The sequence below is a fragment of the Rhizobium bangladeshense genome (genome assembly GCF_001662075.1).
Lineage (GTDB): Bacteria > Pseudomonadota > Alphaproteobacteria > Rhizobiales > Rhizobiaceae > Rhizobium > Rhizobium bangladeshense_B.
The window spans coordinates 111718-168859 of sequence record NZ_LYPL01000010.1 but is presented as its reverse complement, the minus strand read 5'-3'; the positions used below and the strand labels follow the sequence as shown (position 1 = coordinate 168859).

The 57142-nt window shown below is 62.5% G+C and carries 52 protein-coding genes and 1 pseudogene (2 of these 53 running past the window's edge); 33 read left to right on the top strand and 20 right to left on the bottom strand.

What is annotated here, in order from left to right:
- A protein-coding gene (locus A7X77_RS20275; protein ID WP_064684634.1) for an amidohydrolase family protein crosses the window boundary here: on the bottom strand, positions 1–213 show its 5' end (the start). Its footprint begins 624 nt before the window's first position; the window shows 213 of its 837 coding nt (coding positions 1–213); the start codon lies at positions 211–213; its stop codon lies off the left edge, out of view.
- Positions 214–284: 71 nt separating this feature from the next.
- Positions 285–1070 carry an IclR family transcriptional regulator gene (locus A7X77_RS20270; RefSeq protein WP_064684633.1) on the bottom strand — a complete coding sequence of 262 codons (786 nt, stop codon included), beginning with the start codon at positions 1068–1070 and terminating at the stop codon, positions 285–287.
- Between the two features lie 302 nt (positions 1071–1372).
- Between A7X77_RS20270 and A7X77_RS20265 the strand changes: the two genes are divergently transcribed.
- Together A7X77_RS20265 and A7X77_RS20260 are read left to right on the top strand one after the other, a co-directional pair.
- Positions 1373–2107, top strand: coding sequence for an SDR family oxidoreductase (locus A7X77_RS20265; protein ID WP_064684632.1), 735 nt, complete (start codon positions 1373–1375; stop codon positions 2105–2107).
- A 165-nt stretch (positions 2108–2272) separates the two neighbouring features.
- Complete coding sequence (locus A7X77_RS20260; protein ID WP_064684631.1) at positions 2273–3550, top strand: L-fuconate dehydratase; 1278 nt, start codon at positions 2273–2275, stop codon at positions 3548–3550.
- 119 nt (positions 3551–3669) lie between these two features.
- On the opposite strand, the gene A7X77_RS20255 is transcribed toward A7X77_RS20260, so the two are convergent.
- Genes A7X77_RS20255 through A7X77_RS20240 form a run of 4 tightly spaced genes read right to left on the bottom strand, consistent with a single transcriptional unit; the run spans position 3670 to position 8703 of the window.
- A complete protein-coding gene (locus A7X77_RS20255; RefSeq protein WP_064684630.1) occupies positions 3670–4215 on the bottom strand; it encodes a sarcosine oxidase subunit gamma in 546 nt (181 codons plus the stop codon).
- Positions 4208–7162 carry a sarcosine oxidase subunit alpha family protein gene (locus A7X77_RS20250; RefSeq protein WP_064684629.1) on the bottom strand — a complete coding sequence of 985 codons (2955 nt, stop codon included), beginning with the start codon at positions 7160–7162 and terminating at the stop codon, positions 4208–4210. The genes A7X77_RS20255 and A7X77_RS20250 overlap by 8 nt, the downstream gene beginning before the upstream one ends.
- Positions 7159–7440: a sarcosine oxidase subunit delta gene (locus A7X77_RS20245; protein ID WP_064684628.1), complete on the bottom strand. Its 282-nt coding sequence runs from the start codon at positions 7438–7440 to the stop codon at positions 7159–7161. Before A7X77_RS20245 ends, A7X77_RS20250 begins: the two co-directional genes overlap by 4 nt.
- Before the next feature lie 12 nt (positions 7441–7452).
- Positions 7453–8703 (bottom strand): sarcosine oxidase subunit beta family protein, encoded by a 1251-nt coding sequence (locus A7X77_RS20240; protein ID WP_064684627.1) that lies wholly within the window; start codon positions 8701–8703, stop codon positions 7453–7455.
- Between the two features lie 88 nt (positions 8704–8791).
- On the opposite strand from A7X77_RS20240, the gene A7X77_RS20235 reads away from it, so the two are divergent.
- The 17 genes from A7X77_RS20235 to minE all read left to right on the top strand — a co-directional run bounded on the left by A7X77_RS20235 (position 8792) and on the right by minE (position 24947).
- On the top strand, positions 8792–9763 hold the full coding sequence (locus A7X77_RS20235; protein ID WP_064684626.1) for a GlxA family transcriptional regulator: 972 nt from the start codon (positions 8792–8794) through the stop codon (positions 9761–9763).
- Positions 9764–9842: 79 nt separating this feature from the next.
- Positions 9843–10526 carry a helix-turn-helix domain-containing protein gene (locus A7X77_RS20230; protein WP_064684625.1) on the top strand — a complete coding sequence of 228 codons (684 nt, stop codon included), beginning with the start codon at positions 9843–9845 and terminating at the stop codon, positions 10524–10526.
- Between the two features lie 89 nt (positions 10527–10615).
- A complete protein-coding gene (locus A7X77_RS20225) occupies positions 10616–11521 on the top strand; it encodes a class II glutamine amidotransferase (protein WP_064684624.1) in 906 nt (301 codons plus the stop codon).
- Positions 11522–11577: 56 nt separating this feature from the next.
- Entirely contained in the window at positions 11578–12264 is a 687-nt protein-coding gene (locus A7X77_RS20220) for a GXGXG domain-containing protein (protein WP_064684623.1), read from the top strand.
- A 14-nt stretch (positions 12265–12278) separates the two neighbouring features.
- A complete protein-coding gene (locus A7X77_RS20215; protein ID WP_064684622.1) occupies positions 12279–13607 on the top strand; it encodes an FMN-binding glutamate synthase family protein in 1329 nt (442 codons plus the stop codon).
- A gap of 78 nt (positions 13608–13685) precedes the next feature.
- Positions 13686–14993, top strand: coding sequence for a type III glutamate--ammonia ligase (gene glnT / locus A7X77_RS20210; RefSeq protein WP_064684621.1), 1308 nt, complete (start codon positions 13686–13688; stop codon positions 14991–14993).
- A gap of 89 nt (positions 14994–15082) precedes the next feature.
- Positions 15083–15967 carry a formyltetrahydrofolate deformylase gene (gene purU, locus A7X77_RS20205; protein WP_064684620.1) on the top strand — a complete coding sequence of 295 codons (885 nt, stop codon included), beginning with the start codon at positions 15083–15085 and terminating at the stop codon, positions 15965–15967.
- Positions 15968–15970: 3 nt separating this feature from the next.
- Positions 15971–16870, top strand: coding sequence for a bifunctional methylenetetrahydrofolate dehydrogenase/methenyltetrahydrofolate cyclohydrolase FolD (gene folD, locus A7X77_RS20200; RefSeq protein ID WP_064684619.1), 900 nt, complete (start codon positions 15971–15973; stop codon positions 16868–16870).
- A gap of 91 nt (positions 16871–16961) precedes the next feature.
- A complete protein-coding gene (locus A7X77_RS20195; protein WP_064684618.1) occupies positions 16962–18095 on the top strand; it encodes an aminomethyltransferase family protein in 1134 nt (377 codons plus the stop codon).
- Between the two features lie 11 nt (positions 18096–18106).
- Positions 18107–18712, top strand: a complete 606-nt coding sequence (locus tag A7X77_RS20190; protein ID WP_064684617.1) for a dimethylamine monooxygenase subunit DmmA family protein — start codon at positions 18107–18109, stop codon at positions 18710–18712.
- Positions 18709–19674, top strand: coding sequence for a PDR/VanB family oxidoreductase (locus tag A7X77_RS20185; RefSeq protein WP_064684616.1), 966 nt, complete (start codon positions 18709–18711; stop codon positions 19672–19674). Before A7X77_RS20190 ends, A7X77_RS20185 begins: the two co-directional genes overlap by 4 nt.
- 24 nt (positions 19675–19698) lie before the next feature.
- Positions 19699–20739, top strand: a complete 1041-nt coding sequence (locus A7X77_RS20180; protein WP_064684615.1) for a heme-dependent oxidative N-demethylase family protein — start codon at positions 19699–19701, stop codon at positions 20737–20739.
- A 100-nt stretch (positions 20740–20839) separates the two neighbouring features.
- A complete protein-coding gene (locus A7X77_RS20175) occupies positions 20840–22177 on the top strand; it encodes an NAD(P)-binding domain-containing protein (protein ID WP_064684614.1) in 1338 nt (445 codons plus the stop codon).
- Positions 22178–22305: 128 nt separating this feature from the next.
- The gene (locus A7X77_RS34225; RefSeq protein ID WP_064684613.1) at positions 22306–22908 is read left to right on the top strand and encodes a methyl-accepting chemotaxis protein; all 603 of its coding nucleotides are present in this window, start codon (positions 22306–22308) and stop codon (positions 22906–22908) included.
- A gap of 212 nt (positions 22909–23120) precedes the next feature.
- On the top strand, positions 23121–23843 hold the full coding sequence (minC, locus tag A7X77_RS20165) for a septum site-determining protein MinC (RefSeq protein ID WP_064684612.1): 723 nt from the start codon (positions 23121–23123) through the stop codon (positions 23841–23843).
- A 31-nt stretch (positions 23844–23874) separates the two neighbouring features.
- Positions 23875–24690 carry a septum site-determining protein MinD gene (minD, locus tag A7X77_RS20160; protein ID WP_064684611.1) on the top strand — a complete coding sequence of 272 codons (816 nt, stop codon included), beginning with the start codon at positions 23875–23877 and terminating at the stop codon, positions 24688–24690.
- On the top strand, positions 24687–24947 hold the full coding sequence (gene minE / locus A7X77_RS20155; protein WP_011428260.1) for a cell division topological specificity factor MinE: 261 nt from the start codon (positions 24687–24689) through the stop codon (positions 24945–24947). The genes minD and minE overlap by 4 nt, the downstream gene beginning before the upstream one ends.
- A 65-nt stretch (positions 24948–25012) precedes the next feature.
- Here the strand turns inward: minE and A7X77_RS20150 are convergent, their stop codons facing one another.
- Positions 25013–27382, bottom strand: a complete 2370-nt coding sequence (locus A7X77_RS20150) for a DUF1989 domain-containing protein (RefSeq protein WP_064684610.1) — start codon at positions 27380–27382, stop codon at positions 25013–25015.
- Positions 27383–27630: 248 nt separating this feature from the next.
- Between A7X77_RS20150 and A7X77_RS20145 the strand changes: the two genes are divergently transcribed.
- Entirely contained in the window at positions 27631–29415 is a 1785-nt protein-coding gene (locus A7X77_RS20145; RefSeq protein ID WP_064684609.1) for an amino acid permease, read from the top strand.
- 135 nt (positions 29416–29550) lie between these two features.
- Here A7X77_RS20145 and A7X77_RS20140 read toward each other — a convergent pair whose 3' ends face one another.
- Both A7X77_RS20140 and A7X77_RS20135 read right to left on the bottom strand, forming a co-directional pair.
- Positions 29551–30582, bottom strand: a complete 1032-nt coding sequence (locus A7X77_RS20140) for an aldo/keto reductase (RefSeq protein ID WP_064684608.1) — start codon at positions 30580–30582, stop codon at positions 29551–29553.
- A 217-nt stretch (positions 30583–30799) separates the two neighbouring features.
- The gene (locus tag A7X77_RS20135; RefSeq protein ID WP_064684607.1) at positions 30800–32068 is read right to left on the bottom strand and encodes a flavin monoamine oxidase family protein; all 1269 of its coding nucleotides are present in this window, start codon (positions 32066–32068) and stop codon (positions 30800–30802) included.
- A 115-nt stretch (positions 32069–32183) separates the two neighbouring features.
- Between A7X77_RS20135 and A7X77_RS20130 the strand changes: the two genes are divergently transcribed.
- Positions 32184–33164: a 3'-5' exonuclease gene (locus tag A7X77_RS20130; RefSeq protein ID WP_064684606.1), complete on the top strand. Its 981-nt coding sequence runs from the start codon at positions 32184–32186 to the stop codon at positions 33162–33164.
- Between the two features lie 185 nt (positions 33165–33349).
- Positions 33350–33496: a DUF1127 domain-containing protein gene (locus A7X77_RS20125; RefSeq protein ID WP_010026285.1), complete on the top strand. Its 147-nt coding sequence runs from the start codon at positions 33350–33352 to the stop codon at positions 33494–33496.
- Between the two features lie 131 nt (positions 33497–33627).
- Here A7X77_RS20125 and A7X77_RS33140 read toward each other — a convergent pair whose 3' ends face one another.
- Positions 33628–33981 carry a hypothetical protein gene (locus A7X77_RS33140; RefSeq protein WP_156668135.1) on the bottom strand — a complete coding sequence of 118 codons (354 nt, stop codon included), beginning with the start codon at positions 33979–33981 and terminating at the stop codon, positions 33628–33630.
- A 104-nt stretch (positions 33982–34085) separates the two neighbouring features.
- Between A7X77_RS33140 and kduI the strand changes: the two genes are divergently transcribed.
- The 3 genes from kduI to A7X77_RS20105 all read left to right on the top strand — a co-directional run bounded on the left by kduI (position 34086) and on the right by A7X77_RS20105 (position 36550).
- Entirely contained in the window at positions 34086–34922 is an 837-nt protein-coding gene (kduI, locus tag A7X77_RS20115) for a 5-dehydro-4-deoxy-D-glucuronate isomerase (RefSeq protein ID WP_064684604.1), read from the top strand.
- Positions 34919–35683: a 2-dehydro-3-deoxy-D-gluconate 5-dehydrogenase KduD gene (gene kduD, locus A7X77_RS20110; RefSeq protein ID WP_280950345.1), complete on the top strand. Its 765-nt coding sequence runs from the start codon at positions 34919–34921 to the stop codon at positions 35681–35683. The genes kduI and kduD overlap by 4 nt, the downstream gene beginning before the upstream one ends.
- Before the next feature lie 120 nt (positions 35684–35803).
- Entirely contained in the window at positions 35804–36550 is a 747-nt protein-coding gene (locus tag A7X77_RS20105; protein ID WP_064684603.1) for a FadR/GntR family transcriptional regulator, read from the top strand.
- A 3-nt stretch (positions 36551–36553) separates the two neighbouring features.
- Here A7X77_RS20105 and A7X77_RS20100 read toward each other — a convergent pair whose 3' ends face one another.
- Entirely contained in the window at positions 36554–39841 is a 3288-nt protein-coding gene (locus A7X77_RS20100) for a GH36-type glycosyl hydrolase domain-containing protein (protein WP_064684602.1), read from the bottom strand.
- A 504-nt stretch (positions 39842–40345) separates the two neighbouring features.
- On the opposite strand from A7X77_RS20100, the gene A7X77_RS20095 reads away from it, so the two are divergent.
- Complete coding sequence (locus A7X77_RS20095) at positions 40346–42367, top strand: beta-N-acetylhexosaminidase (RefSeq protein ID WP_064684601.1); 2022 nt, start codon at positions 40346–40348, stop codon at positions 42365–42367.
- A gap of 9 nt (positions 42368–42376) precedes the next feature.
- Here A7X77_RS20095 and A7X77_RS20090 read toward each other — a convergent pair whose 3' ends face one another.
- A complete protein-coding gene (locus A7X77_RS20090) occupies positions 42377–43117 on the bottom strand; it encodes a helix-turn-helix domain-containing protein (RefSeq protein ID WP_064684600.1) in 741 nt (246 codons plus the stop codon).
- Positions 43118–43393: 276 nt separating this feature from the next.
- Between A7X77_RS20090 and A7X77_RS20085 the strand changes: the two genes are divergently transcribed.
- Positions 43394–44308, top strand: coding sequence for a DMT family transporter (locus A7X77_RS20085; protein ID WP_064684599.1), 915 nt, complete (start codon positions 43394–43396; stop codon positions 44306–44308).
- Between the two features lie 14 nt (positions 44309–44322).
- Here the strand turns inward: A7X77_RS20085 and A7X77_RS20080 are convergent, their stop codons facing one another.
- The 5 genes from A7X77_RS20080 to A7X77_RS20060 all read right to left on the bottom strand — a co-directional run bounded on the left by A7X77_RS20080 (position 44323) and on the right by A7X77_RS20060 (position 49081).
- On the bottom strand, positions 44323–45525 hold the full coding sequence (locus A7X77_RS20080; RefSeq protein WP_064684598.1) for an ROK family transcriptional regulator: 1203 nt from the start codon (positions 45523–45525) through the stop codon (positions 44323–44325).
- 78 nt (positions 45526–45603) lie between these two features.
- Positions 45604–46824, bottom strand: a complete 1221-nt coding sequence (locus tag A7X77_RS20075) for an MFS transporter (protein ID WP_064684717.1) — start codon at positions 46822–46824, stop codon at positions 45604–45606.
- Positions 46825–47004: 180 nt separating this feature from the next.
- Positions 47005–47781 (bottom strand): SDR family oxidoreductase, encoded by a 777-nt coding sequence (locus A7X77_RS20070; protein WP_064684597.1) that lies wholly within the window; start codon positions 47779–47781, stop codon positions 47005–47007.
- A 24-nt stretch (positions 47782–47805) separates the two neighbouring features.
- Positions 47806–48669 carry a MurR/RpiR family transcriptional regulator gene (locus A7X77_RS20065; protein WP_064684596.1) on the bottom strand — a complete coding sequence of 288 codons (864 nt, stop codon included), beginning with the start codon at positions 48667–48669 and terminating at the stop codon, positions 47806–47808.
- A 22-nt stretch (positions 48670–48691) separates the two neighbouring features.
- On the bottom strand, positions 48692–49081 hold the full coding sequence (locus tag A7X77_RS20060) for a RidA family protein (RefSeq protein WP_064684595.1): 390 nt from the start codon (positions 49079–49081) through the stop codon (positions 48692–48694).
- A gap of 111 nt (positions 49082–49192) precedes the next feature.
- Between A7X77_RS20060 and A7X77_RS20055 the strand changes: the two genes are divergently transcribed.
- The 5 genes from A7X77_RS20055 (at position 49193) to A7X77_RS20030 (ending at position 53886) form a co-directional block, all read left to right on the top strand.
- Positions 49193–49675 carry a hypothetical protein gene (locus tag A7X77_RS20055; RefSeq protein ID WP_064684594.1) on the top strand — a complete coding sequence of 161 codons (483 nt, stop codon included), beginning with the start codon at positions 49193–49195 and terminating at the stop codon, positions 49673–49675.
- Positions 49676–49704: 29 nt separating this feature from the next.
- Positions 49705–51180, top strand: coding sequence for a M81 family metallopeptidase (locus A7X77_RS20050; protein ID WP_064684716.1), 1476 nt, complete (start codon positions 49705–49707; stop codon positions 51178–51180).
- Complete coding sequence (locus A7X77_RS20045) at positions 51181–52281, top strand: D-TA family PLP-dependent enzyme (RefSeq protein ID WP_064684593.1); 1101 nt, start codon at positions 51181–51183, stop codon at positions 52279–52281. It begins immediately after the preceding gene.
- A 761-nt stretch (positions 52282–53042) separates the two neighbouring features.
- Positions 53043–53390, top strand: coding sequence for an ArsR/SmtB family transcription factor (locus A7X77_RS20035; protein ID WP_064684715.1), 348 nt, complete (start codon positions 53043–53045; stop codon positions 53388–53390).
- The gene (locus tag A7X77_RS20030) at positions 53383–53886 is read left to right on the top strand and encodes an SRPBCC family protein (RefSeq protein WP_064684591.1); all 504 of its coding nucleotides are present in this window, start codon (positions 53383–53385) and stop codon (positions 53884–53886) included. Before A7X77_RS20035 ends, A7X77_RS20030 begins: the two co-directional genes overlap by 8 nt.
- Positions 53887–53959: 73 nt before the next feature.
- On the opposite strand, the gene A7X77_RS20025 is transcribed toward A7X77_RS20030, so the two are convergent.
- From A7X77_RS20025 to A7X77_RS20015, 3 genes and pseudogenes are all read right to left on the bottom strand, one after another.
- Entirely contained in the window at positions 53960–54694 is a 735-nt protein-coding gene (locus A7X77_RS20025) for a phosphotransferase enzyme family protein (protein ID WP_064684590.1), read from the bottom strand.
- 95 nt (positions 54695–54789) lie between these two features.
- A pseudogene (locus A7X77_RS20020) lies at positions 54790–55394 on the bottom strand (ABC transporter ATP-binding protein); the annotation flags it as partial.
- A gap of 130 nt (positions 55395–55524) precedes the next feature.
- Complete coding sequence (locus A7X77_RS20015; protein WP_064684589.1) at positions 55525–56511, bottom strand: MBL fold metallo-hydrolase; 987 nt, start codon at positions 56509–56511, stop codon at positions 55525–55527.
- Between the two features lie 134 nt (positions 56512–56645).
- Between A7X77_RS20015 and A7X77_RS20010 the strand changes: the two genes are divergently transcribed.
- Positions 56646–57142, top strand: the 5' portion of a protein-coding gene (locus A7X77_RS20010) for a LysR family transcriptional regulator (RefSeq protein WP_064684588.1). The gene runs 400 nt beyond the window's last position; the window shows 497 of its 897 coding nt (coding positions 1–497); its start codon is at positions 56646–56648; the stop codon falls past the right edge of the window.

Genomic DNA, 57142 nt, shown 5'->3' with positions numbered 1-57142 from the left:
CTGGGCGATGCCGGCGATGTGGTCGGTCTCGGCCTGCATGGCGGCCGGATCGACATCGACTTCCATATGCAGCGCCGTGGTGATGCCGCAGCGGCGCGCCTCGGCTGCATAGGTCTCGTAGAGAAAATCCCGGTCGAGCGCAGGTGCGCCGGAGAGCCAGGGATAGGGCAGCGCCGACCGATCGATGACATGCAGATGGGTGTCGATGAGCACGGGTTCCTCCAAGGCTGGCTTGCGGCAAGCTATCCCTGGTGAATGAATTGTTCAAATAGAAATTCGACAGATCAGACCGCGATGGTGACGTCGGCGCCGGCAAGCTGCGAGAGCTCGGCCGCGGTCTTCTGCACCAGCGTGATCGTCTGGGTGATGTCGGGCGCCGACGGCGCATTGACGAGCGCGATGAACGGGCAGGTGAGGGCGGCAATGCAGCGCCGATCCGGCCCGAGAACCGGCGCCGACAGATTGTAGACGCCGGAGGTCTGGGCGCTCGCCATCATCTCGTAGCCGCGCTCGCGGATCTGATCGAGGCGATCGTAGAATTCGGCCCCGAGTTCGATATCTGCGCGGTTGCGCACATGTTCCGATATCATCATCTCCCGCTCCTCGTTACTGCGGAAGGCGAGCAGCACATGCCCCGAGCCGGTGTCGAAGAGGCTGATATGGGCGCCGATGCGGATCGAGAATCCCCAATAATCCGGCGCCTCCTGCTGGGCGATGACCACGGCGGCGCCGCGATCGAAGACGGCCAGGTGATTGGCCTGACGCGCGCGCTGGGCGAGATCGCGCATCAGCGGCGTGGCGTAGGAGGCGAGCCGGCGCACCGGCGCATGCAGCTGCGCAAGCCCGAACAGCTTCAGCGTCAGCGAATAGCGATCGCCGTCCAGCCGGGTGACGTAGCCGCGACGCACCAGGCGGTCGAGCATGCGATAGAATTCGTTGGGGCTGCGGGCGAGCCGCTTGGCGATTTCCGCCTGGGTAAGGCCGCTGTCGACGCCGGCAAGCAGTTCCAGGATGTCGAGGCCCTTGTCGAGGGCCGGAGCGCGGTAGCGGTCTGACTCGTCGGGCTCCATTCCATCCTCCTGTGAATATTATTCTGCATATACGCAGAACCGCGGCCGGAAAAGCAAAACTTCGCGCTTGACCCTTGGCCAATCGTCTGTTTGTCTATAAACAGACAAATTATCGCTGAAGACAGCTGATCGACGGCAACGACGAAAAGCCGGCATCGTGCCTCGCCTCAGGCGGGCCGCAACGCGCAAAGAGGGAAAATGGCAGGCGCTGACGGACAACCTATTCCATCTCAGCCCGGCCTTCGCCAAGATATGACCGTACGCGCCGCCCCGCGCAGACAATTCCAGAAGAGGCCCGTGACATGACAAACAGACTTTCCGGCAAGACCGTTCTCATCACCGCCGCCGGCCAAGGCATCGGCCGGGCGACGGCGGCAGCCTTTGCCGCGACCGGCGCCAAGGTCCACGCCACCGACATCAACACCGACGCGCTGGCGACGCTGGCTGCCGAAACCGGCGTATCCACCCACAAGCTGAACGTGCTCGACGAAGACGCGGTCAAAGCTCTGGTCACCGAGATTGGGCGCGTCGACGTGCTGTTCAACTGTGCCGGTTTCGTCCATGCGGGCTCGATCCTGGAGATGAAGGATGCCGATTTCGAATTCGCCCTCGACCTCAACGTCAAGGCGATGATCCGCACCATCCGCGCCGTACTGCCCGGCATGCTCGAGCGCAGGGACGGGGCGATCATCAACATGGCCTCCGTCGCCTCCAGCATCAAGGGCGTGCCGAGCCGCTTCGCCTATGGCGTCACCAAGGCCGCCGTGATCGGCCTCACCAAATCTGTCGCCGCCGATTATGTCGCCGAAGGCATTCGCTGCAATGCCATCTGCCCCGGCACGGTGGAAAGCCCGTCGCTGCAGGATCGCATGCGCGCCGGCGGCGATTACGATGCGGCCCGCGCCGCCTTCATCGCCCGCCAGCCGATGGGCCGGCTCGGTTCGCCGGAGGAGATCGCCGATCTTGCCGTCTATCTCGCCGGCGCCACCTACACCTCGGGCCAGGCGATCGCCATCGACGGCGGCTGGACGATCTGACCCAGCGCATGTCGCGCAAAACCGTGCAGCGGTTTGCGATGACGGCATGCGTAAAACAAAGACCTAAAGCGCGAGGAACGAATCGGAAAGATCGTAACGCGCTTCAGCCGATGAGGAGCCGGCAGGATGCCGGCCGATCCGGCTATCGCAATTGGGAGGAAAAACATGACCCGCATCACCGACCTTCGCGTCTTCGATCTCCGTTTTCCCACCTCGCACAGCCTGGATGGGTCCGATGCGATGAATCCCGATCCGGACTACTCGGCCGCCTACGTCATTCTCGATACAGACGCGCCCGGCCTGGCCGGCCACGGCCTGACCTTCACCATCGGCCGCGGCAATGACATTTGCTGCATGGCGATCGAAGCGATGCGCCATCTCGTCGTCGGCGCCGACCTCGCCGAGGTTCTCGCCCATCCCGGCAAATTCTGGCGGCATCTGACGAGCGACAGCCAGCTGCGCTGGATCGGCCCGGAAAAAGGCGCCATTCACCTGGCGACCGGCGCCGTCGTCAACGCCGTTTGGGATCTGCTCGCCAAACAGGCCGGCAAACCCGTCTGGCGGCTCGTCGCCGAGATGTCGCCCGAACAAATCGCCGATATCGTCGACTACCGTTATCTCACTGACGTGCTGACGCGCGACGAGGCGGTCGAGATCCTCGAGCGCGCCGAAGCCGGCAAGGCGGAGCGCATCGCCCTCCTCGAGAAGGAAGGCTATGCCTGCTACACGACCTCGGCCGGCTGGCTGGGCTATGAAGACGAAAAACTGCGCCGGCTCTGCCAGGAGGCGATCGACGCCGGCTTCAACCATATCAAGATGAAGGTCGGCCGCGACCTGCAAGACGATATCCGGCGTCTCCGAATCGCCCGCGAGGTGATCGGTCCCGATCGCTACCTGATGATCGACGCCAACCAGGTCTGGGACGTCGGTCAGGCGATCGACTGGGTCAAGGCGCTTTCATTCGCCAAGCCCTTCTTCATCGAGGAGCCCACAAGCCCCGACGATGTGGCCGGCCACCGCAAGATCCGCCAGGCGATCGGCCCGGTGAAGGTCGCAACCGGCGAGATGTGCCAGAACCGCATCATGTTCAAGCAGTTCATCGCCGAAGGCGCGATCGATATCGTCCAGATCGATTCCTGCCGCATGGGCGGGCTGAACGAGGTTCTCGCCGTGCTGTTGATCGCCGCCAAGTTCGGCCTGCCGGTCTGGCCGCATGCCGGCGGCGTCGGCCTCTGCGAATATGTGCAGCACCTGTCGATGATCGACTATATCGCGGTCTCGGGCACCAAGGACGGCCGTGTCATCGAATATGTCGATCACCTGCACGAACATTTCCTCGATCCCTGCCGGATCGAGAACGCCGCCTACATGCCGCCCACCCTGCCGGGTTTTTCCATCGAAATGAAACCGGCGTCGATCAGCAACTATACATTTCGAGGATAAAGCATGTCGCCCGGAACTGTATGAATCGAATTTAATGCGACGCACTTATCGTGTCGGCCGACGCGGGTTGGAAGCGCTACAGCATCCGCCTGAAAAAGCATGCAGCGCTGCAGCTCATCTTATGCCTCATCCTTTACGGTGCTCGCCGCCATGTGCCTGAGGTCGTCCCACAAGCTTTCAGCGAAACTGCGCAGGACCGTGAGCTCGAAGCTGTCCTCGCCGATGCGGGCGATCTGCGCGGAGATGTGACCGACCATCGTCATCACCGATTTGCCTTCCGCAAAGACGGCGGGATCGAGATCGACGGCGGTGCCCTTCGAAAGCAAAGCCCGCGAAGATCGGCCGGAAACGCCGATGCGGACACGCCCGTGGCTCTGGTCCGTGACGAAGGCTCTTCCCGCAAGCGCCACCGCAAGAGCGTCCAGACGTACAGGCTGAAGCGGCTCGGCGCCGGCGACGAACCATTGGCGGAAACCAGCCTGGCGGATCGAACTTGTGGCAAGGCCTGCTTTCGCCAATTCCGCGGCAAGCGCCGCCGGCTCGATCGCGCCGAGCACATGCAGCAGATGACCTTCCGGCAGGGCTTCCAGCCGGATGTCTGCCTCTGAGATAACGGTATATGTCGCCCCGGCAAGAACCGGTCTGTGCGGGGGAAGATCAGGCATGAAGCTTCTCGTTTTCGGGATCGATGAAGACGGGGTGGCAGAGCACTCCCTCGGTGAATTCGTTGCGCAGCCCGTTCCAGACCGTCACCTTTTCACCGATGCGCTCCGGCCCGCGTCTTACGAGCGCCAGGCCGATCGTATGGCCGAGCGTCGGCGAGAAAGCGCTTGATGTGACGTAACCCTGGTCGTTCTCGAGCGTCGCCGCATGGCCCTCGGCAAGGATGTGCGAGCCGGTGCGGAAGCTGCTTGCCGGATTGAGTGGCTTGACGCCGACGAGGCGCGGCCGTTCGGGATCCTGCAGGCCTTCGCGGGAGAGCATCGCCTTGCCGATGAAATCCGGCTTGGTCGTTGAGACCATGCGGCCGAAGCCGAGATCGCTTGGGGTGACCGTGCCGTTGATCTCGGCGTGGGTGACGTGGCCCTTTTCGATGCGCATGACGCCGAGCGCTTCCGCGCCGTAGGCGCAGATGCCATGTTTTTCGCCCGCCGCCATGATCGCGTCGGCAACACCTTCACCGTATCCGGCCGGGACCGCCAGCTCGTAGGCGAGTTCGCCTGAGAAGGAGATCCGGAAGAGCCGGCCTTCGAGGCGGCCCCCGAACAGCGACACCTTGCGGGCGCTCATGAAGGGGAAAGCCGCATCGGAAAGATCCTCGTCGACGATTTCCGAGAGAATGGTGCGCGATTTCGGCCCGGCAACCGCCATCTGCGCCCACTGGTCGGTCGAGGAGGCGAAGCAGACGTCGAGCTCCGACCAGAGCGTCTGGGCGCAGAATTCGAGATGGGTCAACACGCCGGCGGCGAGCGCCGTCGTCGTCGTCATGAAGAAATGGTCGTCGCTGAAGCAGCTGGTGGTGCCGTCATCATAAATGAAGCCGTCCTCGCGCAGCATGATGCCGTAACGGGCCTTGCCGACGGCGAGCTTGGAGAAACCGTTGCAATAGATGCGATCGAGGAACGTCGCGGCATCGCGGCCGAAGATTTCGATCTTGCCGAGGGTCGAGACGTCGCAGAGGCCGGCATTCTTCCGGATATTCAGGACTTCGCGGTCGACGCTTTCGCGCCACGTCGTTTCGCCGGCGCGCGGGAACCAGGAGGAGCGGTACCAGAGGCCGGTTTCGACGAAGACCGCGCCGTTCTTCTCAGCCCAGCCATGCAGCGGCGATTTGCGCGCCGGCTGAAAATGTTTGCCGCGAGATGCTCCCGTCAAAGCGCCGAAGGAGACCGGAGTATAGAAGGGCCGAAAGGTCGTCGTGCCCACTTCGGCGGGCGAGACGCCGCGCGCCTCGGCAAGGATGCCGATGGCATTGATGTTGGAGAGCTTGCCCTGATCAGTCGCCATGCCCGATGTGGTGTAACGCTTGGTAAGCTCGACATGGCCGTAGCCTTCGCGGACAGCAAGGCTGAGGTCCTTGAGATGCACGTCGTTCTGGAAATCGACGAAAGCCTTGCCCTTGGCGCCTTTGACCCACCAGAGCGGCTTCGTGCGCTGAGCCGGCTCGGTGGCTGAGGCAAAGGCCGGTTCCGCTGTAAAACCAATCGCCTTGACGGCAGCGGCCGCCTTTGCGGCGCCATCCCCTAGGCAGGCCGCAGTTTCGGCAAGTCCGGCGGCCGCGCCGGCAACGGCGAGGCCTTCCTGAGCGGCCGGCGCCAGAAACGTCGCGGCCTCTTGCGACCATTGCGGTTTGCCGCCGCGATGGCAGGCGAGATGGATGATCGGGCTCCAACCGCCCGACATGGCAAGCGCATCGGCTTCGATCCGGCGAAGACCCTCTTCGGTTTTGACGCTGACGCTGCGCAGACGCCTGCCGCCATGGGCATCGATGATCCGCGCGCCCTTCAGCACCTCGGCGCGGCCTTGCCAGCCTTCGGCTGCATCCGGGCGGCTGTCGACGATCGCGGCGACGGCAAGGCCGGCAGCTTCGAGGTCGGCGGCGGTGCGATAACCGGCATCATTGGTGGTGAAGATCACCGTGTTTTGGCCTGGCGCGACCGCCTGCCGGTTGAGGTAGCTGCGCATCGCGCCCGCCATCATCACACCGGGAATGTCGTTGCCGCCGAAGACGAGCGGCCGTTCTTCGGCCCCCGTCGCGAGGATCGCCTGCCGGGCATTGATGCGCCACAACCGTTCGACCGGCCGTTCCGGATCGGGCGTCACCACATGCTTCTGCACGCGTTCGACCGCGCCGAAAACATTGTCGTCGTACCAGCCGAAAACAGTCGTGCGTGGCAGGCGGCGCACATTCTCCAGGCCCTCCAGCTCGGCAAGCAGTTCGCCGAGAAGGCTCCCCGCCGGCTTGCCGTCGACTGCACCGCTTTCGGAAAGCAGGCTGCCGCCGAGTTCGGCACCCTCGTCGGCGAGGATGACGCGCGCGCCGGCGCGGCCCGCGGTGAGTGCCGCGGCAAGGCCGGCGGCGCCGGCGCCGATCACCAGCAGATCGCAATGCGCCCAGCATTTCTCGTAGGAATCGGGATCAGCCTCATAGGAGGCTTTGCCGAGGCCCGCCGCCTTGCGGATCGCCGGCTCGTAGAGTTTTTCCCAAAGGGCTGCCGGCCACATGAAGGTCTTGTAGTAGAAGCCGGCGCTGAGGAAGGGCGAGAGCAGCCCGTTGACCGCGCCGATGTCGAAGCCGAGCGAAGGCCAGCGGTTCTGGCTCCTTGCCGCCAGTCCCTGGTAGAGTTCGATCATCGTCGCGCGCGTATTCGGTTCGGTGCGCCCGCCGCTGCCCGTCGTCACCAGCGCGTTCGGCTCGGCAGCACCCGCCGTTAGAATGCCGCGCGGGCGGTGATATTTGAAGCTGCGGCCGACGAGCTGGATACCGTTGGCAAGCAGCGCCGAGGCGAGCGTGTCGCCCGGATGGCCTTCAAACGCCCGGCCGTCGAAGGTGAAGCCGAGTGAAGTGGAACGGTCGATGCGGCCGCCGGAAGAAAGACGGAAGCTCGTCATGCGGGTTCTCCGCCGAGCTTGGCAAGGGCGGCATCCCTGACGCCACGAACCTTATGCGTGAAAGTATCGCGCTCGACGATCAGCCAGCGGCGGCATCCGGAGGAATGGTGCCAATATTCGCTGTGGCGGCCCTTCGGATTGTCGCGCAGATAGACATAGTCGAACCAGGCGTCCTGGCCGGCATCCGGCGCCGGCCTGACAAGCCTAGCATCGCCGCGAATCGAGAATTCCTCCTTCGGCCTCGCGCCGCAATGGGGACAGGAAATCAGGCTTGCCATCGGTAAATGTCCTCAGTGCAGATTGGGCTGGGCGCCGACGCCCTTTTCATCGATCTGGTAGCCGCGCGCGAAACGGTCGAGCCGGAAGGCGCGGGCCGTCTGATGCGGCGTGTTGCGGGCGATCAGATGGGCGTAGCAGAAGCCGGAGGCAGGCGTGGCCTTGAAGCCGCCGTAACACCAGCCGGCGTTGAGATAGAGATTGTCGATATGGGTGCGGTCGATGATCGGCGAGCCATCCATGCTCATGTCCATGACGCCGCCCCAGGAGCGCAGATAACGCACGCGCGACAGCGACGGGATCATTGCAAGGCCGGCCTCGGCGACATGCTCGACGGTCGCCAGATTGCCGCGCTGGGCATAGGAATTATAGCCGTCGATATCGCCGCCGAAGACCAGGCCGCCTTTGTCCGACTGGGACACGTAGAAATGTCCTGCGCCGAAAGTGACGACATTGTCGATGAAGGGTTTCAGTCCTTCGGAGACGAATGCCTGCAGCACATGGCTCTCGATCGGCAGACGTAGGCCAGCCATATCGGCGACGACGGTGGAATTGCCGGCCGCCGCGAGCGCCAGCTTGCTGCAGCCGATGAAGCCTCTGCTGGTTTCGACGCCGGTAACCTCACCGTTTTGGGTACGGATGCCGGTCACTTCGCATTGGGTGATGATGTCGACGCCACGGCTGTCCGCACCGCGGGCGTAACCCCAGGCGACCGCGTCGTGGCGGACCGTGCCGCCGCGCGGTTGGAACAGACCGCCCATGACGGGGAACCGGGCATTGTCGAAATCGAGGAAGGGAACCTTCTTACGCACAGCCTGCCGGTCGAGAAGCTCGGCATCGACGCCGTGCAGCCGCATGGCGTTGCCGCGGCGTGTATAGGCGTCGCGCTGCGCATCGGAATGGAAGAGATTGAGCACGCCGCGCTGCGAGACCATGGCGTTGAAGTTGAAGTCCTGTTCAAGTCCTTCCCAGAGCTTCATCGACAGCTCGTAGAAAGGATTATTACCCGGCAGCAGGTAATTCGACCGGATGATCGTCGTGTTCCTGCCGATATTGCCGGATCCGAGGTAACTCTTTTCCAGGACAGCGACATTGGCGACGCCGAATTCCTTGCCAAGATAATAGGCGGTGGCAAGGCCGTGACCGCCGCCGCCGACGATAACGACGTCGTAATGCGGCTTCGGCGCAGGGTCGCGCCAAGCGGGCGCCCAGCCCTTGTTGCCGCGAAGGCCGTTGAGGAAAATCGAAAGAGCGGAATAGCGCATGGATCAATCCGAAAAGAACTAGAGGCATGATGCCAGAACGGTCGCGACCGACTTGCGCAATTGGGACGTCAACGATTATAAAAGAGACATGTCCGCAGCTGAACCCAGACCTGACAGCAGCGTTGTCCAGGAGATCGGCTTCATCCTGATCCCGGGATTCGCGCTGATGTCTTACGCTTCGGCGACGGAGCCGCTCAGGGCAGCCAATCTTCTGGCCGGCCGCGAGATCTATCGCCTGTCGATCTTCTCGCCCGACGGCGCGCCAGCGCTTTCGTCCTCCGGCGTCAGCGTGCCGGCCGAACCTCTTCCCGTCAGGGGTTCAGGCCTCGGCACGGCCTTCGTCTGCGCCGGCGGCTCGCCGCGTGACTGGCGATATCCGAGCGTGCTTGCCTGCATCAGGCAGCTATCGCGCGAAGGTGTCAGGATCGGCGGCATATCGGGCGGTCCCTATCTGATGGCCGCCGCCGGGCTGCTTGGCGGCCGCGACTTCACCATCCATTGGGAACATGCCGCCGCCCTTCTCGAATCCTTCCCGGATCTGACACCGCGCCAGGCGCGGTTCGTGATCGACGGCAACCGCATCACCTGCGGCGGCGGCATTGCGCCGCTCGATATGATGCATGTGCTGATCGCCGAGCGGATGGGGCCGGATTTCGCCCGCCGCGTCAGCGACTGGTATCTCCACACCGAAGTCAACGAGCCCGCCGCGCCGCAGCGCGCGTCGCTCGCCGAGCGCTACGGCGTCCACCACCCCGGCCTGCTCAATGTTCTCGAGCGGATGGAAGAGACGATCGAGATGCCGCTCGACCGCGCCGCCATGGCGCGCATCGCCGGTGTCACTCCCCGTCACCTCGACCGGCTCTTTTCAACCCATCTCGGCACGACCTTTCTCGATCAATATCACAGGATCAGGCTCCAGCATGCCCAGCGCCTGCTGAAGCAGAGCCCGCTTTCCATCTCGGAAATCGCGGTGGCCACCGGCTTTTCCAGTTCGAGCCATTTTTCCCGCATGTTCCGATCCGTCTACGGCACGGCTCCGAGTGAGGCGCGGCGCGATTGAGTTTTCTTCAAGGTTGAGGAAATTTCACTACCACGATAGGGTTGCCTTCAGACAAAAGAAGGCGGCAGCGGAAAAATCCATGAAATCCAAACATGAAGCGGAAAAGCAAACGGAACCGGCGCATGGTGGACGCGCTGCTTTTTCGCAGGATCCGCACGCTGTCCGGGAGCCGAAGGAAAACAACCTTGAAATGGCGATCGGCCATGAGGTGCGCGCCTACCGCAAGAAACTCGGCATCACGGTGACCGATCTCGCGGCCGCCACCGGCATTTCGCTCGGCATGCTGTCGAAGATCGAGAACGGCAACATCTCGCCGTCGCTGACGACGCTGCAATCGCTGTCGCGGGCGCTCGGCGTTCCGCTGACGGCCTTTTTTCGCCGCTACGAGGAGCCGCGCAATGCCGTCTTCGTCAAAGCGGGGCAGGGCGTCGAGCTGGAACGGCGCGGCACCCGCGCCGGCCATCAATATAATCTGCTCGGCCATATCGACAACAACACCAGCGGCGTCATCGTCGAGCCCTATCTCATCACGCTGACGGCCGATTCCGATGTTTTCCCGACCTTTCAGCATGAGGGCATGGAGTTTCTCTACATGCTCGAAGGCGAGGTCATCTACCGCCACGGCGACCAGCTTTTCCAGATGCAGCCGGGCGACAGCCTGTTCTTCGACGCCGATGCGCCGCATGGGCCGGAGGAACTGGTAAAACTGCCGAGCAGGTACCTCTCCATCATCAGCTATCCCCAGCAGAATTCGCGAAGCTGACTTGCCTTAGAAGAAAAGTTTATTCCTGCCAGTTGAAGTCCTTACATAGACCTGCTAGTCCTTTCTCAACATGAAAGGAGGCACAGCCTATGTGCGGCATTGTTGGATTGTTCCTCAAGGACAAGAGCCTTGAGCCTCAGCTGGGAAACCTGCTCTCAGATATGCTGATCACCATGACGGATCGCGGGCCGGACTCGGCCGGTATAGCGATCTATGGCGGCTTCGCAGAGGGCAAGGCGAAGATCACTATCCAGTCCAGCAATCCAGGCGCGGACTTCGACGGCCTGGCCGCTGACCTCGAGGAAGCCGGCATAAAAGCCCATGTGTGGATCAAGAGCACGCACGCGGTCATTGAGCTTGATACCTCCAAACTTGGAGCAGTGCGCGAGGCGCTCGAACGGATTCGCCCGGCAGTCCGCCTTATGGGCTCGGGTGAGAGCGTCGAAATCTACAAGGAAATCGGTCTCCCAAAGGACGTCGTGGCGCGGTTCGGTGTCCGCGCGATGAGCGGGACCCACGGCATCGGCCATACCCGCATGGCGACGGAATCCGCGGTCACCACCCTCGGCGCCCATCCATTCTCGACCGGCGCCGACCAGTGCCTCGTGCACAATGGCTCGCTCTCCAACCACAACAACCTGCGCCGCGAACTGGTGCGTGAAGGCATGACTTTCGAGACGCAGAACGATTCCGAAGTCGCCGCCGCCTATCTGACAGCCGAAATGGCCAAGGGCAAAGATCTCGGCCAGGCTCTGACCGGCGCGCTCGACGACCTCGACGGCTTCTTCACTTTTGTCGTCGGCACCAAATCCGGCTTCGGCGTCGTGCGCGATCCGATCGCCTGCAAGCCCGCCGTCATGGCCGAGACGGAGCAATATGTCGCCTTCGGTTCGGAATACCGCGCGCTGGTCAATCTTCCCGGCATCGAGAATGCCCGCGTCTGGGAGCCGGAGCCGGCAACTGTCTACTTCTGGGATCACGACAAGGCGGCCTGAGGCGCGCTGAAAGCCAAGAGGCGGCGCGGACCGTCTCCCGGACCAACGAGGATTCAATGCCGACATTCGATCTTTCCAACACGCCTCTTCGCGAATTGAACAGCGCGCTACACGCTCTCTCCAAAGGTGCCAACGACACTGAATTCGAGGTGATCAACCCGCGCGGCAGCCATGCCGTCGCCGTCGGGATCGACAGCCCGGTGACGGTCGCTGTTAGGGGATCTGTCGGCTATTACTGCGCCGGCATGAATGACGGCGGCAAGATTACGGTTCATGGCTCGGCTGGACCGGGTGTTGCCGAAAACATGATGTCCGGCACCGTCGTCATCGAGGGCGACGCCAGCCAGTATGCCGGCGCGACCGGCCGGGGTGGCCTGCTCGTCATCAAGGGAAATGCCGCGTCGCGCTGCGGCATTTCGATGAAGGGCATCGACATCGTCGTCCACGGCAGCATCGGCCACATGTCGGCCTTCATGGGCCAGTCCGGCCATCTCGTCGTGCTTGGCGACGCCGGCGATGCGCTCGGGGATTCGCTCTACGAAGCCAAGCTGTTCGTCCGCGGCGAGGTGAAGAGCCTCGGCTCCGACTGCGTCGAGAAAGAGATGCGGCCGGAGCATCTGGAAAAGCTTGTCGAACTGCTCGACAAGGCAGGTGTGACGGACGTCAGACCCGAAGAGTTCAAGCGCTACGGCTCGGCCCGCAAGCTTTACAATTTCAACATCGACAACGCAGATGCGTACTGAGGCGAGGGACACTCATGAGCTATCACAACCCCTATACCCCGCCACGCAAGTCCGCGACTTTCGACGACTATACGCTCGCCGAAATCCGCCGCGCGGCGGCCACCGGCATCTATGACATCCGCGGCGCCGGCACCAAGCGCAAGGTACCGCATTTCGACGATCTGCTGTTTCTCGGCGCCTCCATCTCGCGCTATCCGCTCGAAGGCTACCGCGAGAAGTGCGATACGACAGTGGTGCTCGGCTCGCGCTTCGCCAGGAAGCCGATCACGCTCAAGACGCCGATCACCATTGCCGGCATGAGTTTCGGCGCGCTTTCCGGCAACGCCAAAGAAGCGCTCGGCCGGGGTGCGACGATCGCAGGCACGTCGACCACGACAGGCGACGGCGGCATGACGGATGAGGAACGCGGTCATTCGCAGACGCTGGTCTACCAATATCTGCCGTCGCGCTACGGCATGAACCCGAAAGACCTGCGCCGCGCCGACGCAATCGAAGTCGTGGTCGGCCAAGGCGCCAAACCCGGCGGCGGCGGCATGCTGCTCGGCCAGAAGATCTCCGACCGCGTCGCCAATATGCGCAACCTGCCGAAGGGCATCGACCAGCGCTCGGCCTGCCGCCATCCCGACTGGACAGGCCCCGATGATCTGGAAATCAAGATCATGGAGCTGCGCGAGATCACTGACTGGGAAAAGCCGATCTACGTCAAAGTCGGTGGCGCGCGTCCGTATTACGACACCGCTCTTGCCGTGAAGGCTGGCGCCGACGTCGTGGTGCTCGACGGCATGCAGGGCGGCACCGCGGCGACGCAGGACGTCTTCATCGAAAATGTCGGCATGCCAACGCTCGCCTGCATTCGACCGGCCGTCCAGGCGCTGCAGGATCTCGGCATGCATCGCAAGGTGCAGCTCATCATTTCGGGTGGCATCCGCTCGGGCGCCGACGTGGCGAAGGCGCTGGCGCTCGGCGCCGACGCGGTCGCGATCGGCACGGCGGCGCTCGTCGCCATCGGCGACAACGATCCGCGCTGGGAAGAGGAATATCAGAAGCTCGGCACCACGGCCGGCGCCTATGACGATTGGCATGAAGGCAAGGATCCGGCGGGCATTACCACACAGGACCCGGAGCTGGCAAAACGCCTCGACCCGGTTGCGGCCGGCCGCCGCCTCGCCAACTACCTGAAGGTCATGACCCTCGAAGCTCAGACCATCGCGCGCGCCTGCGGCAAGAACCACCTGCACAATCTCGAACCGGAAGACCTCGTTGCATTGACCATCGAGGCATCGGCCATGGCGCAGGTGCCGCTCGCCGGTACCAACTGGATCCCTGGCAAGGGAGGCTTCTGATTTCTACCGGCCGGGCAATACCCCGGCGTCTCATATCCATAACGAAAGTGTCTCGAAGAAATCCAAAGGGGAACGAGAATGACACTGGACCTTGCTGCTTTTGCGAGAGACAAAGGCATCAAATATTTCATGATCAGCTACACCGACCTGTTCGGCGGCCAACGCGCCAAGCTGGTCCCGGCAGAAGCCATCGCCGACATGCAGAAGGATGGCGCCGGTTTTGCAGGCTTTGCAACCTGGCTCGATCTGACGCCGGCCCATCCGGACTTGTTTGCGGTTCCCGATGCTTCCTCCGTCATCCAGTTGCCCTGGAAGAAAGAAGTCGCATGGGTCGCCGCCGACTGCGTCATGGACGATCGACCTGTCGAACAGGCGCCGCGTGTCGTGCTGAAAAGACTGGTGGCCGAGGCTGCGAAGGAAGGGCTCCGGGTGAAGACCGGTGTGGAGCCCGAGTTCTTTCTAATCTCTGCTGATGGCTCGGTGATTTCAGACCAGTTCGATACTGCCGAGAAGCCTTGCTACGACCAGCAGGCCGTGATGCGTCGGTACGATGTCATCGCCGAGATCTGCGACTATATGCTGGAGCTCGGCTGGAAGCCCTATCAGAATGACCATGAGGATGCGAACGGCCAGTTCGAGATGAACTGGGAATATGACGATGTCCTGAAGACCGCGGACAAGCACTCTTTCTTCAAGTTCATGGTCAAGTCGGTCGCCGAAAAGCACGGCCTTCGCGCTACCTTCATGCCGAAGCCCTTCAAGGGCCTGACCGGAAACGGTTGCCATGCGCACATCTCGGTCTGGGACGTCGATGGCAGGGTAAACGCCTTCGCGGACAAGGAAATGGCCTTCGGTCTTTCTGCCCAGGGCAAAACCTTCCTCGGCGGCATCATGAAACATGCTTCGGCACTTGCCGCGATCACCAATCCGACGGTCAATTCCTACAAGCGCATCAACGCGCCGCGCACGACATCGGGCGCCACCTGGTCACCGAACACCGTCACCTGGACGGGCAACAACCGCACCCACATGGTGCGCGTGCCGGGGCCTGGGCGCTTCGAGCTGCGCCTGCCGGACGGCGCGGTCAATCCATACCTTCTACAGGCGATCATCATCGCGGCCGGCCTCGACGGCATCCGCAGCCAGGCAGACCCCGGCCAGCACTACGATATCGATATGTATGCCGAGGGCCACCTGGTGAAGGACGCGCCGCGCCTGCCACTCAACCTGCTCGATGCGCTGCGCGCCTTTGATGCCGACGAAGGCTTGAAGGCGGCAGTCGGGGCTGAGTTTTCCTCCGCCTATCTCAAGCTCAAGCACGTGGAATGGAATGCCTACTGCTCGCATTTCACCCAGTGGGAACGCGACAGCACGCTCGATATCTGAGCAGCCGGACCGACGTCTTCGCCATGCCGGGTTGGACAGCTCGGCATGACCGGACCCTCTGTACCTGAAAGGGCGAAGGAAGAGACAGCATGAAGAGCTTCGTACTTACCGTATCCTGCCAATCGACGCGCGGGATCGTTGCGGCGATTTCGAGCTATCTGGCCGAGAAGGGCTGCAACATCATCGATTCCAGCCAATTCGACGACCTCGATACCGGCAGGTTCTTCATGCGCGTCAGCTTCATTTCCGAGGAAGGGCTTTCCGGCCCGGCGATCAGCGCTGATTTTTCTGCCGTCGCCGCGCCCTTCGAGATGGAATACGACTTCCACGACAGCGAGAGCCGCATGAAGGTGCTGCTCATGGTGTCGCGCTTCGGCCATTGTCTCAACGACCTGCTCTACCGCTGGAAGATCGGCGCCCTGCCGATCGACATCGTCGGCGTCGTCTCCAACCATTTCGACTACCAGAAGGTGGTGGTCAACCACGACATTCCCTTCCACCACATCAAGGTGACGAAGGAGAACAAGCCGCAGGCCGAAGCCCAGCTCGTCGATCTCGTCGAGCAGACCGGCACCGAGCTGATCGTGCTCGCCCGCTACATGCAGGTCCTCTCCGACCAGCTCTGCAAGCAAATGTCGGGCAGGATCATCAACATCCACCATTCCTTCCTGCCGAGCTTCAAGGGCGCCAACCCCTACAAGCAGGCCTATCAGCGCGGCGTCAAACTGATCGGCGCGACCGCCCATTACGTCACCGCCGATCTCGACGAAGGTCCGATCATCGAGCAGGATACGGCGCGCATTACCCATGCGCAGTCGCCCGACGACTATGTCTCGATCGGCCGCGACGTCGAAAGCCAGGTGCTGGCGCGCGCCATCCACGCCCATATCCATCACCGCACCTTCATCAACGGCAACCGCACCGTGGTCTTCCCGGCCAGCCCGGGAAGCTACGCATCCGAACGCATGGGGTGAGAGATGGTCGAGGTCATCGACGGCAAGCTTGTTGCTGCATCCGTAATCGAGACGGTGAAGAGTGCGGCGGCGGCGCTGGAAAAGATGAGCGGCGTCACCACCGGCCTTGCGGTCATCATCGTCGGCGACGATCCGGCAAGCCATGCCTATGTCGGCTCCAAGAGCCGCATGGCCATGGAATGCGGCTTCAAGTCCGTTCAGCACACGCTGCCGGCCGAGACGAAGCAGGAGGAGCTGGCGGCCCTCGTTGCCACGCTGAACGCCGACCCGTCGATCCACGGCATCCTGGTGCAATTGCCCTTGCCGAAGCCGCTCGACAGCGAGCCGATCATCCAGTCGATCCTGCCGGAAAAGGATGTCGACGGATTGAGCGTCGTCAATGCCGGCAAGCTTGCCACCGGCGACCTGAAGACCGGGCTCGTCTCCTGCACGCCGGCCGGCGCCATGGTCTTCGTCCGCCGCACCCATGGCGAGGATCTGTCCGGCCTCAACGCCGTCGTCATCGGCCGCTCCAACCTGTTCGGCAAGCCGATGGCGCAATTGCTGCTCAACGCCAATGCGACGGTGACGATCGCCCATTCGAGGACGAAGAACCTCGCCGAGGTCTGCCGCAATGCCGATATTCTGGTGGCTGCCGTCGGCCGGCCGGAAATGGTCAAGGCCGACTGGGTCAAGCCAGGTGCGACGGTCATCGACGTCGGCATCAACCGTGTGGCGGCCCCCGACAAGGGAGAGGGCAAGACCCGGCTCGTCGGAGACGTCGCCTTCGCCGAGGTCTCCACCGTCGCCAGCACCATCACCCCGGTTCCCGGCGGCGTCGGCCCGATGACCATCGCCATGCTGATGGCCAATACCGTCATCGCAGCTTATCGAAAGGCCGGGCAGGTGCCGCCGAAGTTTTGAGTGGAATGCCGCCTGGCGGGCTTGCCATGGCGCGAAAGATTTATATAGTCAGGAAACAAATATTCCGTAGAGGAAATAAGAGGGAACGGAAATGGCTTTATCATGGCGTTTCTCCGCCTTGGCGGATCGGCATCGCGCTCTGGGATCGAAGCTCGAAGACTGGAGCGGTATGGGAACCGCCTGGACCTACGAGAAGGACATGTCGGAAGAGCATGTCGCGGTCCGCACCAAGGCCGGCATCATGGATGTCTCGGGGCTGAAGAAGGTGCATCTGGTCGGCCCGCACGCCATCGCCGTCCTCGACTACATCACCACCCGCGACCTGACGAAGATCTATCCCGGCCGCTCGGTTTACGCGACCATGCTGAACGACCGCGGCCACTTCACCGACGATTGCATCGTCTATCGCACCGGCCCGAATTCCTGGATGCTGGTGCACGGTTCCGGCTCCGGCCACGAGGAAGTCGTCAAGCAGGCGGCAGGCCGCAATTGCGCGGTGCTCTTCGACGACGACCTGCATGACCTGTCGCTGCAGGGTCCGCTGGCGGTCGACTACCTTGCCAAATATGTGCCCGGCATCCGCGACCTCAAATATTTCCACCACATGCAGACGACGCTGTTCGGCGCGCCCGTGATGATCTCGCGCACCGGCTATACCGGCGAGCGCGGCTACGAGATCTTCGTGCGCGGCCAGGACGCCGTGATGGTCTGGGACAGGATCGTCTGGGAAGGCAAGGAGATGGGCATCATCCCCTGCTGCTTCTCGGTCCTCGACATGCTGCGCGTCGAAAGCTACCTCCTGTTCTACCCCTACGACAATTCACAAATGTATCCCTTCGCCGACCAGCCGCCCGGCGACAGTCTCTGGGAACTCGGCCTCGACTTCACCGTCAGCCCCGGCAAGACGGGCTTCCGCGGCGCCGAGGAACATGCCCGTCTCAAGGGCAAGGAGCGCTTCAAAATCTTCGGCATGCTGATCGATGCCGACGGACCGGCCGACCTCGGCGACGAGGTCTTTGCCGACGGCAAAAAGGTCGGCGTCATCACCTGCCCGAGCTACTCGTCGCTGACGAAGAAATCCATGGCGATCGCCCGCCTCGACGTTGACAAGGCGGTGCACGGGACGAACCTCGAAGTCCGCGGCAAGACCGTCAAGGCAGGCGCCAGCGCTCACACGCTGCCCTTCGACGATCCCGAGAAGAAGAAGAGGACGGCCTTGGGTTAAGGAGCACGCCCATGCTCGTTGCAGGCATCAAGAGCCGACCAGTCTATAAGGGCCTGACCATCGAGCCGCGCGCCCGGCGGCACATTTTCGCACTCGAAGGGGAGGGCGCCAAGGCTCTCCTCGACCAGCGGCCGGCGCTTGACGAAGCGGCCCTTTCGCGCAGCGAGATCCTCTATGTCGCCCGCGGTTCTCAAGGGTCCGGCCTCGATGAGGCTCTGCGAGGGCTCGGCGCCGACATGTTCTTCACCGCCCCGACCATCGCAACCCTGCTCTTCCGATTGAAGGGTTCGCTCGCCACCGCTCATATGGGCACGCGCCTTTATATAGCAGGCACGGAGGGCTTCATCGGCCAGGCGATGCTGGTGGCGCTTGATTGCGGCATGGACCACGCCTCTGTGATTTCCGAGCATCGCGGGTCGCTCGCCCGACGCGTGCAATGCGTCCATTGCAAAGGCATCACCGATGACGTCACTACCAGCCCCTTTGCCTGTAGCCATTGCGGGCTTAAGCTTTTGGTGCGCGATCATTATTCGCGCCGGCTGGCAGCCTTCCAGGGCGTCAATATCGACGCGGAAGAGCCCGGCAGCGCGCCCGATCCGGAGGAGTTGTTCCTTTGAGCGGTGGCACTGAAATTCCCGTCCGCGTCGCGCGGATCACGCCGATTGCCGAGCGCGTCAAGCGCTTTCGCTTCGAGCGCCTCGATGCCAAGCCGATGCCGTATTTCTCCGGTGGTGCGCATATCATCGTCTCGATGAACGATGATGGTCACATGCGCCGTAACGCCTATTCCCTGATGTCGCCGCCGCATGATTGCGCCGCCTACGAGATCAGCGTGCTGCATGTCGAGGATTCCCGCGGTGGCTCGACCTTCATGCATGAGAAGGTGCGGGAAGGCGACGAGCTGAAGGTCAGCTATCCCGTCAACCTCTTCCAGCCGGATTGGCGCGGGCGCAAACATCTTCTGATCGCCGGCGGCATCGGCATCACGCCTTTCATGGCCATGATGGAGCAGTTTTCGCGGGAGGGCGCCAATTTCGAGCTGCATTACGCCATCCGCACGCGCGACCGTGGCGCCTATGCGCGCGAACTCTTGGAACGTTACGGTCCGCATCGGATCAAGATCCATTGCGACGCCGAAGGCGGAGCCATCCCGCTGACGCGTTTGCTCGACAGCCAGCCGCTCGGCACGCATCTTTATGTCTGCGGCCCGTCTGGAATGATCGACGGCGTGCTGAAGGCGGGCATGGATGCCGGTTGGCCGGAACAGAACCTGCATTCGGAACGGTTCCTGTCGTCGCTGCCCGGCAAGCCCTTCACGATCGAACTCATCCGCTCCGGCAAGACCGTGAAGGTCGGCCACCACGAAAGCATGCTGGAGGCGATCGAGGCGGCGGGTGTCGACGCCCCATTCCTCTGTCGCGGCGGCGCCTGCGGTCAATGCGAAACGGCGGTCGCCGTCTGCGAGGGCAAACTGCTGCACAACGACGTTTATCTGACAAGCGAAGAAAAGGCATCCGGCAGCAAGGTGATGATCTGTGTTTCCCGCTTCGAGGGAAATGCCCTGCATCTTGATCTCTGACGGCATCGGAAAAGGAGACCGGACATGGCAATCGCCTTCAAGCAAGAAACATTCCGGGATGATTTCAGCTATCGGAACAGCCCTGGGAATATCCGTCGTTTTCCGTTCCCCTTCGACCGCGACGAATACATATATTCGGTCAACATGGAACCGCATGTGCGCGGCCGGGTGGGAACCGTCTACGAAAACCTGATCGATGTCGACGAGCATTATGTCGCCGAGATGCAGGACCGGGCGCTGGTGCTGAAGGAAGATCCGCTGCGCTATCAGGCCCTGCCACACATGATGAGCGCGCAATGGGATACGCTCGAACTTTTGATGGAAGAGCAGGCGGCGGGTTACCCCGACCATTTCACATTGATCCGTAACGGCGACCAGTGGCGCTGGATCAACCGCCCGCTCGGCATCGACGACAGCTTCACCTTCGGCGATACCTCGACGCTGCCCTATGAGCCCTTCGAATATATCACCCGCCAGGCCCAGGGCGATTTCTGCATCGTCGACCAGCGCGACGGTAATCTGTGGATGGATGCCGGCATGGTGACGACGCAGGCCGACTGGTCGCTCGATTTCGATATCGGCATGAACTTCATGGAATGGCACGGGCCGGTGCCGCTCGCCCATCAGATAGGCGTCTTCGACCGTGCGCTGAAATTCCTCCTGAACCTGCAGCAGGGAAAGCCGACGCGGCGCTTCAACTGGACGATGACGATCAATCCGCGGCTCGATACCAGCCCGGAGAACTATCACAAATGGGGTCCCGACCGCACGACGGTAACATCAGACAATGTCGGCCAGAAAGTGCATCTGCGGGTCGAGCTGCAAAGCCTCTGGCGCCTGCCGCGCTCCAACGCCATCCTCTTCGTCATCCGCTGCTACCTGATGAACATGGAAGAGCTCGTCACCGTGCCGAAATGGGCGCGGCGCTTCCCGCGGGTGCTGAAGACACTGCCGCCGGAACTCATCGACTACAAGGGACTCACCCGTTACCGCGAGACGACGATTGACTGGCTTTCCAAATATGACGACGGGGCTCCGACCAGCCCCGGCATTTATCCGGACTGAAAGAAATCCCGTAACGTTCTGAATTTCTGGATACTTCTTGGATTTCATTTCGAGAAGTTATCCAGGAGATGATGCCATATAATCAAGAGGGGAATGCTTCATGACAAGAGTAGCCGTCATCGGTGCCGGTCCTTCCGGGCTTGCGCAGCTGCGCGCCTTTCAATCGGCTGCCCAGAAGGGCGCCGAAATCCCGGAGATCGTTTGCTTCGAAAAGCAGTCGGACTGGGGCGGTCTCTGGAACTATACCTGGCGCACCGGCCTCGACGAATATGGCGAACCGGTCCATGGCAGCATGTATCGCTATCTCTGGTCGAACGGCCCGAAAGAATGCCTCGAATTCGCTGACTATTCCTTCGAGGAGCATTTCGGCAAGCCGATCGCCTCCTATCCGCCGCGCGCCGTGCTCTGGGACTATATCAAGGGCCGCGTCGAGAAGGCGAATGTCCGCCACTGGGTACGCTTCAGCACGCCGGTGCGCATGGTCCGCTTCGATGAGGCCACGAAGAAATTCACGGTGACGGCGCATAACCGCATCGAAGACCGGATGTATGACGAGGAATTCGATTATGTCGTCGTCGCCACCGGTCACTTCTCGACGCCTAATGTGCCCTATTTCGAGGGCGTGAAAACCTTCAACGGCCGCGTGCTGCATGCCCATGATTTCCGCGATGCGCTCGAGTTCAAGGGCAAGGACATCCTGATCGTCGGCCGCAGCTATTCGGCCGAAGACATCGGCTCGCAATGCTGGAAATATGGCGCCAGATCGGTGACGACGAGCTACCGTTCAAAGCCGATGGGCTTCAAATGGCCGGAAAATTTCGAGGAGCGGCCGCTGCTGACCAGACTCGAAAACCGCACGGCGCATTTCCTCGACGGATCGAGCAAGGCGGTCGACGCTCTGATCCTCTGCACCGGATACCAGCACCATTTCCCCTTCCTGCCCGACGATCTCAGGCTGAAGACCGCAAACCGCCTTTGGGCCGACAGCCTCTACAAGGGCGTGATCTTCGACAGGAACCCGCAGCTCTTCTATATCGGCATGCAGGATCAGTTCTACACCTTCAACATGTTTGACGTGCAGGCCTGGTGGGCGCGCGACGTGATGATGGGTCGCATCAAGCTGCCGCCGGAAGAGGAGCTGAAGGCCAATTTCGACATGTGGCGCGCCCGCGAGGAGACGCTTGAAGATGCCGAGCAGATGATCTGGTACCAAGGCGACTATGTGAAGGAACTGCTTGCCGAAACCGATTATCCCTCCTTCGACATCGAAGGCACCAACAAGACCTTCATAGAGTGGGAACATCACAAGGCGGACAATATTATGGGCTTCCGCGACCACGCCTACCGCTCACTGATGACCGGCAACATGTCGCCGACGCATCACACGCGTTGGGTCGAAGCGCTCGATGATTCGATGGAAGAATATCTGCGCAACTGATGAAGTGGGGCCAAGCGCTGCCAGAATAGGGCCGCTCGCCGCGCTCTCTTCCGGCGCATTGCGAGCGGCGCCCTTGAAACCAGACGCAGTAAATCCATCTGCAACTCTTCTCTTCGGATGTCGCCTACATGGATTTTCAGACAAGCATTCTCGGGCGTATGAATGGCTTTCTCTACCGTTGCCGCGCCGATGAGAATTACACGATGCTGGAGATGACCAACGGCATCGAGCGCATCTTCGGTTATCCCGCCGACGAAATCATCGGCAACCGCACGCGGACCTTCGCCTCGATCATGTACGACGAAGATGTGCCGTTGATGGACGAAATCGTCGGTCAGGCGCTGGAGAAGCACACGGACTGGACGATGGAATACCGCATCCGCCACGCCATGGGCCATCTGATCTGGGTCACCGAGACGGGCGGCGGCATCTGGGACCAGGAGGGCGAGCTTCTCTATCTCGAAGGCAGCATCATCAATATCGAATCACTCTACCAGCGAATCGACGAACAGACCGCCGACATGCGCATCACCGCCTCGAAGACCAACGAGATTCTGCAATCGCTGCGCTATCTGAAGCTGCTCGCCGTCAATGCCGGCATCGAGGCTGCCCGCGCCGGCACGTCAGGATCGGGATTCGCCGTGCTTGCCGCCGAGATGCGCACGCTCGCCAACTCCTCGGAAGAGGCCGCGCGCGCCATTTCCAATGCGCAACGGAAGGCGGAAGGCTGAACGTTTCCCCCCCGCCGACAAAATAATTAGGGCTCAGGTCGAAGGCTGGATTGTTAACCGTCCTACGCCCGCTGATATTCCGACATCTTTTCAAAGAGTTGCCGCAGCTTTGCGATTGAATAACCCTACGTGATCGCGGCTAATATTAAGGGCGCGTTAACTCTTTGTTAACCATAGCAGCGCTAGACATGGTCAACGATTTCTTCACATAGATGACCAAAGTGCTAACAGACGCTCGCTCTATCCGCATCAAGGGCCGCTCTTTCCTGGCGGTCATGCTGTCTCCCGACCTCCCGATCGAGGATTGGTTGGCCAGGCTCGACGATCTGGCCGCGCGATCGGCCGGCTTTTTCCTGGGACGCCCCGTCGTCCTCGACCTGACGGATCTGCAAATCGACAGGCCGCAGCTTAAGGAACTCATTGCTGAACTTGCCAAGCGCAATGTCAGCATCATGGGCATCGAGGGCGCCCGGCCGTCGATTCTGGGCGCGGGCATGCCTCCCGCGCTCAAAGGCGGCCGCTCCGCTTCCGACATCGAGGTTCAGGCAAGTGAGTCCGCCGATCCAGTCGGCAAGCAGGCAACGCCCGAGATTCGCCCGGCGACAACGCAATCGATCGTCATCAGGGAACCGGTGCGCTCGGGGCAGTCGGTGATCTTCCCGGAAGGCGACGTCACCATCGTCGGCTCGGTCGCCTCGGGCGCGGAAGTCATCGCCGGCGGCTCCGTCCATATCTATGGGGCGCTGCGCGGCCGAGCCATGGCGGGATCCATCGGAAACGCATCGGCGCGGATCTTTTGCCGCAAGCTCGAAGCCGAGCTGGTGGCGATCGACGGAATCTACAAAATGGCGGAAGACATGGCCCCCAATCTTCGCGGACAGGCTGTTCAGCTCTGGCTCGAAGAGGACGCGATCATGGCGGAAAAACTGATCTGACCCGGCTGCGGCCACGGCAAAGGAGAGAGAAATGGGGAAAGTGATCGTCGTCACGTCAGGTAAGGGCGGGGTCGGAAAGACGACCTCGACTGCCGCTTTGGGAGCGGCGCTGGCGCAACGCAATGAAAAGGTCGTCGTCGTCGATTTCGACGTCGGCTTGCGCAATCTCGATCTCGTGATGGGCGCAGAGCGGAGGGTCGTCTACGACCTGATCAACGTCATCCAGGGCGACGCGAAGCTCACCCAGGCGCTGATCCGCGACAAGCGGCTGGAGACGCTGTTCCTGCTGCCGGCCTCCCAAACTCGCGACAAGGACAACCTGACGGCCGAGGGCGTCGAGCGCGTCATCAACGACCTGAAGCGCTATTTCGACTGGATCATCTGCGACAGCCCTGCCGGGATCGAGCGCGGCGCGACACTTGCCATGCGCCATGCCGACGTTGCCGTCGTCGTCACCAATCCGGAAGTCTCGTCGGTGCGCGATTCCGACCGCATCATCGGCCTGCTCGATGCCAAGACCGCCAAGGCCGAACGCGGCGAGCGGATGGAAAAGCACCTGCTGCTCACCCGCTACGACGCCAACCGCGCCGAACGCGGCGACATGTTGAAGGTCGACGACGTTCTGGAAATCCTCTCCATCCCGCTCCTCGGCATCGTGCCTGAGAGCATGGATGTGCTGCGCGCCTCCAACATCGGTGCGCCGGTCACGCTGGCGGAAAGCCGCAGCGCGGCTGCGATGGCCTATTTCGATGCCGCTCGCCGGCTCGCCGGCGAAACCTTGCCGATCACCATCCCCGAGGAAAAGCGCAATCTTTTCGGCAAGATCTTTGGACGGAGGGCAGCATGAATATCTTCCGTCTTTTCAACAAGCAGAGAACGGCACCCGCCGCCCGCGAACGCTTGCAGGTGCTCCTTGCACACGAACGCTCATCGGCAGGATCGGACCTTGTTTCGCTGCTGCGCGAGGAAATCCTTGCGGTCATCGCCAAGCATGTCGAGCTCGACCACGACAAGGTGCAGGTGACGATCGACCGCAACGAGTTTGTCTCCACTCTTGAGATCGACGTGGAAATCCCGCTGAACGCGGCCGTGCAGGCAGCTTGAGGGCAAGATTCAGGAGGACGGCGGTCGCGCTGACGATCGGCGTCTCCTGTTCCGCGAAGTAGGCGTTACGAGCGCGGCCGCGTCTTCTGCGGGTCGTAATGCGAAAGCGGCACGATTGTCGCCGGCAGGCGCTTCTGGTGGCCGTCGAGCTTGCCGATTTCGACCTCGGTGCCCGGGCTTGCATGCATGACGTCGATGCGGGCGAGCGCGATCGTCTTGCCGAGAACAGGCGAGCGCGTGGCGCTGGTGACGACGCCGACCTGGGCCCGGCCGATATGGATGCAATCGCCATGGCCGACCGCCTCGTTGGCCTGGATATCGAGGCCGACGAGCAGATGGCGCGGATGCTCCTTGCGCCGGATCAGCGCGTCGCGGCCGATAAAATCATCCTGCTTGGATTTCAGCGGCACGGTGAAGCCGATACCGGCCTCGAACGGATCCGTCTGGTCGGTGAATTCGTGGTGGGCGAAAATCAGGCCCGCCTCGATGCGGACCATGTCGAGCGCTTCCAGCCCCATCGGCTTCAGCCCGTGCGGTTGGCCTGCCTGCCAGACGGCGTCGAACACCGTCAGCGCATCCTTCGGATGACAGAAGATCTCGTAGCCGAGCTCGCCGGTATAGCCCGTGCGCGAGATGACGACCGGGGCGCCCTCGAATCCGCCGATGCGGCCGACGCTGAAGCGGAACCATTCGAGCTCGCCGATCGCGGGCTGGCGCGGCGCCGTCCAGATGATCTCCTTCAGGATATCGCGGCTCCTGGGGCCTTGGAGGGCGATATTGTGCAACTGATCGGTCGATGAGCGGACCCAGGCCTTGAAGCCTCTCTTCTCGGCCTGCTGGCGCAGCCATATGCCGCTGAAATCATCGCCGCCGATCCAGCGGAAATTCTTGTCGCCGAGCCGGAAGAGCGTGCCATCGTCGATCATGCCGCCATTTTCGTAGCACATCGCGGAATAAACGACCTGGCCGGTCGAGAGTTTTCGTACGTCGCGCGTCAGGCAGTATTGCAGCAGTTCCTCGGCGTCCGGGCCTGTCACCTCGAATTTTCGCAGGGGCGAGAGGTCGATGACGGCGGCGCGCTCGCGGCACGCCCAGTATTCCTCAACCGGGCCTTCGGACGAGAAGCGGTTCGGCAGCCAGTAGCCGCGATATTCGGCGTAATCCCGCGTCAAGGCGGAAAAACGGGGATGGAAGGCTGTTTCGCGCGTCAGTTCTGCGTCGGCGTCTGGGGTCATGCGATAGGCTACCGCTCGTGAGAATTTCTCTTTTCCGGAAAAGGTGCGGACGTGGATATCCGTCGGATCCCAGCCGTTCGCCGCATCGATATCGTCAGGGCAGGACGATGAGACGCAGACGAGATCGGTCAGCGCGCGCATCAGCACGTAATCGCCGGGGCGCGACCAGGGTTCGTCGAGATAGAGCTGGTTGTTGTGGTCGATATTGGTGTTGTAGAAATAGTTCAGCGCTTCCCAGCCTTTGCGGCCGGCAATGCCGTAAGGCGCCAGCGCCGCGTTGAAATTGTCCGTGCAGTTGACGTGGCCGGGATAACCCATGTCGTCGTAATAGCGCGAATTGCAGGCGGTCGCGAAAGCGTCGTGGCGGCCGACCGTATCCTGGACGATCTCGACCAGCGGCTCGAAGTCGCGGTCGAAGGCCTTGGATGGCAGGCCGGGCGTAGGATAGCTGCGGCCGAGCAGCGTGCGGGTGACGGTCGAATCGAGCGCGAGATCGAGGCCCTTGTCGACCTTGCGAGCGGCAAAGGCCTGGAAATCGGTGCACTGGCGCCCATAGACGTCAATGATCTGGATGAATTCGCCGGCGCGCACGAAATAGGCGGCGGCACTCGCCGCCCGGATGCGGATATCCTCGATCGGATCGGCTGCCGGCTCCGGCAGGGCCGATGTGTAATCGCGGATCAAGAGGCTTCGCTTGATCCGGATCTCGATCGGCGTCGCCGTGTCCTGCGCCTCCGGCGACATGGCGCCGGCGGGTGCCGCAACGATCAGCAGGCCCTTCATGGCAATCGTGAACTCCGCCCGGCTGCCCGGCGTCGATCCTGCCCCGAAGATGCGGAGCGCTCCGGCCGCTGCCAGATCGGCACCGCGCCGCTGAAGTGCCGCGCGCGTGCGGGCAGCGCTCTCATCCTCTGCCTGAAGAATGGTCTTCAAACCCTCGGCGGAATTGCTGAATGCGGTTCCAAGGCCGGCTGCCTGGAAGCGACCTTTTTCGTCAAGGAAGGAGAGCTCGCAAATCTGCCCGCCTTCGCTGTCGATGACGCTCACGCGGTCACCCGCCTCGACGCGCACGATGACCGATCCCCCACCCTTCGCCCGGTAACGTTCAGTGCCCTCCGGTAGAGTTGGAATCCCGGGATAATGGACGAGGCTTGGAACGACCGTTCGCGGGCCCGGCATAACAGGATGAAGATCTCGCATTCTGCCCTCTTGGGGGATCGGCATGCTCTCCGGCATGCACCCATACAGGTTACAAAATGCCTGTGGAAAGTAAAGGGATATTGACTAAAAAGAAAATATCTTCACTATGTATCAAGAGTTCAGACTCGGAGAATCCGTCGGGAGCGCGGATCGCCAAAATCATCCGAGCGGCTTGAGACTGTCAGGGAGACACGTTCAGGGAGACGTACAGAGATACGTCCGGAACAATCGAATGGGGAATTTCGCCGATGACAGATATTGTGGAGGCCGGAATTGCATCCGGCACCGAAGGTAAGCTTATACGCGCACTCGACTGGAAGGGCGCATTCTGGGTGGCCGCGGGCGTGCCGCCGCTCGTTCTCTTCTCCATTGGCGGCATCGCAGGCACGACGGGCAAGCTCGCCTTCGTCGTTTGGATCATCTCGATGGTGATGGGTTTCCTGCAGTCCTTCACCTACGCCGAGATCGCCGGCATGTTCGGCAATAAATCCGGCGGGGCCTCCGTCTACGGCGCCACCGCCTGGCTGCGCTATTCGAAGTTCATCGCGCCGCTGTCGGTCTGGTGCAACTGGTTTGCCTGGTCGCCCGTGCTGTCGCTCGGTTGTGCCATCGCCGCCGGTTATATTCTCAATGCATTCTTCCCGATTCCGGCGGCGGATTCGCAGATCGTCCTCGACTGGATCGCAGCACATGCGGCTTCCGTTACGGCCGACAGCCCCCGCGTCGCCGAATATATCGCAGCCCATGCCGGCACGACGCCGGATGACGCCGTCAAGGCGCTGCTCGGCGCCGATGGTGTGGCCGCTCTGACGCCGGCGATCCGCACCTGGTCGCTCGCAAGCTTCAGCATTCCCTACCTCGCCACCGCCAACATCAACGCCACCTTTTTCATCGGCGGCATCCTGATGCTGATCATCTTTGCGATCCAGCATCGCGGCATCTCGGAAACGGCAAGCGTGCAGAAATGGCTGGCGATCATCGTGCTGGTCCCGCTGCTGATCATCGGCCTCTATCCGATCATCAGCGGCCAGATCGTTTCCGCGAACGTCACCGGCCTCGTGCCGCCAACGGCGGCCTATGCCGCCAGCGACGGCACCTGGAGCAATGGCGGCTGGACGCTGTTTCTCGGCGGCCTTTATATCGCCGCTTGGTCGACCTACGGCTTCGAGACGGCCGTCTGCTACACCCGTGAACTGAAGAACCCGAAGACCGACACCTTCAAGGCAATCTTCTATTCCGGCCTTGCCTGCTGCCTGTTCTTCTTCCTGGTGCCCTTCGCGTTCCAGGGCGTTCTCGGCCATGCCGGCATGCTGGCCCCCGGCATCGTCGACGGCACGGGCGTCGCCGAAGCGCTTGGCGGCCTGATCGGCGCCGGCCGGGTGATCACCCAGTTGCTCGTCGTCTTGATGATCCTGGCGCTCTTCCTCGCCATCATGACGGCGATGGCCGGTTCGTCGCGAACGCTCTACCAGGGTTCGAAGGACGGCTGGCTGCCGAAATATCTCGACCACGCCAACGAGCACGGCGCCCCGACACGGGCGATGTGGACCGATTTCGCCTTCAATCTCTTCCTTCTGGCGATCGCTTCCGACGTCGGCGGTTACTTCTTCGTGCTCGCCGTCTCGAATGTGGGCTACATCATCTTCAACTTCCTGAACCTCAATTCCGGCTGGATCCACCGGATGGATTCCGGCCATATCGAACGCCCCTGGAAGGCACCGAGCTGGCTGATCGGCCTCAACACCGTGCTCGCCTTCGTCAACGCGCTCTTCCTCGGCGCCGGCGCCAAGGTCTGGGGTTACTCCAACGCACTCTGGGTTGGCTTCATCTTCGCAGCTCTGATCCTGCCGGTTTTCGCCTATCGCCACTATGTTCGCGACGGCGGCAAGTTCCCGGCCGGCGCGATGGAGGATCTCGGCCTCATCGGCCAGGATCTCGGGGTCAGAAAAGCCGGCATGCTGCCCTATCTCGCACTCGCAGGGGGCCTCGCGATCGTCCTGATCGCAAACTGGTTCTTCCAGCTCCCGGCCTGAATAGCCTCCCAAGGCCGAAGAGTCGCCATGGAAACATGGCGGCTTTTTGCATTGATGTGGCCCTGACATCGGCGAATGATCCGTCCGCTTCGGCAGGAAGCGGACGGTGTCGTTGCAAAAACTAGGCCGAAAGGTTCAGCGGCCGCCTTCGATCTTGCGAAAGCGCTGATTGATGCCGCCCTTGCCGTAGGGATAATCCTGAGGCTGGGGAGCGCTCACCTCGTTGAGCCTGGCCATCTCTTCCTTGGAAAGCTCAAGCTTCATCGCGCCGAGATTGTCGGCGAGCTGCTCGGGCGTGCGGGCGCCGAGAATGACCGAGGTGACGGCCGGCTGGGCCGCCGTCCAGGCGAGCGCCACCTGCGCCATGCTGACGCCGCGCGCCCGGGCGATCTCCTCCACAGCGCCGATGATCGCCCAGGTGCGTTCCTGGGCATTGCGCGGCGCATAGGATTCGCTGCCGCGATTGGGGTTCTCGCCGAGGCGGGTGGAGCCGGTCGGCATCTCGTCGCGCTTGTACTTGCCGGTCAGCCAGCCGCCGCCGAGCGGCGACCAGGGTAAGAGGCCCATGCCGGCGTCCTGGCAGGCCGCGACGATTTCGAGCTCGATGTCGCGCGCGAGCAGGCTGTATTGCGGCTGCAGCGTCACCGGACGCGTATAACCGCGCGCCTTGGCAATCTCCGACGCCTTGGCGATGTGCCAGCCGACATAGTTGGAGAAGCCGTAATAGCCGATCTTGCCGGATGAAACCGCATCGTCGAGGAAACGAAGCGTCTCTTCGATCGGCGTCAGCGCGTCCCAGGCATGCATCTGGTAGAGGTCGATCTGTTCGAGACCGAGGCGGCGCAGCGAATCGTCGAGCGCCTGGCCTAGATGCCGGCGCGACAGGCCGATATCATTGGGTCCGTTGCCCATCGGAAACCGGCCCTTGGTGGCGACGATCGCCTGGCGGGCCTCGGTCGGGCGCGCCTTCAGCCAGCGGCCGATGATCTCTTCCGACTTGCCGGCGCTGTAGACATCGGCGGTATCGATGAAATTGCCGCCCCAGGCGAAATAATCGTCGAGCAGCTTATGCGAGGCCGTCTCGTCGGCCTCCGCGCCGAAGGTCATGGTGCCCAGGCAATAGGCGGTGACGACGGCCCCGCTGGGACCGAGCTTGCGATAATCCATTTATTCCTCCTCATGCGGATGCCCGCAGCCGACGCGCAAAATCGCCGGGGTAGAAGCCGGGGCTTCCGCAATCTAATGACAATATCGAGCTTGAGGCGGCCTCTGCCGCCGGATGACGTATGGCGCCCTGGGCTCATCCAGCGCAGGGGCGAGGGCAGCATAACCAATCCTGCCCGTGCCACAAGTGGGAAAACATATTCCCGCGGGTGGGCGACAGTTACGGATTTTTCGATAACGAGCCGGCGATCTGATCGGCTGCGGCGACGCCGGTCTCGTAGGCCCCGTGCGCCGTCGAATAACGCGAATGCGAGCAGGCTTCTCCGGCAAAGAAAATCCGCCCATCATGTGGCGCGGCGAGCACGCCGCGCAGATCGGAGGCGCCGGGCTGGGCATAGGAATAGGAGCCGCCGATATAGGGTTCCGCGGCCCAGGCCGAGATCGCCGCCAGCGACAATTCCCGGCGGATATCCGCGCCGAATTCCGCCGACAGTTCATCGGCGGCAAAGGAGAAGGCAGCCTGTCTGCCCTCCCGTTCCAGATCATGGGCGAGATCGCCGGCAAAATAGGCTTCGACGGCGGCAGCCCCCAACGGCCTGAGCTGATAGGTGCCGGTGGCGCCGCGGCTGATGGAACCGAGCATATGCGTATCGGCCGGCAGCGCCTGCGGATGCGCGAGACCGAGGAAGAGTTTGTCGGCAAGTCCGAGCGGCAAACGAGCGGCGGCCTCGGTTTTGTCAGGCAAGGGCGGATCGAAGGCGATCTTTTCAGCGGCAAGCATATTCGTCGAAACGGTTACGAGCACGGCGCGGGCGCTCAGCACGCCTTGGCTCGTCTCGATGCCGATCCGGCCGGCATGGCGATGCTCGATACGCCTGACCTCGACGCCGAGCCTTGCCGGAACCGGCCTGCCATAGAGCGAGATCAAGGTTCCATAGCCCTGACGCACCCGCCAGTCGGGGCCAGGGCCTGGGTCATATCTGTTATAGTCGACGACCGAAGACCGTTCCAGTTCGGCGCCGGTGATGTAGGTGCCGATTGCCCGGATCTGGCCGTTCCAGGCATTGCAGGGTTCAAGCATCGCGGCCAGATCGGTATCATCGCCTTCATGGCTGTCGAGGCGCTCGAAATAGCCGCCGATCGCCTCCTGCGCAGCATGGATGTCGGCGCCATCCCGCTGAAGCCGCCGCCCGCCGTTCCAGGGCGCCGGCGTGCGGTCGACCGTCAGTCCCACCTCCTCGGCAATCGCCGTCCAGGCATTGGTCCGCGCCCCGTGAAGCCAGCCGCAGCCGAGATCGAGCGCCATGTCGGATGCTCCCGCCAGTCCGACCGTCCAGGCCCGGCCGCCAAGACGATCACCGGCTTCTAGCAGAAGGATCGAAAGGTCCGGACGGATTACCTGCAGGCGGCGGGCAGCAGCAATGCCGGCAGCACCGGCGCCGATGATGACGATATCCTCGTCGGCCCCCTTGCCGCTGTCACCAGACATGTCTTCTCCTTTGGCTGCGCATGCCCAGCTAAACTTCGATGTCCACAAAAGGCAAGGGCTGGGGATAGCGCCTCGCGCGGTGGATTAAACCGCATTTGCGTGACATACAGGTCCGATGAGCGTGCAGATAGATTCGCAACTCGACATGTTTGCCAAGGCATCGCCGGCGGCCGCCAAGGCGCGCGCTCCATCGCGCCGCCCGCCGTTGGAGCCGGCCGGCCGGTCCGATGAAGACATGGCGCGCACGCTCGAGGAGAGCGGCAACTATCGCATCCTGAGGAAATTGACCGCCCGACCGATTGCCTCGGTCAGGCGGCCGCAATTTTCGCGGCTCGGCGTCGTTCTCGACACGGAGACGACGGGCCTCAACCATCGCAGCGACGAGATCATCGAAATCGGCGCCGTCGCCTTTACCTTCGCCGACGACGGCACGGTCGGCGATATCGTCGGCATCTATGGCGGCCTGCAGCAGCCGTCGCGGCCGATCCCGCCCGAAGTCACCCGGCTGACGGGGATCACCGATACGATGGTCGAAGGACAGGTGATCGACATCAGATCGCTCAGCGATCTGATCGAACCTGCCGATCTGATCATCGCCCACAATGCCGGTTTCGACCGGCCGTTCTGCGAGGCCTTCTCGCCGCTCTTCACCGGCAAGGCCTGGGCATGTTCGGTGTCGGAAATCGACTGGAGCGCGCGCGGCTTCGAAGGCACCAAGCTCGGTTATCTCGTCGGCCAGGCCGGTTATTTTCATGAGGGCCATCGCGCGGTGGACGACTGCCACGCGCTTCTGGAAATCCTCGACCGGCAGCAAGGTGAAGGTGAAAGCCCCTTTGCCGAGCTCTACCGGGCAAGCCAGCGCTCGCGCATCCGCATCTTCGCCGAACACAGCCCGTTCGAAATGAAGGACCATCTGAAGGCGAGGGGCTATCGCTGGTCTGACGGAAGCGACGGCCGCCTGAAGTCCTGGTGGATCGAAGTCGGCGAAGACGACCTCGGTGACGAACTCTCCTATCTGCGCTCAGAAATCTACCGATGGAGAGAGGCGGATCCACCGACCGTGCGGCTGACGGCCTTCGATCGTTTCAAACTCTGACCGCGAAGCGGTTGGGATCCTGAACAACCCCCTCCTGAACACGACCCATGCAAAGGCCGCATAGGTGCAGTGATGCATTGGCGCTGCAACAATCGCGGTTCTCATATTATATACGGCTCATCGAAGCAAACGAAGCGCCAAGGACTGGCAGCTAGGCTTCGAAAGCCCACGGAAAGGGGATCATCATGAACGTCGCACGCTCTTTCAACAATTGGCGCAAGTACCGTCAGACGGTCGCTGAACTGGGCCGTATGACTACGCGCGAACTGGACGACCTCGGCATCGGCCGCGGCGAAATCCGCAACATCGCCCGTGCAGCCATCGGCCGCTAACGGCCTCACAGACGACCACCTTCGAGCCTTGCCCAGCGCCTGCTTCTCCCGAGCGGGCGCTTTGCTTGTGCAGTGCCTGCCAGCCATGAGCATTTCGCATAATGCATGGCTGCATTGCAAAGAAATGCTTATCAACTGGGCATAAAATAAGTATGATTATTTCTATCGAAGCGATGCATCTCCTCCCGCATCCCTTCGATATGCAGGCGCCCATCCTCCTCCCAGGGTCGCTTGCGGGAACGGCAGCACTCCTCCTCCCAGCTGTCGTTCGGTTCTTTTCGAAAAGCCTGCCGCACCTCCTCCCGCGGCAGGCTTTTTCGTTTTGGCCACCGGACCGCGCCGAAAGCGGCCGCTTGCAATGGGAATTCCTCTTCAATCGCAGGCAAATTCTCCTGTCCGTTCTCAACTCTGCTTGAATGCTCTTGCCGCCTCGCTCTCATCGGCCACTCGCGGACAAAGCTGTTGACACCGAACTTGTCGTACAACTATGTAACCAGACGGATACCACCGCAGCGGAGAACCTCTGATATGACCAGCTTTCCGCAATAGCGGTACCGCCTGACGACAATGAAGCTGAAGGAAAATTGACATGCAGATCGACGTGAGGCACGCCTCCCACCCCGAGGCCGTGCGCAGTTACGACACCGAAACGCTGCGGCGTCACTTTCTGGTGGAAACCCTCTTCGAAGGCGGCGAGATCCGGCTGACCTATTCCCATTACGACCGCATGGTCATCGGCGGCGCCACTCCGCTCGGCACCGGGCTGACGCTTACGGCGCCGACAGCGATCGGACAGGAAACCTTCCTCGCCGAGCGTGAACTCGGTGCGCTGAACATTGGCGGCGCCGGCCGCATCATCGTCGACGGCACCAGCTACGAACTTGCCAAATATGATTGCCTCTATGCCGGCAAGGGCGCCAAGGACGTCAGGTTCGAAAGCGTCGATGCCGCCAATCCGGCCAAGTTTTATCTGGTCTCGACGCCTGCGCATCAAACGCACCCCACCGTGCTGCTCACCCGCGAAAAGGCCCGCCACCTGACGCCGGGCGAAGCCGCGACGGCCAACAAGCGGTCGATCTACCAGTTCATCCATCCCGACGTCTGCCAGTCCTGCCAGCTCACCCTGGGCTTCACCATGATCGAGCCGGGCAGCGTCTGGAACACCATGCCGGCCCATACGCATGACCGGCGCATGGAAGCCTATCTCTATTTCGATCTCGAAGCCGAGCAGCGCGTCTTCCACTTCATGGGCGAGCCGCAGCAGACCCGGCATATGCTCGTCGCCAACGAACAGGCAGTCATCTCGCCGCCCTGGTCGATCCATTCGGGCGCCGGCACCAAGAACTACAGCTTCATCTGGGCGATGGCCGGCGACAATAAGAGCTTCACCGACATGGATCATATCGCCATTGCGGATCTGAGGTGAGCACCGTGGCGAACCCTTTCGACCTTTCCGGAAAAACCGCCGTCGTCACCGGCGCCAATACCGGCATCGGCCAGGCCATCGCGGCCGCGCTGGCCGCGGCTGGCGCCTCGATCGTCGCCGTCGGGCGCTCCTCGATGGACGAAACCGAAGCATTGGTGAAGGAAGCGGGCAGCCGCTTCCATGTCATCAAGGCCGATCTCGGCACCATCGAACCGGTCAAGGCGATCGTCGCCGAGGCCATCCAGACCTTCGGCGGCCTCGACATCCTCGTCAACAATGCCGGCATCATCCGCCGCGCCGATGCGCTCGACTTCACCGAGGAAGACTGGGACGCGGTGATCGACGTCAACCTGAAGACGGCCTTCTTCCTGTCGCAGGCGGCCGGCCGCCACATGGTCGACAAGGGCAGGGGCAAGATCATCAACATCGCCTCGCTGCTGTCCTTCCAGGGTGGCATCCGCATCCCCTCCTATACCGCCTCGAAAAGCGGGCTTGCCGGCCTGACCAAGCTGCTTGCCTGCGAATGGGCCAGCAAGGGCGTCAACGTCAACGCCATCGCGCCGGGTTACTTCGTCACCAACAACACGACGGCGCTGCGCGAGGATCCGGATCGCAATGCCGCCATTCTGGCCCGCATTCCGGCCGGGCGCTGGGGGAAGCCTGATGAACTCGGCGGTGCGGCCGTCTTCCTGGCATCGTCGGCATCCGACTATGTGCATGGCACGGTACTGCCGGTTGACGGGGGCTGGCTGGCGCGGTGATCCGGCCTGCCGCTCCCGAGTTTCACAGCCGCCAAGCCGTTTTTGCCTTTCCGGCCGGCATGGGTTAGCAAAGACATAGCGGCCGGCGCCGGCGCCTCGACAGGCAGGATTTCGATCGGGATGACGGACAAGGACAACGCGCACTTCACGACCACTCGCCAGCCGCCGAACCTGCGCAGCGGCCTTGCCGATACGCTGATGGCGCAGATCGAATCCGGCGACCTGAAACCCGGCCAGCGCCTGCCGACCGAACAGGCGATCATGGCGGCGACCGGCGTCAGCCGGACGATCGTGCGCGAGGCGCTCGCCACGCTACGCGCCAAGGGCTTGATCACCACGCATCAGGGCCTCGGCGCTTTCGTGTCAAACGATCCCAACCCGCGATCCTTCTCGATCATCCCCAACGACCTGCAGTCGATCGACGAGGTGCTGCGGGTGCTGGAGCTGCGCATCGGGGTCGAATATGAAGCCGCCGGACTTGCCGCGCTGCGGCGCACGCCGGAAGACATCGACCGTATGCAGGATCGTCTAGACGCCCTCGACAAAGCACTGGAAAAGGGCGGATACGGCGCACAGGAAGATTACGCCTTCCACCGGTCGATCCTGGTCGCGACGCAAAATTCCTATTACAGCCGCCTCTTCGACACGTTCGGCGATATTATGGTGCCGCGCCAATGGGCGCGCCTCGACAAGATGACGGCTTTCGAGCGCAAGCGCCATGCCGCCCGCATGCGCAGGGAACACCACGCCATCTTCGCGGCGATCCGCGACGGCAACGAAGCGGCCGCGCGCCGCGCGATCCGCAGCCACCTGTCGAAGAGCGCCGCGCGCTTCGAAGAGCTGCGCGACGCGACCAACCTTTGCTGAATTTCAAATTTGCGGCTTCGGTTTCATCAACCGCCGCCAGGCGGCATGATCCGTCCTGAGATCGAGGGTGGCGTGCGCCGCCGGCAGCAGCGGTTTGCGGCTGCGCCGGCCGAAGCGTCGTTTGAATCCGAGAATATTTTCGACGAAGCTCCTGGTGTAGAGGCCCGGCCCGCTTGAATAGATGCGCCATCCGCCGTCGACGGCGATCTTGCCCGCCTTGACGCGCGCCCAATCATCCGCGGCCTGATAGCGATCAGGGAAGGCCGCGTCGCTGCTGCTGAAATAGGTATTGCGCTGGCGCAGCGATGCCTGCGGCAAGGCCGCGGTGACGGCGATCGGATTGACGACGGCGATCGCCTTCCAGAGCGCGTCCGCCGCGCCGTCCAGGGCAAGCGTTTCGCAATAACGCAGATGCGCATGCACATACATCAGGCCGATCTCGCGGCCGAAGAAGGAGGAGGATTCGGCCCGACGGAACAGCGTTTCAGGCCCGCCGGCGTAGGTTGCGGGCTTTTCCATCAGCCGCACGCCGTCGGGGAAAAGCAGATGCTCCTCGATCAGCCGCATGTGATCGCGTCGCTGCGCCGGGGTGAACAGCTTGCCGAGCATCGCCTGCGTCATCGCGATCAGCGAGAAGGAGAGGCCGGTGCGCGTGTCGCTCGGATGCAGCAGCAATTCGACGCCGTCATGGGCCGGATCGAAAATGCCATAGCCGGCGACGACGCCGTCCCGCACGAGATGGCGGTTGAAATCCCGGCGCATCGCCATTGCGATCTTCCTCAGGGCCCTGGCTTTCTCGCCAAGCCCGAGACGGCGCAGGATGGCGGAATAACGAACGATCTGCTCGTAGAGCAAGGCGACGGTCCAGCTGCTGACCATCCAGTCGCGCAGATGCGGATCGGCCGGCTGCAGAGAATCGTTCCAGTCGCCCTCGCCATAACGGATCAGATGGCTTCCCGGGATGAAGCGTTCGCGGACGGTATCGAGCAGCTTCTCGACATGGATGGCGATGGCGTCGGCCTTGGGCGCCTTCTGCATGGACTTTTCATCGCGCCAGGACACCTTTTCGTCGAGAATGGCGAGATCGCCGGTCGCTTCGATATAGTCGCACAGCGCCTTCAACGGCCAGACGATGATATCGCCGTGGCAGTCGCCTGCCCGGATGTTGGCATAGGGCTCCAGCATGAACCATTGCGGCCAGTCGCCTTTTTCCAGGTACTGTTCGCTGAAGACGGTTTTCAGCACTTGCTTGGCCTCGCGGTCATGCTCATAGGCGAGCAGGAATTCGATCGGCCCCTGGCAGGCGTCGCGCGTGCCCCAGGCCGCTCCCGTATATTGCTCCAGTCCATGCGGCACGCTCAGATGCACGATGGCGTCATGGGCGAGCCAGGGCAGGAGGGTCGCCTGGGCGGCAAGATCGGGCGAAGCGCTGTCGATCCGCATGCAGCGCACGGCGTTGCGCCAGAATGTTGATGCCGGCGCGAGCATGGCTTCCTCGCTGACGCCGGCCTCATACCGTTGCGCCAGCCGCTCGGCCTCTTCAGCATCGGTCATCGAGCCGACGACGGCAAAGGAGAGGGCCTGCGTCGCCCGGGATCGCAGGGCCACGAAAGCGCCGTTGCGCGCAAGGCCATCGGCATAGAGCAGCTCGTCGCCGCCGATCTCGTCGATGGCATCGGGCGTCGAACTCACCAGCCAATAGACGGCATCGGGGTAACGCCCGCCCCAGAGCCAGGCGGGGTCGGGCCGGAAGGACACGCGTTTGCGCGAGGGGCCGAAGTCGATCTGCCCGCCGGCGTCATATTCGCGCTCGCCGAGCACGACATGACCGAAGACCAGGAAGCGGCACGGCTTGCCCTCGACCGAGAGGCTCCATTGCATCGCCGCATCCTCGCCGGAGGCGACGGCCGTCACGATAATCGTGTGCTCCGGGCATTGATAGATCCAGCGGCAGTCGCTCAAACCCATCTCGAAAGCCGACGGCACCGCCAGAAGCTGCCAGCCCGCGCCGACATCCGCCATGATGCGCAGTCCGCTGGCGCGCGTCAGATTGTAGGGATCGCGCGAGACGGAAAAGAGCTTGTGAAAAGATGTGTTGCCGATCGTCAGCTGCGCGGCGAATATCCCCTGCATCCAGCAGGTGGCGGCGAGAGTGGCGTCATCCAGCAGCATGTTCTGGCCGCTTCGGACGATCGCGCCGTGGCGCCGCGCGACGACGAGTTCCTTGTCGCGCAGCACGACGTGGCGGTTGAGCGCACCGTCCGGCACGAAAAAGGAAAGCAGTTTTCCGTGGCCGCGCTCTTCCAGGCTCCGCTCGGGATAGAGCCGGCCGATCGTCCTTTTATCGAGCGTCTCGACTTTCAGCAGAGGAGCGTCCTGGAGCAGGCTGCGAACCGGTGCTGCTGCCTTCGGACGAGCGGCCGCATCGTCCGGCACCTCGATGCCGTCGAGACGCGAAAGATCGGCATCGCTCGACGCTTCGGGATGATCGGCGGCGAACAGGGCAAAGAACGTCGCCGTCGCGCCATCTGGTGTGACCAAAAGCGCTCTCGATTGAAGGGCAGGGCAGGCGGTCTCCTGCTGCCGCCGTTCGCTCGGCAGCGGCGTGTCGAAGGCGCCGACCAGCAGGTCGTCGAGCCGGCCCTTTGCCTGCACCAGCTGGATCGCATCGGTGGCATAGGCAACAGCCCCGTCGAGGCAGCCTTGCGCGAGCCAGGGATTGCGGCCGCCCGACTGTTTGAGGTTTTGCCGGTTTATCACGACGAAGCCATAGGCCTTGTGGTCGGCAATGTGGTGGTCGACATATTGCGAGGCATAGGCCTCGCTGTTCATCAGAAAGCCGCGATCGCCGAGGCCGACATCCTGGATCAGCACCAGATCCACCGGCAGCGTTCCCTCTCTCAGATGCCGGATCGAGGCACGCCAGAACCATGCCGTTTCGGAGGGGTGAATCGCGAGGCGCACGTCGTAGGCGATATCGCCTGTCTTGCCGCTCCAGGAGAAGCTCGTCGCATCATAGGCGAAGCTGCCATCGGCACGGGGGCCGACGATCTCGACGACATCGGGGCGAGCGCCGCCGACGCGCAGATAAAGGCGGCCAATGCCGCCGATGAGCGGCGAGCCCTGGATCTGGTTGATCTGCACCGATCCCTTGTCGTCGGCATAGTCGATGGCAAACAGCGTCCCATTCGGCAGCGCCGATATCGACAGGCCGGAACCGTTGCTGATCACAAAGAGGCCAAGCTCTTCGCGTCGGGGCATTTGCAAGCTGCGCGTCCGGTTGGGGGCCATGGAGATCTCGTCGATGGGTGCCAGAGGGGAATCAGGGAGTGGTGCAAAAAGATTGAGAGAAATCTTACCCGTGATCCGAGGACGGACAACCCGTCACAAACGGGCTCAGACAATCTTACTGGCTTCATAAGACACCAAGGCGCCATTTTATCATCGACGCAATCGAGCCTGGCCGGAAAGGGTCAGGCTCGGGGTTCGAATATGGTCTGGGCCTTCTATGCGCCCGGCTCCCTCAATCGTTACACGATGGGGACGAGCCGATTTTTCCCAAATTGCGACACCTGCCGTCGCCTCCGCCATCTCGCCAGCAAGTGGCTTGCCCGCGGCCCGATGCCGGAAACAGGCGCGGACGTCAGCAGCAGAAATTCCCCATCGCCGATTGACGCCTCGGCGAAAACCCGACTATCAATATTAAATCAATTTGATTGACTTCACCGCCATGCCGATCCCGGCGCCTATGCCGGAACGCTCAAAAACCTGGTTTTCCCTCAAGGAAGAGTGACGATGTCGAAACCGCGACCGAACGCCCTGCGGCTTGAAACCCTTTGGAACCCGCCCGCCGACGGCAAGGAATTCTCCTACGTCCTGCGCCTCAAGAACCTCGGCAGCGAACCGCTTTCGAATTTTTCCCTCTGCGTCAGCGGCCCGGGGCGCGTCGATCCCGTCGGGCGCGTCGAAGGCGCGACCGTTTCGCAACGGCTTTCGAATTTCACCGAATTCCAGCCGCCGGCCGGTTTCGTGCTCGGCGCCGGCGAGACCTGGACAATCTCCGTCTATGCGCTGAGCTGGCAGTTCCGCCACTGGACGGACGGCGCGACGAGCGCCTATCTCGCGCTTTCCGATGGCAGCACCATCGTGCTCGACGTCGAGCCGACGCGCTCTTCGGTCAGCAACGCGGCCCTGAAGCGCGGCGCCGAGATCTATCCGGTTCCTGCCAACGCGCCCGTTCAGATATCGGTCATCCCCTGGCCGAACCATGTGGCGGTCTCCTCCCGCCGTCCGCTGCCGGCCGGTTTTGCGCCGCAGGCGCAGAGCGCCGAGGGGCAGGCGGCGGCGAAAGGCTTCGCAGCGCTGGTCGACCATCTCTTCGCCGTCGAAGGCATTGTGCGCACCGAGGCGGAAGGCGCGGTCCCGGTTATTCTGAAGGATGTTGCCGGCTTCGGCCCCGAAGCCTACCGGCTGAGCTTCAACGACGAGACCCTGACTGTTGAGGCAAGCAGCCGCACCGGCTTTCTCTACGGCCTCGTGACACTCGGCCAGATCTGGCGCGGCGCCAGGCTGCATCCCGGCGTCTTCCAGTTTCCTGGAGCCGGGGAGATCGTCGACGAACCGGCAATGGGCTGGCGCGGCCTGCATCTCGACGTCGCCCGCCAATTCTATGCCGCCGCCGAGGTCAAGAAGCTGCTGGCGGTGCTGGCCTGGAACAAGCTCAATCGCTTCCACTGGCACCTTTCCGACGACGAGGCCTGGCGCGTCGAGATCGACGCCTATCCCGCTCTGACCGAGATCGGCGCCTGGCGCGGCCACGGCCTTGCCATGCCGCCGCTGCTGGGCTCAAGTCCGGCGCGGACGGGCGGTTACTACAGCAAAGCCGTCATCCGCGAGATCGTCGCCCAGGCGAAAAGCTTCGGCATCGAAATCGTGCCGGAGATCGATATGCCCGGCCATTGCTACGCCATGCAGCAGGCGATACCGGAGCTGCGCGATCCGGCCGAGAAGGGCAGCTACTACTCCGTCCAGGGCTTTCCCGACAATTGCATCAATCCGGCCCGCGAGCAGACCTACGAGATCGTCGAGACCATTCTTTCGGAACTGATCGAGCTCTTTCCGTTCAAGACCATCCATCTCGGCGCCGACGAGGTGCCGCTCGGGGCGTGGTCCGGCTCGCCGACCGCGTTGGAACGCCTGCGCGCCGTCGCCGGCGATGCGGTTGCCGATGCCCATGCCAAGCGGCTGAACGTCGTCACCAACACGCATGGCGCCGACGATATTCACGGCTCGGGCGCGGCGATCCTGCAGGCGGAGTTCCTGGAGCGCGTGCAGCGTTTCCTAGCGAGCAAGGGCTGCATCACCGGCGGCTGGGAAGAGGCGGCCCATGGCGACGTCATCGACAAGGAGAAGAGCTATCTCTGCAGCTGGCGCAATGTAGAGGTTTCGGCCGATCTCGCCGAACGCGGCTACCAAATGGTCGTCTGCCCCGGCCAAGTCTATTACCTCGACATGGCGCTGAGGCCCGATTGGGATGAACCGGGCGCCAGCTGGGCAGGGAACTCGGATGCGGAAAAGCTCTACAACTTCGATCCGCTCAGTGGCTGGACGGCGGCGCAGAAGCAGCAGCTGCTCGGCATCCAGGCCTGCATCTGGTCGGAACCGATGACCGACCGCGCCGTCTTCGACCGCCTCGTCTTCCCGCGCATCTCAGGACTTGCCGAAACCGGCTGGACGAAGCCGCCCTCCAAGTCCTGGGAGCGCTTCAAGGCGCTCGCCGGGCTGATGCCGCTGCTTTACGGGCTGCAGCAGTCGTAAGGCTCGCCTTCACCGCCGCTGGCGGTAAGCAGAGGGTGTGACGCCTGTGCCCAGCTTGAAGGCCCGTGTCAGGTGGCTCTGGCTGCTGAAGCCGCAGGCCGATGCTATCTGCGCGATCGGCTCCATGCCCGATAACATCGATTTGGCGCGCTCGACACGCCGGTGCGCCACCCAGCCGTGCGGCGATACACCAAAGCTTGCCCGGAACATCCGCTGAAAATGAAAGGCGCTGAGCTGCCCGATCTCCGCCAGATCCTGCAGGCGGATTGTCTCGCCAAGATGGGCCTCGATATAGTCCAGCGTTCGGTGGCGCACATGCGGCGCGAGCCCGCCGCTGATCGCGCGGGCCCGCATGCCTCCATACCGCGGATCAACGAAGAAATCGTTGATCGTCTGCATCATCGCTTCCTCAGCCAGCAGATAACCACCCGCCGACATCGCTTTCGTCATCTGCCAAAGCGCCCGCGCCAAGACGGGTGCATCCGCGAAGGTCACTTCGGGAAGCACCATCATCCTGGAATCGCGGTCAAACGTCTCTGCAAACATCCGGCGCATCTGGTCGTCCGGAACATAGAGATGGACGAATTCGAAGGGATCGGCGATTTCCCATTCGGACGAGTGCCCCTGTGGCATGACGCACAAAGCGCCGGGCCGGCCTCGCGCAGCGGGGCTGCCATCCAGACGGCGCGTTCCGGCGCCACCGTTGAGATAAAGGCTGAACGTATGTCCGTCCGGCTGCTCATAGCTCATCCTGTCGTTGCCATTGCTCCAGAGGGCAGCTGATCGCCCGAACCCCAGATCGATGGACTGTGACACCCGGGCAGAGGGAGATGCGGACAAAAAGCTGTAAACCGAGAGGCGGCTGTCTTTCACCTATTCTTCCCCACACGTGCGACGTCCTGCGAACAATACCGGTGGACGGCCCGCGTGGCGAGCTGGAAGTCCGGGGCAAGGAATTTCGCCGCAAGAATATGCAAGAGACCGGCTCACGGTTGATCTATGTCGTGGAGAAAAGAGGATCACTCCATGGCAAATGCCGTTCTTTTCATCGCGACCGTCCTCATATGGGGGACGACCTGGATCGCCATTGCAATGCAGGTCGGTCCCGTGCCGGTCCTGGTCTCGGTCTTTTACAGATTTGCGCTGGCAGCGGTGATCCTCGTCGCCATCCTTGCCGTCATGCGCCGGCTCAAGCTTCCTGCCTTGCGCGATCAACCTTTCATCCTGGCGCAGGCGCTCTGCCTGTTCAGCCTCAATTTCATCTGTTTCTACAACGCCGCCGCCTCGATTCCATCAGGGCTGATCTCGGTGATCTTCTCGCTCGCGACGATCTACAATGCCGTCAATGCGCGGCTCTTCTTCGGCGACCGCATTACAGGCCGCACGCTCATCGCCGCGGCACTCGGCGCAACCGGCCTTCTCCTGCTGTTCGGAGAGGAGGTTGTCGTCGATTTCGATATGGGCACGTTGAAAGGGATCGGGCTCGCAGCGCTCGGCACGCTGTTCTTCTCGCTCGGCAACATGGCATCGCGCCGCAACAGCGCGGCCGGAATCTCACCGCTGACCGCCAATGCCTGGGGCATGACCTATGGCACGATCGTCCTCCTCGTCCTGATTGCCGTGACGCAGACGTCGATCGTGGCACCATCAGGCATCACCTATCTTGCCGCGCTGCTCTATCTCTCGGCGATCGGATCGGTGATCGGTTTCACCACCTACCTGATGCTGGTGTCCCGCATCGGCTCCTCACGCGCGGCCTATGCCACCGTGCTGTTTCCGATCGTCGCCCTGTCGCTGTCGACGGTGTTCGAGGGCTACCACTGGAGCGGCCTCGGCCTGATCGGCCTGGCGCTGACGCTGCTCGGGAACGTGATCATCTTTGCGCCCCCTCTCGCCCGCCGCCCGCGGCAACCAGGTGCGACCCTGCCGGCACGCGGCTGACGGACCGGCGAGAGCTAGCTGACCGGCTTCTGCAGCACGTCGAAGCGAGGATTGGTTTCGGAAAAGATCGGCAGGGCCGCGGCGCCGAGGATCGCGGTATCCTTGCCGGTCATGCCGATCATGACGCGGGGCACGCCGTCCTTCCGGCCTGGGTCGATCGGATCGTGCAGCGGCTCAAGCCGCTCGGCAAGGCGCTGCATCAACGAGCTCGGGATGCTGCCACCCAGCACGATGGTCTCAGGATCGAAGGCGAGCTCGAGGAAATCGAGGATCTGGCGCAGCGGCTGGACGGCCTGGTCGAGCCAGGCGTCCAGACCTTCGCCGCCTCTGGCGATCAGCGCATCGAGCTCGTCGGGCGAAAGCTCCCCCGCATTAGCAATCCCCATGGATTCATAGGCGACGGACGCCGAGATGTAGCGATCGAGGCAACCGCGTTTGCCGCAGCTGCAGATCCTGCCATGCGGCTCGACGATGACATGCCCGATCTCGCCGGCATTGTTGCGGCTGCCCTTGTAGAGATGGCCGTCGAGGAACATGCCGGCGCCGATGCCGCCGCCGCCGGCCAGAAACAGATAGACGAAACTGGCGAGGCCGCGGGCAACACCGTGAAGCCGCTCGCCGATCGCGGCTGCCGTCGCATCGTTCTCGACCAGCACCGGCACGCTGAGCCGCTGCTCCAGCTCGGGGCCGACGGGAAATCCCTGCCAGCCGGGCAGGCTATGGGGGCTGAGAGAGGTGGTGCCGCCCTCGCCATAGCGGCCGGGCAGGGCGATGCCGACGCCGAGCAGCCGCCCCTGGTCGAAGGCGAAGGCTTGCTTGAGATGCTCGACGATGGAGTGGAGGATCGGCATCGCCCGCTGCGGATCGGGGTGTTCGACCTGGCGGTCGACGCGCGCACAGACGGCGCCGGAGAGATCCGTCAGCACGCCGCTCGCCCGCTGGCGGCCAAGCTCGAGGCCGATCGAATAGGCCCCGGCCGGATTGATCGAATAGGGGATGATCGGCTGGCCGCGCGCCAGCTTCTGCGCCTCGGCGGCGACGAGCAGATGCGACCTCTCCAGCTCCTCGACGATGTTCGACACCGTCTGCGGCGTCAGCGCCGTCATCCGGGCGATCGCCGCCCGCGACAGGGAACCGTGCGTGCGGATCAACTCGATCACCACCCGCCGATTGTGAGACTTGGCCTGCTCGAGATTCGTGCCGGAGATCGCCTTCATATCGCCTTCAGAGGATAAGCCTCACCACCCTTGTCACAAGACGGGTAGCGATGAAAGCCAGATTTTTCGTCCGGCTTACTAAACCTCGGCGTCCGCAAGGGCAACGGCATTGCGCCGCTGCAGCAGCCCGAGGAGGGTGATGCCCGACAGGCCGGTGACAGCGCTCAGAATGGCGGTTCCGGAATAACCGGTGACCCACGTGCCGGCGGCAAAGACCAGCGCGCCAATGCCCGCACTCGCAAAGATATTGACGGAGATCAGCGCGCTGCCGAGCCCCGGCCGGTCGGCAATCAGGTCCTGCAGATAGGTGATCGGAATGCTGATGATCGCCGCAGCACCAATGCCGGCAAGCAGCGTCAGCGCATAGAGGTGCCATGGCGCGGAGGCAAAGCCGAGCAGGCCGAGAAACAGCGCGTAGATGATGGTGCCGGCGGCCAGCGCCGTCATCTGCCCCGCCTGCCGCGCGATCCGTGACCAGACGATGATGAAGATCACCTCCAGAAGCGCGACGATACCGACAAGAATGCCGACGTCGCTGAGCCGGCCATGGGCTGCGCCGGTGGCGATCAGCGGCAGAAGGGCGTCGTTCAGATGCAGCGTGCTGGTGATCAGCGCCACACCTGCGATATGCGCCGAAATCCGCGGCGAAACCACCTGCCTGAGCGCCCCGAGATAGGTGAGATGGTGAACCGCCGCCATTTCCGTTCCGACCTGCTTCGGCAGGGCGAAGAGGATGATGCCCTGGCATAAAAGGCACGAGATGGCGGCGAAGAGATAGGCCGGCAGCATGCTCGACGCTCCCGAGAGGACAAGGCCTGTGATACCGGGGATCAGCACCCAGGAGAGCGAGATCATCGCCCGCACGCCCGAGTTGGCCGTCACCATGTCATTCCGGCTCATGCCCTGCATTGCCTCGCGCGCATTGGCAAAAAGCAGCGAGTTCAGCGCCCCGTAGATCGGCATCGGCAGCAGCGCACTGACGATGAAGGTGGCCGCACTCGGAAACGCATAGACCATGCCGTAGCCGACAATGCCGAAGAGACAGGCGCCGATCATCGCCGAACGGTATTCGCCGAGCCGGTCGGCAAGATTGCCGAGCAGAACGCTGATGACCACATTCACCGCCGCCGAGGCGAAGCTCAGGAATGAATAGAGGCCGTCGCTCAAGCCCAGTTCGCGGATGCCGACGATCGAACGATAGGGCGCGGTCATCGCCCCCGCCATGCCGAAGGTGAAAATGGCGATCATGCTGGCGCGGATCGCCGGATTGCGGAAGACATCGGGAAAGAGGCGGCTCATGAGATCATCAAATCGAAAGGGAAATCGGCAGGCGCGGCCGCGGCGGGCAGTCCCGAAGGTCATGTCATGCTAAAGCGTGCGCCTTAGTCCTTGTTTCTCGCATGTCGTTGTCGCAAAACCGCTGCACATTTTTGCGCGACATGCTTTGTCATATCTGCTCAGAGATCGGAGCGCCTGATATCAATAGTGCTCCGATTGCGAGAAGGTCCGCGCCAGCTCTGCCTGGCCTGCCGTCAGGCCGCAATCGACGGGCAGGCAGACTCCGGTGATGGCGGCGGCAAGCGGGCCGGCGAGGAAGCCGACGGCATTGGCGACATCGCAGGGATCGACGACGCGCTGCAGCGGATACCAGCGGCGCGCCTCCTCGAAGACGTTGGGATTGGCGGCGGCGCGCGCCTCCCAGGCCTGCGTCTTCACCGTGCCGGGCGCCACCGCATTCGAGCGGATGCCGAACTTGCCGTATTCCACGGCGACCAGTCGGGTGAAATGCAGAAGCCCGGCTTTGGCGGCGCTATAGGCCGGGTGCCCGAAGACATGCATGCCGTTGACCGAGGCGATGTTGACGACGGAGCCTTTCGAAACCTTCAGCATCGGCTCGAAGGCGCGGAAGCACAGGAAGGACGCTTCGAGATTGAGCGCATTGTCCGCCCGCCAGATCTCCGGCGTCGTGTCGTGCAGGCTGGTCGCCCGCGCCGCACCGGCATTGTTGACGAGGGTTCGAACCACGCCGATATCAGCGGCGCGTTTTGCCAGTTCCGATATGCTCGTCTCGCTGGTCACATCGCAGCCGACGGCGACGAAACGGCCGGCCGGACCGAGCTTGGAAGCAACGGCGGCCGCAGCCGCGGCATCAATATCGGCGAGCAGGACGACGTCGTGATCATCGGCAAGCCGCGCGGCGATCGCAACACCGATGTCGCCCGCCGCACCGGTAACGATGGCTATCGACTGGGTCATTTTCCGTCGCCCCCATTCATGAGTTCAATCTCCAAGCAATTGCCGGTCGTCGCCATCGCGGTGGATGACGAGCTGCTGCTTGATGCGCCGAAGCGTGGTCGTCGCCTTCGGCTGAACGGCATAGGCGACCAGGCTGGAGAGAATATCGACGGTGGCGATGTAGGCGATGCGCGTCGAGGTCGGGCGATAGATATTGTTGCCCTCGGGAAGGTCGATCGGCACGACGATTTCCGCCGCTTTGGCAACCGGGCTTTCCGCCTGGGTCAGCGCGATCGTCTTCACCTTGGTGTCGCGGGCAAGCTCGAAGGCCCGCACCAGCTCCATATTCCGCCCCGAGAAGGACGAGCCGATCAGCACGTCGCCCGGCCGGGCCGCCGCCGCCATCATCAGCTGCATGCTGTGATCGGAACTGGCGGTGATGCGAAGGCCCAGACGGAAGAGGCGGTTCTGCAGCTCGTCGGCGATCATCGACGAATTGCCGCCGGAGCCGAAGGCGTAGATCATGTCAGCCTTGGCGATATGGGCAACGGCCGCTTCGATCGCAGCAAGATCGAGCGAGCGATGCAGGAGAAACAGCGCGTTCTGGGCCTTTGTGATGATATCCTGGGCGACATCGGCCGGATCAGTGCTTTTCGACTCCGGCTTGAGATAACGTACGCCGATATGGGCGGTGCGGGCGAGCTGCACCTTGAAATCGGAAAAGCTCTCGCAGCCGAGCCGCCGGCAGAAGCGGGTGACGGTCGGCGGCGAGACCTCGGCCCGTTCGGCGAGCTCGATGATCGAGGCGTTCACCGCAAACTCGAAATCGTTGACGATGATCTCCGCAATGCGGTTTTCCGAAGGAGAAAGCCGGCTCTTATCTTCCTGCAATGTCGAAAAGATATCCAAACCGACTCCCACCGATTTTTCGCTATGCGTCCTTCTTCTTATAGGCCACGCAGTCGATCTCAACCTTGCAATCGACCATCATCGACGATTGCACACAGGCGCGTGCCGGCGGATGCTCGCCGAAATACTCCTGATAGATCTTGTTGAAGGTCCAGAAGTCGCGCGGATCGTCGAGCCAGACGCCGACGCGCACGACGTCCTCGACTCCGTAGCCGGCCTCATCGAGAATCTCCAGCACATTCGCGATCGTCTTGTGGGTCTGGGCGATGATGTTGCCGTCGATGATTTCGCCGTCTTCCATCGCAACCTGGCCGGAAACATAGAGCCAGCCATCGGCCTCGACCGCACGCGCGAATGGCAGCGTCTTGCCGCCGGCGCCCGTTTGAACCGTGCCATAGCGCTTGATGGGCATGCTGAAGTCCTTGCAAATTATTTTCTTGATACGTTGACAAATGACCATAGAAAGCAGAATTTGACCAGTGAAAAACGCCATTTATGAAAAGAATTTCAATCCGGGGCGAACATGCGCGATCCCTTTCAGAACCCTTTCCCCACCGACGCTGCCCGGCACGCCATTTGGGAAATGCTCGTTTCCCGCGATATTGATGCTTTTCTCGCCGCCGACTGGTCGCTGGTCGAGGATGATTTCGTCGAAGAAGGCTTCATCGGCATCGACGGGCGCAAGGAGGTGAACCCCGACAACTGGCGGCTCGCCTTTCCCTCGCTCGCGGCCTATCGCGAGGAGTGGCTGAGGCAGGCAAGAGATTTTGCCGAGCAGAGCTTCGCGGAAGATCCGCGCACGGCGATCTTCACCACGACGACGCTCGAAGACATCGAGATCGAAGGCGAGACAGCGCTGGTCCGCAAGAAATTCGATGGCGGCATCACCAAGGCCGACGGCACCCGCGACGTCCTGCAATGGCAGACGCTCTATTATTGCAGGCTGCACGAGGGACGCTGGAAAATCTCAGGTTTCACCGGCTACCTGCCGAACCCGATGGGGTGAAGCGGGGCCGCAACACGAAGGCCACTTTCTTGCGCATTTTCACGGCAGCACTGGCGACCGAGACCAACACCTTCTCCCCGATCTGCGTGGATCGCCGCGCATTTGAAGCCTCGCTTTATGCCCCGCCCGGCCAGCACCCCGAGACGCCGACGCTCTGCACCGCGCCGATCACCGTCGGAAGGCGCGTCGCCAGGGAAAAGGGCTGGGAGCTAATCGAGGGCACCGCCACCTGGGCTGATCCCGCAGGCCTCGTCAACCGGACGACCTATGAGGAACTGCGCGACGAAATCCTCGGGCAGCTCAGCGCGGCCATGCCTGTTGATGCCGTCGTCATGGGCCTGCACGGCGCCATGGTCGCAGCCGGATATGAGGATACGGAAGGCGACCTTCTCCAGCGCATGCGCGAAATCGCAGGGCCCGACGTCCTGATCTGCGCCGAACTCGATCCGCATAGCCATCTCACCGCCAAACGCGTCTCGGCGCTTAATTTCGCCGTCTATTTCAAGGAATTCCCGCATACGGACTTCGTCGACCGGGCCGAGGATCTCTGGCGCATTGCGGTCGACACGCTGGAAGGCCGGGTCAAGCCCCGCATGTCGATGTTCGACTGCCGCATGATCGACGTCTTCCCCACCTCGCGCGAGCCGATGCGTTCCTTCGTCGACAAGATCATGCGGATCGAGAAGGATGACCCCGAGATCCTGTCGATCTCGGTGATCCACGGCTTCATGGTGGGCGATGTTCCCGAAATGGGAACGAAGCTGCTCGTCGTCACCGACAACAAGCCGGAGAAGGGCGCCGCCCTGGCGCGTGAGCTCGGTCTCGAACTCTTTTCCAAGCGCGGCACCTTCATGGTGCCGCAGATCGACGAGAAGGAAGCGGTTTCCCGCGCCATCGCCGCCACCGCATGGCCCGTCGTTATCGCCGATGTCTGGGACAATCCGGGCGGCGGCACGGCCGGCGATGCGACTGTCATCCTCGCCGAGCTCATGGCCAGCGGCGTCAGGAATGCGGCGATCGGCACCATCTGGGATCCGATGGCCGTGCAGATCTGCTTTGCGGCGGGCGAGGGGGCGGAGATTCCGCTGCGCTTCGGCGCCAAGTCGGCGCCCGGCACCGGCAACCCCATCGACGGCACAGTCAAGGTTGTCAGGCTGGTTAGGAACGCCGAAATGCAGTTCGGCGAGAGCCTGGCGCCCTTCGGCGATGCCGCCCATATCGTGCTCGACGGCATCGATATCATCCTCAATTCGACGCGCGCCCAGAGCTTCGACCCGAGTCTCTTTTCGGTGATGGGCATCGATCCGACCAAGCAGAAGATCCTGGTGATCAAATCCACCAATCATTTCTTCGCGTCCTTCTCGAAGATCGCCGCGGAAATCCTTTACTGCTCCGCCGGAACGCCTTATCCCAATAACCCGGCGACGACGCCCTACCGGCGGGCGCCGAAAACCATCTGGCCGATCGTGGCCGATCCACATGGGACAGAACGCGGAGCCGCCTAAATGCAAGATGCCAGCTTCGCCGTCGTTGCCAAGGCCGGTGACAGGATCGCCGATCTCTCGACGCCGCGTCCTGTCATCGACGAGGACCGGCTGGCTGCAAACATAACCCGCGTTCAATCCTATATGGACGAGCACGGCCTGAACTTCCGCCCGCATATCAAGACGCACAAGATCCCGGCGCTCGCCGTCGCCCAGCTCGCGGCCGGCGCCAAGGGCATCAATTGCCAGAAGGTCACGGAAGCCGAGGTCTTTGCCGAAGCCGGTTTCGGCGACATCCTGATCACCTTCAACATTCTCGGCCAGCAGAAGCTCGAGCGCCTGGCCAGGCTGAACGAGAAAATCCCGGCCCTGAAAGTCGTCGCCGATAGCGAAGTGACGGTCGACGGGCTCGCCGCCCATTTTTCCGGCCATAAGCCGCTGACGGTGCTTGTGGAATGCGATACCGGCGCCGGCCGCTGCGGCGTGCAGACGCCGGAGGAGGCCGCCTCGCTCGCCAAGCGCATCGCCGCCGCCGACGGCCTCACCTTCGGCGGCATCGTCACCTATCCGAAGCCACGATCGGCCGCCGCCGTGGAAGCCTTCATCGCCGAGACGCTGCAACGCCTACAAGCCGACGGCATAGACTGCCCGACCGTCAGCAACGGCGGAACGCCGAGCCTGTTCGAGGCGCATCTGGTCCCATCCGCCACCGAACACCGCGCCGGCACCTATATCTACAACGACCGCCAGATGGTGCGCATGGGCCATTGCACCGAGGACGATTGCGCCATGCATGTGCTGGCAACCGTCGTCTCACGGCCAACCCCCGACCGCGCCGTCATCGATGCCGGCTCGAAAGCCCTGACCTCGGATCTCCAGGGTTTCAGCGATTACGGCCTGATCGTCGGTTATCCCGAAGCACGCATCACCAGCCTGTCGGAAGAACACGGCGTGATCGATCTGTCGAACTGCACCGGCCCCCGGCCGCAGATCGGCGAAAAGCTCTTCATCATCCCGAACCATACCTGCGTGGTGTCCAATCTGTTCGATACGATGGTCTTTCACCGGGGTGGCGTGGTGACCCGCGTCGAAGAGGTCGCGGCACGCGGACTTGTCTGGTAGGGGGCGGCTGCGGTTGAGGGCGAGATGAGCTTGATCGCCCAAGGCCTCGGTATCAGCAAGGCGTATCAGAACACGTGCGCGGCGGATGCCTTCTTGCGCCAATAGCGGACATAGACTCTACGGGGCGAGAGTCTGCTTTGGGGCCGTAAACGAACTGTCTGCTTTCAGATTCCGCTCGACGATAAGCGGACGTTCCCAGATCACCACCTGGTTGCGAAACTTAACTCAGAGTGTATTAAAATTTGCGGCACGGTCAAGATCGTTGGCCAATCCTATACTCGTGCCCGTCCTACAGCTTCACCGTATTGATCTCGGAGTACGTGGCCGCGTCCTCAATTGAAGCAACGATCTTGTCGATCCAAGCATCCGAATATGTGTAGTCCTTATGTGCCGGATGATAGATACAAAATTCTTTGTCCGTGTTCGCTGGCTGCGCCGACTTTGCTTTCGGCCTCACTTTGAAATACCGCATGATCTTTTGATGCGTATTTACGTGCCCGACAAATCGGGCCGCTTGAAGCTGAAAAACCCCACCTATGCTCCATTGCGTAAGAGACAAGCTGACCGGCTGCTTGCAGGCGTCCGACCAAGTTGCGAGTTGCCAGAGTGGCCGGAATAGAGGCGCGTAGCTGCCGAGGCACTTCTGCTGTCCAGACGATTTTGCCGCCGCCGCGGTGCATAGCCCCGAATGACCGTTCTACTGCAACGAAATTTCGAAGCGCTTGCGCTTCCTGCGCAAGCAGGTTAAAACACTGAACTACATGGTTCAGTATTTGGATCCTCCCCTCGATCTCTCGTTCGCGGCGCTGTCCGATGCGACCCGCCGCGGGATCATCGAGCAACTTGGGCGAGGGGACGCGTCGATCACCAGTCTCGCGGAGAAATTCCAGATGACGTTGACCGGCATGAAGAAGCACGTCCAGGTTCTCGAGCGGGCCGGGCTCGTCGTCACGCAGAAGGTCGGACGGGTGAGAACCTGCAAGCTTGGGAAACGCGGCCTCAAGGCGGAGGCCGAGTGGATCGAGGCGCATCGCAAGCTCTTCGAGGCCCGCTTCGAAGCATTGGACGAAATCATCAGCGAGATGAAACAGGAGGGAAGCGATGACTGAACAAGTTGACGATGCAGGTGGTGCGCAGAACCGCACGTCGGTCGAGCGCAAAGGGGATCGCGAACTGGTGGTAACGCGCACATTCGATGCGCCGCCGAGCACGGTTTACAGAGCGTGGAGCCAGCCCGAGCTGTTCCAGCGCTGGTGGGTGCCGAAATCAGTATCCGGCATTTCGCTCGTATCGTGCGATATGGACGTCCGTACCGGCGGCAAATATCGGCTGGAATTCGGCGCCGGCGGTTCGGACACCATGGCCTTCTACGGCAAGTATCTCGAGGTGGTGCCGAACGAGCGCATCGTCTGGACGAATGACGAGGGCGAAGAGGGCGCGATCACGACTGTGACCTTCGAGGACCAAGGCGGGAAGACGCTGCTGATTTTCCACGAAGTCTATCCGTCCAAGGAGGCGCTTGAGGAAGCACTGCAGGGCTCAGCGGCCGCATTGCCGGAGCAACTGGAACAGCTAGACGACTTGCTTTCCGGCAGGGGCGCGTAGCGCGCGGTCGGGAACATGCGGTCGCCGGAGGTCCCGACATCGATGCGGCCGCTCATCGATCCGCCGAAACTCGTCAGACCGCTCGAACTTCGGCGAGCCGCTTGACGGCGTACTCGTCCTGCCAGCAGACGGCGGCTTCCCATGCGGCGAACGCTTGCGCGGCGATATCGTGCGCTTCGTCGTCGAGACCGGCAGCGTTGCCGGGCAGCGCCAGGTCGAGGTCGGGAACGTCGACGTGTGACTCGTCCCAGGCGATCAACGCGACTCGATCGGCGGTCATGCGGATGTTGCCAGGGCTATTGGGGTTGCCGTGGACAACGCATCTCTGACGTCCGATGAGCTGCGCCCACGCGGCTCGACACCGAATAACGCCCTCAGGCGGCATCGCGGCAAGGTCGATCCTCGTTCCAGTTTCGACGTGAAGAAGGTCGATCGACGATCGCCAGCCTGGGCGCTGCGGCCAGCCCTGTGTCAACCGATGCAGCTCGCGGAGCGTGTCGGCCACGCGACACCAGTCGGACTCCGTCTCGGGCGGTCCGCCCTCCATGTATTTCATCACCACCAGACCGTTCGCGAACAGCCGGCCGTCGGTCGTCGGGATCGGCACTGGAACGTGCATGCCTTCACTGTCGAGATATTGGATGAGCTCGGCTTCCCATGCGAGATCGGCGTCGGTTCTGTAGCCGAGACGACCGACCGCGGTCTGCCCGTGGACGCGAACGCTCCACACGTCATTGGCAACTCCACCCGTCAGCCGTTCGATGCGAACCGCGTCTTCACCCCATTGCCGAAGTGCTTCCCATCCCATTGGCGATACCCTTGGCGGCGATGATTAAATTGACGGAAGAGGGTGTCATGTCGCCCCCTACGGGACTCCTGGTGGAACGAACCGAGCCAGTCGGTTCAAGCCGCCGTAGGATTGATCACGTTCATATCGATTTCCGTCAGTTCCACGCGCCGCTCAAAGGCGACGCCCGCTTCGTCGAAGAGATGGCAATCGGCGGCATTGATGCCGGTTGTCACAGGTGCGTCGGGGCGGATGCCGACGCTGCCGGGCAACATAGCGCAAAAATTCTCGGCCTCGCCGTTGAGTGAGGCATAGGCGACCGTATTAGCGCCGAGCCGTTCGATGACCGCCGGCGTCACGGTAAAGACGATGTCGCCGCCGTTCAGCTGGATATGCTCCGGGCGGATGCCGAGCGTCAGGGTCTTGCCGGCCATGCAATCTGTCCCTTGTAATCCACTTCGACACCGTCGGCGCTGACGCCCTTGCAGGTCACCGGCAGGAAATTCATCTTCGGATTGCCGATGAAGCCGGCGACGAACTGGTTGGCGGGCTTGTGATAAAGCTCGAGCGGCGCGCCGGTCTGCGAGATGTCGCCGGCGTCGAGCACGACGATGCGGTCGGCTATCGTCATGGCTTCGACCTGGTCATACGTGACATAGATCATCGTCGCCTTCAGCTGCCGGTGTAGCTTGGCAAGCTCGATGCGCATGTCGGCGCGCAGCCGCGTCAGGTCGCGGCCCGCGCCTTTGTCTGGTAGGAGCCGGTTCCGGTTGAGGGCGAAAATCGCCTGTTCGCGACCCGGCGGCGGAGGCCATCACGGCGACGACTACCCTTGCGACCCGGATCAGACCTCAGTTCTGCAAACCCCAGTCCGCGACCTGCCAGCGCATCTGCCCACGGTCGGCGACGACACGGCCGAGCCCTGGGAAGGGCATGTGCGTGGCGGCGATGAGGGCGCCTTCCGAAGCGGCGCGAGGAAAGAACCGGTCGCGCATCGCCTTAGCCGCGACAGGATCCTGCTCGAACAGGAAGAACACATCGGTCGCCCCAGGATGCACCACGGGAAAGATCATATCCGAAACCATGATGAGGCTCTGTCCGCCATCCTCGACCCGCACGCCGATATGGCCGGGTGTATGGCCGGTCAGGTCGACGATCGAGACGCCCGGCACGATTTCTCGCTCTCCATCGATCGCCTGAAGTCTCGGGTAAAGGCGCACGACCTCGTCGGCCATCTTGAAACTGGTCTGCAGATAATCGGGCGCGCCGTTGCGCTTGGCCGGATCGGTCCAATGGGCGACGTCGCGCCGATCTATATAGAGTTCCGCGTTGGGATAGTTGTTCTTGCCTCCGAGAATCAGGCCGCCCATGTGGTCCTGATGCATATGCGTCACGATCACGGCGTCGATCTGGTCTCGCTGCAGGCCGAGCGCGGCGAGCGCCTGCGGCAATCGGCCGGTTTGCCCGATCGAGCCTGCCGCACCGGCATCGATCAGGATGCGGCGTTCGCCATCCTCGACCAGATATTGGTTGAAGAGGAAGCGCACCCCGGTGGCGCGAGCGGTGAACTGCGCGACTGCCGCCTGTTCAACCTCCGCCGCGGTGCGCCCTGGAAAATAATCATAGGGCATATCCGCATAGCCATCCGTCAACGCCGTCACCGTGAAACGGCCGATACGGATCTGCGCGAGCGGCGTAACACTGACCGGCGCTTTTCCGGTATCCTGTGTGGCGGCAAGCGCAGACGCGCCTTCAATCATTCCTCCGCCGAGGAGGCTGCCCCCGAGCAAGCCGAGAGGGAGAGCACTTGCAAAGGCACGACGCGAAAGTTTGGGCATGACGTCCTTCCTGATCATTTGGGATATGGGGAACCGGGCAGCGCCCTTGAACGAAGGTGAAGCTATGACATCCACAAACAGTAGGGTATCCTGCCATTTTGAGAACTTTCCTCCCAGATTGCGGAAGGATTTGGATGGACCGTTTTGACGCGATGACGGTACTGCTGGCGGTGGTCGACGCCGGCAGCCTTTCTGCCGGGGCGCGGCGACTGCATGCACCGCTTGCCACGGTCAGCCGTAAGGTGGCAGATCTTGAAAAGCATCTCGGCGTGCCCTTGGTGCTGCGCACTCGCCGGGGCCTCTCGCTGACCGAGGAGGGGCGCGCCTTCGTCGCCGCCTCGCGGCGTATCCTTGATGAGCTGGATGCGGCGGAGCGGCAGGCAAGCGGCGACCATGGCACGCTGCGTGGCGGGCTCCATGTGACCGCACCTGTTGCTTTCGGCGAGCGTCATCTGCTGCCAATCGCGCTGGGATTTTTGAAGAAGCAACCCAATATCAATCTGCGCCTGACGCTGGTTGATCGGCAGATCAATCTGGCGGACGAGCAGGTTGACGTGGCTCTTAGAATTGGCCACCTGACCGACAGTGCACTGATCGCAACGCGCGTCGGCAGTGTCCGCCGGGTGATCTG

What these genes read in the sequence shown, in the direction of transcription:
- A7X77_RS20030 (WP_064684591.1), top strand. Translation starts at nt 53,383, where the DNA reads ATGACTGAACAAGTTGACGATGCAGGTGGTGCGCAGAACCGCACGTCG.
- A7X77_RS20090 (WP_064684600.1), bottom strand. Translation starts at nt 43,117, where the DNA reads ATGAGCTATGAGCAGCCGGACGGACATACGTTCAGCCTTTATCTCAAC.
- A7X77_RS20130 (WP_064684606.1), top strand. Translation starts at nt 32,184, where the DNA reads ATGAGCGTGCAGATAGATTCGCAACTCGACATGTTTGCCAAGGCATCG.
- minE (WP_011428260.1), top strand. Translation starts at nt 24,687, where the DNA reads ATGAATATCTTCCGTCTTTTCAACAAGCAGAGAACGGCACCCGCCGCC.
- A7X77_RS20025 (WP_064684590.1), bottom strand. Translation starts at nt 54,694, where the DNA reads ATGGGATGGGAAGCACTTCGGCAATGGGGTGAAGACGCGGTTCGCATC.
- glnT (WP_064684621.1), top strand. Translation starts at nt 13,686, where the DNA reads ATGACACTGGACCTTGCTGCTTTTGCGAGAGACAAAGGCATCAAATAT.
- A7X77_RS20060 (WP_064684595.1), bottom strand. Translation starts at nt 49,081, where the DNA reads ATGCCCATCAAGCGCTATGGCACGGTTCAAACGGGCGCCGGCGGCAAG.
- A7X77_RS20135 (WP_064684607.1), bottom strand. Translation starts at nt 32,068, where the DNA reads ATGTCTGGTGACAGCGGCAAGGGGGCCGACGAGGATATCGTCATCATC.
- A7X77_RS20175 (WP_064684614.1), top strand. Translation starts at nt 20,840, where the DNA reads ATGACAAGAGTAGCCGTCATCGGTGCCGGTCCTTCCGGGCTTGCGCAG.
- A7X77_RS20265 (WP_064684632.1), top strand. Translation starts at nt 1,373, where the DNA reads ATGACAAACAGACTTTCCGGCAAGACCGTTCTCATCACCGCCGCCGGC.
- A7X77_RS20105 (WP_064684603.1), top strand. Translation starts at nt 35,804, where the DNA reads ATGACGGACAAGGACAACGCGCACTTCACGACCACTCGCCAGCCGCCG.
- A7X77_RS20255 (WP_064684630.1), bottom strand. Translation starts at nt 4,215, where the DNA reads ATGCCTGATCTTCCCCCGCACAGACCGGTTCTTGCCGGGGCGACATAT.
- A7X77_RS20095 (WP_064684601.1), top strand. Translation starts at nt 40,346, where the DNA reads ATGTCGAAACCGCGACCGAACGCCCTGCGGCTTGAAACCCTTTGGAAC.
- A7X77_RS20190 (WP_064684617.1), top strand. Translation starts at nt 18,107, where the DNA reads ATGCTCGTTGCAGGCATCAAGAGCCGACCAGTCTATAAGGGCCTGACC.
- A7X77_RS20195 (WP_064684618.1), top strand. Translation starts at nt 16,962, where the DNA reads ATGGCTTTATCATGGCGTTTCTCCGCCTTGGCGGATCGGCATCGCGCT.
- kduI (WP_064684604.1), top strand. Translation starts at nt 34,086, where the DNA reads ATGCAGATCGACGTGAGGCACGCCTCCCACCCCGAGGCCGTGCGCAGT.
- A7X77_RS34225 (WP_064684613.1), top strand. Translation starts at nt 22,306, where the DNA reads ATGGATTTTCAGACAAGCATTCTCGGGCGTATGAATGGCTTTCTCTAC.
- A7X77_RS20015 (WP_064684589.1), bottom strand. Translation starts at nt 56,511, where the DNA reads ATGCCCAAACTTTCGCGTCGTGCCTTTGCAAGTGCTCTCCCTCTCGGC.
- A7X77_RS20270 (WP_064684633.1), bottom strand. Translation starts at nt 1,070, where the DNA reads ATGGAGCCCGACGAGTCAGACCGCTACCGCGCTCCGGCCCTCGACAAG.
- A7X77_RS20070 (WP_064684597.1), bottom strand. Translation starts at nt 47,781, where the DNA reads ATGACCCAGTCGATAGCCATCGTTACCGGTGCGGCGGGCGACATCGGT.
- A7X77_RS20245 (WP_064684628.1), bottom strand. Translation starts at nt 7,440, where the DNA reads ATGGCAAGCCTGATTTCCTGTCCCCATTGCGGCGCGAGGCCGAAGGAG.
- minC (WP_064684612.1), top strand. Translation starts at nt 23,121, where the DNA reads ATGACCAAAGTGCTAACAGACGCTCGCTCTATCCGCATCAAGGGCCGC.
- A7X77_RS20220 (WP_064684623.1), top strand. Translation starts at nt 11,578, where the DNA reads ATGCCGACATTCGATCTTTCCAACACGCCTCTTCGCGAATTGAACAGC.
- A7X77_RS20080 (WP_064684598.1), bottom strand. Translation starts at nt 45,525, where the DNA reads ATGAAGGCGATCTCCGGCACGAATCTCGAGCAGGCCAAGTCTCACAAT.
- A7X77_RS20230 (WP_064684625.1), top strand. Translation starts at nt 9,843, where the DNA reads ATGAAATCCAAACATGAAGCGGAAAAGCAAACGGAACCGGCGCATGGT.
- A7X77_RS20235 (WP_064684626.1), top strand. Translation starts at nt 8,792, where the DNA reads ATGTCCGCAGCTGAACCCAGACCTGACAGCAGCGTTGTCCAGGAGATC.
- minD (WP_064684611.1), top strand. Translation starts at nt 23,875, where the DNA reads ATGGGGAAAGTGATCGTCGTCACGTCAGGTAAGGGCGGGGTCGGAAAG.
- purU (WP_064684620.1), top strand. Translation starts at nt 15,083, where the DNA reads ATGAAGAGCTTCGTACTTACCGTATCCTGCCAATCGACGCGCGGGATC.
- A7X77_RS20035 (WP_064684715.1), top strand. Translation starts at nt 53,043, where the DNA reads ATGGTTCAGTATTTGGATCCTCCCCTCGATCTCTCGTTCGCGGCGCTG.
- A7X77_RS20150 (WP_064684610.1), bottom strand. Translation starts at nt 27,382, where the DNA reads ATGCGAGATCTTCATCCTGTTATGCCGGGCCCGCGAACGGTCGTTCCA.
- A7X77_RS20140 (WP_064684608.1), bottom strand. Translation starts at nt 30,582, where the DNA reads ATGGATTATCGCAAGCTCGGTCCCAGCGGGGCCGTCGTCACCGCCTAT.
- A7X77_RS20240 (WP_064684627.1), bottom strand. Translation starts at nt 8,703, where the DNA reads ATGCGCTATTCCGCTCTTTCGATTTTCCTCAACGGCCTTCGCGGCAAC.
- A7X77_RS20045 (WP_064684593.1), top strand. Translation starts at nt 51,181, where the DNA reads ATGCAAGATGCCAGCTTCGCCGTCGTTGCCAAGGCCGGTGACAGGATC.
- A7X77_RS20260 (WP_064684631.1), top strand. Translation starts at nt 2,273, where the DNA reads ATGACCCGCATCACCGACCTTCGCGTCTTCGATCTCCGTTTTCCCACC.
- A7X77_RS20225 (WP_064684624.1), top strand. Translation starts at nt 10,616, where the DNA reads ATGTGCGGCATTGTTGGATTGTTCCTCAAGGACAAGAGCCTTGAGCCT.
- A7X77_RS20055 (WP_064684594.1), top strand. Translation starts at nt 49,193, where the DNA reads ATGCGCGATCCCTTTCAGAACCCTTTCCCCACCGACGCTGCCCGGCAC.
- A7X77_RS20180 (WP_064684615.1), top strand. Translation starts at nt 19,699, where the DNA reads ATGGCAATCGCCTTCAAGCAAGAAACATTCCGGGATGATTTCAGCTAT.
- A7X77_RS20100 (WP_064684602.1), bottom strand. Translation starts at nt 39,841, where the DNA reads ATGGCCCCCAACCGGACGCGCAGCTTGCAAATGCCCCGACGCGAAGAG.
- A7X77_RS20250 (WP_064684629.1), bottom strand. Translation starts at nt 7,162, where the DNA reads ATGACGAGCTTCCGTCTTTCTTCCGGCGGCCGCATCGACCGTTCCACT.
- A7X77_RS20085 (WP_064684599.1), top strand. Translation starts at nt 43,394, where the DNA reads ATGGCAAATGCCGTTCTTTTCATCGCGACCGTCCTCATATGGGGGACG.
- A7X77_RS20125 (WP_010026285.1), top strand. Translation starts at nt 33,350, where the DNA reads ATGAACGTCGCACGCTCTTTCAACAATTGGCGCAAGTACCGTCAGACG.
- A7X77_RS20145 (WP_064684609.1), top strand. Translation starts at nt 27,631, where the DNA reads ATGACAGATATTGTGGAGGCCGGAATTGCATCCGGCACCGAAGGTAAG.
- folD (WP_064684619.1), top strand. Translation starts at nt 15,971, where the DNA reads ATGGTCGAGGTCATCGACGGCAAGCTTGTTGCTGCATCCGTAATCGAG.
- A7X77_RS20075 (WP_064684717.1), bottom strand. Translation starts at nt 46,824, where the DNA reads ATGAGCCGCCTCTTTCCCGATGTCTTCCGCAATCCGGCGATCCGCGCC.
- A7X77_RS20215 (WP_064684622.1), top strand. Translation starts at nt 12,279, where the DNA reads ATGAGCTATCACAACCCCTATACCCCGCCACGCAAGTCCGCGACTTTC.